Origin of the sequence: Floridaenema aerugineum BLCC-F46, assembly GCF_041929345.1 — a bacterium.
GTDB classification, from domain to species: domain Bacteria; phylum Cyanobacteriota; class Cyanobacteriia; order Cyanobacteriales; family Aerosakkonemataceae; genus Floridanema; species Floridanema aerugineum.
In genome coordinates this window covers 57,672-112,902 of the sequence record NZ_JBHFNQ010000090.1, presented here as the reverse complement: position 1 = coordinate 112,902, position 55,231 = coordinate 57,672, and the positions used below count along the sequence as shown (strand labels likewise).

The 55,231-nt window shown below is 40.4% G+C and carries 64 protein-coding genes and 1 tRNA gene (2 of these 65 only partly in view); 31 read left to right on the top strand and 34 right to left on the bottom strand.

Annotation, left to right across the window (positions count from 1 at the left end; translation table 11 throughout):
• Window positions 1-359, bottom strand: the 5' end (the start) of a protein-coding gene (locus ACE1CC_RS11655; RefSeq protein ID WP_413270627.1) for an alpha-hydroxy acid oxidase. The gene continues 715 nt to the left of window position 1, outside the view; 359 of the gene's 1,074 nt are visible here — the first part of the coding sequence; the start codon lies at window positions 357-359; its stop codon lies beyond the left edge, outside the window.
• Between the two features lie 247 nt (window positions 360-606).
• On the opposite strand from ACE1CC_RS11655, the gene ACE1CC_RS11650 reads away from it, so the two are divergent.
• Window positions 607-1,029: a lysozyme inhibitor LprI family protein gene (locus ACE1CC_RS11650; protein WP_413270626.1), complete on the top strand. Its 423-nt coding sequence runs from the start codon at window positions 607-609 to the stop codon at window positions 1,027-1,029.
• A 56-nt stretch (window positions 1,030-1,085) separates the two neighbouring features.
• Window positions 1,086-1,616, top strand: a complete 531-nt coding sequence (locus tag ACE1CC_RS11645) for a hypothetical protein (protein ID WP_413270625.1) — start codon at window positions 1,086-1,088, stop codon at window positions 1,614-1,616.
• Between the two features lie 14 nt (window positions 1,617-1,630).
• On the opposite strand, the gene ACE1CC_RS11640 is transcribed toward ACE1CC_RS11645, so the two are convergent.
• Both ACE1CC_RS11640 and ACE1CC_RS11635 read right to left on the bottom strand, forming a co-directional pair.
• Window positions 1,631-1,840, bottom strand: a complete 210-nt coding sequence (locus tag ACE1CC_RS11640; RefSeq protein WP_413270624.1) for a hypothetical protein — start codon at window positions 1,838-1,840, stop codon at window positions 1,631-1,633.
• Window positions 1,841-1,936: 96 nt separating this feature from the next.
• On the bottom strand, window positions 1,937-2,326 hold the full coding sequence (locus ACE1CC_RS11635) for a hypothetical protein (RefSeq protein WP_413270623.1): 390 nt from the start codon (window positions 2,324-2,326) through the stop codon (window positions 1,937-1,939).
• Between the two features lie 95 nt (window positions 2,327-2,421).
• Here ACE1CC_RS11635 and hemC point away from each other — a divergent pair, with 95 nt between their 5' ends.
• Together hemC and glgA are read left to right on the top strand one after the other, a co-directional pair.
• Entirely contained in the window at window positions 2,422-3,387 is a 966-nt protein-coding gene (gene hemC, locus ACE1CC_RS11630) for a hydroxymethylbilane synthase (RefSeq protein WP_413270622.1), read from the top strand.
• Window positions 3,388-3,534: 147 nt separating this feature from the next.
• Window positions 3,535-4,941 carry a glycogen synthase GlgA gene (gene glgA, locus ACE1CC_RS11625; protein ID WP_413270621.1) on the top strand — a complete coding sequence of 469 codons (1,407 nt, stop codon included), beginning with the start codon at window positions 3,535-3,537 and terminating at the stop codon, window positions 4,939-4,941.
• Between the two features lie 151 nt (window positions 4,942-5,092).
• On the opposite strand, the gene ACE1CC_RS11620 is transcribed toward glgA, so the two are convergent.
• Window positions 5,093-5,275 (bottom strand): hypothetical protein, encoded by a 183-nt coding sequence (locus ACE1CC_RS11620; RefSeq protein ID WP_413270620.1) that lies wholly within the window; start codon window positions 5,273-5,275, stop codon window positions 5,093-5,095.
• A 491-nt stretch (window positions 5,276-5,766) separates the two neighbouring features.
• Between ACE1CC_RS11620 and ACE1CC_RS11615 the strand changes: the two genes are divergently transcribed.
• Genes ACE1CC_RS11615 through ACE1CC_RS11600 form a run of 4 tightly spaced genes read left to right on the top strand, consistent with a single transcriptional unit; the run spans window position 5,767 to window position 9,977 of the window.
• Entirely contained in the window at window positions 5,767-8,769 is a 3,003-nt protein-coding gene (locus ACE1CC_RS11615) for a tetratricopeptide repeat protein (protein ID WP_413270619.1), read from the top strand.
• Between the two features lie 8 nt (window positions 8,770-8,777).
• Window positions 8,778-9,176, top strand: a complete 399-nt coding sequence (locus ACE1CC_RS11610) for a hypothetical protein (RefSeq protein ID WP_413270618.1) — start codon at window positions 8,778-8,780, stop codon at window positions 9,174-9,176.
• 2 nt (window positions 9,177-9,178) lie between these two features.
• Entirely contained in the window at window positions 9,179-9,604 is a 426-nt protein-coding gene (locus ACE1CC_RS11605) for an Imm30 family immunity protein (protein ID WP_413270617.1), read from the top strand.
• A 34-nt stretch (window positions 9,605-9,638) separates the two neighbouring features.
• The gene (locus ACE1CC_RS11600; protein WP_413270616.1) at window positions 9,639-9,977 is read left to right on the top strand and encodes a hypothetical protein; all 339 of its coding nucleotides are present in this window, start codon (window positions 9,639-9,641) and stop codon (window positions 9,975-9,977) included.
• On the opposite strand, the gene ACE1CC_RS11595 is transcribed toward ACE1CC_RS11600, so the two are convergent.
• The 4 genes from ACE1CC_RS11595 to ACE1CC_RS11580 form a co-directional block, all read right to left on the bottom strand.
• Window positions 9,974-10,396, bottom strand: coding sequence for a type II toxin-antitoxin system VapC family toxin (locus ACE1CC_RS11595; protein WP_413270615.1), 423 nt, complete (start codon window positions 10,394-10,396; stop codon window positions 9,974-9,976). The genes ACE1CC_RS11600 and ACE1CC_RS11595 overlap by 4 nt on opposite strands.
• Entirely contained in the window at window positions 10,393-10,710 is a 318-nt protein-coding gene (locus tag ACE1CC_RS11590; RefSeq protein ID WP_413270614.1) for a DUF2281 domain-containing protein, read from the bottom strand. The genes ACE1CC_RS11595 and ACE1CC_RS11590 overlap by 4 nt, the downstream gene beginning before the upstream one ends.
• A gap of 139 nt (window positions 10,711-10,849) precedes the next feature.
• Window positions 10,850-11,224, bottom strand: coding sequence for a helix-turn-helix domain-containing protein (locus tag ACE1CC_RS11585; protein ID WP_413270613.1), 375 nt, complete (start codon window positions 11,222-11,224; stop codon window positions 10,850-10,852).
• Between the two features lie 153 nt (window positions 11,225-11,377).
• Complete coding sequence (locus tag ACE1CC_RS11580) at window positions 11,378-12,469, bottom strand: LysM peptidoglycan-binding domain-containing M23 family metallopeptidase (RefSeq protein WP_413270612.1); 1,092 nt, start codon at window positions 12,467-12,469, stop codon at window positions 11,378-11,380.
• A 165-nt stretch (window positions 12,470-12,634) separates the two neighbouring features.
• Here ACE1CC_RS11580 and ACE1CC_RS11575 point away from each other — a divergent pair, with 165 nt between their 5' ends.
• Window positions 12,635-13,843 (top strand): HhoA/HhoB/HtrA family serine endopeptidase, encoded by a 1,209-nt coding sequence (locus ACE1CC_RS11575; RefSeq protein ID WP_413270611.1) that lies wholly within the window; start codon window positions 12,635-12,637, stop codon window positions 13,841-13,843.
• 158 nt (window positions 13,844-14,001) lie between these two features.
• Here ACE1CC_RS11575 and ACE1CC_RS11570 read toward each other — a convergent pair whose 3' ends face one another.
• From ACE1CC_RS11570 to ACE1CC_RS11560, 3 genes are all read right to left on the bottom strand, one after another.
• Window positions 14,002-14,367 carry a DUF760 domain-containing protein gene (locus tag ACE1CC_RS11570; RefSeq protein ID WP_413270610.1) on the bottom strand — a complete coding sequence of 122 codons (366 nt, stop codon included), beginning with the start codon at window positions 14,365-14,367 and terminating at the stop codon, window positions 14,002-14,004.
• Between the two features lie 194 nt (window positions 14,368-14,561).
• A complete protein-coding gene (gene scpB / locus ACE1CC_RS11565; protein WP_413270609.1) occupies window positions 14,562-15,056 on the bottom strand; it encodes an SMC-Scp complex subunit ScpB in 495 nt (164 codons plus the stop codon).
• Between the two features lie 88 nt (window positions 15,057-15,144).
• Window positions 15,145-16,371 (bottom strand): IS1/IS1595 family N-terminal zinc-binding domain-containing protein, encoded by a 1,227-nt coding sequence (locus ACE1CC_RS11560; RefSeq protein WP_413270608.1) that lies wholly within the window; start codon window positions 16,369-16,371, stop codon window positions 15,145-15,147.
• A gap of 82 nt (window positions 16,372-16,453) precedes the next feature.
• Here ACE1CC_RS11560 and ACE1CC_RS11555 point away from each other — a divergent pair, with 82 nt between their 5' ends.
• The 4 genes from ACE1CC_RS11555 (at window position 16,454) to ACE1CC_RS11540 (ending at window position 19,879) form a co-directional block, all read left to right on the top strand.
• Window positions 16,454-17,962: a UbiD family decarboxylase gene (locus ACE1CC_RS11555; protein ID WP_413270607.1), complete on the top strand. Its 1,509-nt coding sequence runs from the start codon at window positions 16,454-16,456 to the stop codon at window positions 17,960-17,962.
• Window positions 17,963-18,134: 172 nt separating this feature from the next.
• Complete coding sequence (locus tag ACE1CC_RS11550; RefSeq protein WP_413270606.1) at window positions 18,135-18,545, top strand: DUF6232 family protein; 411 nt, start codon at window positions 18,135-18,137, stop codon at window positions 18,543-18,545.
• Window positions 18,546-18,832: 287 nt separating this feature from the next.
• Window positions 18,833-19,609 (top strand): DUF4058 family protein, encoded by a 777-nt coding sequence (locus ACE1CC_RS11545; protein WP_413270605.1) that lies wholly within the window; start codon window positions 18,833-18,835, stop codon window positions 19,607-19,609.
• Between the two features lie 48 nt (window positions 19,610-19,657).
• Window positions 19,658-19,879, top strand: a complete 222-nt coding sequence (locus ACE1CC_RS11540) for a type II toxin-antitoxin system HicB family antitoxin (RefSeq protein ID WP_413270604.1) — start codon at window positions 19,658-19,660, stop codon at window positions 19,877-19,879.
• Between the two features lie 36 nt (window positions 19,880-19,915).
• Here ACE1CC_RS11540 and ACE1CC_RS11535 read toward each other — a convergent pair whose 3' ends face one another.
• On the bottom strand, window positions 19,916-20,989 hold the full coding sequence (locus tag ACE1CC_RS11535) for a hypothetical protein (protein ID WP_413270603.1): 1,074 nt from the start codon (window positions 20,987-20,989) through the stop codon (window positions 19,916-19,918).
• A gap of 172 nt (window positions 20,990-21,161) precedes the next feature.
• On the opposite strand from ACE1CC_RS11535, the gene ACE1CC_RS11530 reads away from it, so the two are divergent.
• Together ACE1CC_RS11530 and ACE1CC_RS11525 are read left to right on the top strand one after the other, a co-directional pair.
• Complete coding sequence (locus tag ACE1CC_RS11530; RefSeq protein ID WP_459563830.1) at window positions 21,162-21,944, top strand: Uma2 family endonuclease; 783 nt, start codon at window positions 21,162-21,164, stop codon at window positions 21,942-21,944.
• Between the two features lie 178 nt (window positions 21,945-22,122).
• Window positions 22,123-22,461, top strand: a complete 339-nt coding sequence (locus ACE1CC_RS11525) for a hypothetical protein (protein WP_413270601.1) — start codon at window positions 22,123-22,125, stop codon at window positions 22,459-22,461.
• Between the two features lie 113 nt (window positions 22,462-22,574).
• Here ACE1CC_RS11525 and ACE1CC_RS11520 read toward each other — a convergent pair whose 3' ends face one another.
• Window positions 22,575-23,396 carry an SDR family NAD(P)-dependent oxidoreductase gene (locus ACE1CC_RS11520; RefSeq protein WP_413270600.1) on the bottom strand — a complete coding sequence of 274 codons (822 nt, stop codon included), beginning with the start codon at window positions 23,394-23,396 and terminating at the stop codon, window positions 22,575-22,577.
• Between the two features lie 609 nt (window positions 23,397-24,005).
• Between ACE1CC_RS11520 and ACE1CC_RS11515 the strand changes: the two genes are divergently transcribed.
• The 3 genes from ACE1CC_RS11515 to ACE1CC_RS11505 all read left to right on the top strand — a co-directional run bounded on the left by ACE1CC_RS11515 (window position 24,006) and on the right by ACE1CC_RS11505 (window position 26,859).
• Complete coding sequence (locus ACE1CC_RS11515) at window positions 24,006-24,941, top strand: bestrophin family protein (protein WP_413270599.1); 936 nt, start codon at window positions 24,006-24,008, stop codon at window positions 24,939-24,941.
• A 26-nt stretch (window positions 24,942-24,967) separates the two neighbouring features.
• Window positions 24,968-26,692: a WD40 repeat domain-containing protein gene (locus tag ACE1CC_RS11510; RefSeq protein ID WP_413270598.1), complete on the top strand. Its 1,725-nt coding sequence runs from the start codon at window positions 24,968-24,970 to the stop codon at window positions 26,690-26,692.
• A gap of 94 nt (window positions 26,693-26,786) precedes the next feature.
• Window positions 26,787-26,859 (top strand) — tRNA-Glu (locus ACE1CC_RS11505).
• A 115-nt stretch (window positions 26,860-26,974) separates the two neighbouring features.
• On the opposite strand, the gene ACE1CC_RS11500 is transcribed toward ACE1CC_RS11505, so the two are convergent.
• The 3 genes from ACE1CC_RS11500 to ACE1CC_RS11490 form a co-directional block, all read right to left on the bottom strand.
• Window positions 26,975-28,663 (bottom strand): ABC1 kinase family protein, encoded by a 1,689-nt coding sequence (locus ACE1CC_RS11500; protein ID WP_413270597.1) that lies wholly within the window; start codon window positions 28,661-28,663, stop codon window positions 26,975-26,977.
• A gap of 171 nt (window positions 28,664-28,834) precedes the next feature.
• Complete coding sequence (locus ACE1CC_RS11495; protein ID WP_413270596.1) at window positions 28,835-30,274, bottom strand: GAF domain-containing sensor histidine kinase; 1,440 nt, start codon at window positions 30,272-30,274, stop codon at window positions 28,835-28,837.
• A 427-nt stretch (window positions 30,275-30,701) separates the two neighbouring features.
• On the bottom strand, window positions 30,702-31,613 hold the full coding sequence (locus tag ACE1CC_RS11490; RefSeq protein WP_413270595.1) for a hypothetical protein: 912 nt from the start codon (window positions 31,611-31,613) through the stop codon (window positions 30,702-30,704).
• Window positions 31,614-31,838: 225 nt separating this feature from the next.
• On the opposite strand from ACE1CC_RS11490, the gene pgl reads away from it, so the two are divergent.
• The 5 genes from pgl to ACE1CC_RS11465 all read left to right on the top strand — a co-directional run bounded on the left by pgl (window position 31,839) and on the right by ACE1CC_RS11465 (window position 36,901).
• Entirely contained in the window at window positions 31,839-32,576 is a 738-nt protein-coding gene (pgl, locus tag ACE1CC_RS11485) for a 6-phosphogluconolactonase (RefSeq protein WP_413270676.1), read from the top strand.
• Between the two features lie 82 nt (window positions 32,577-32,658).
• Complete coding sequence (locus ACE1CC_RS11480; RefSeq protein ID WP_413270594.1) at window positions 32,659-33,423, top strand: FHA domain-containing protein; 765 nt, start codon at window positions 32,659-32,661, stop codon at window positions 33,421-33,423.
• Between the two features lie 30 nt (window positions 33,424-33,453).
• The gene (locus ACE1CC_RS11475) at window positions 33,454-33,894 is read left to right on the top strand and encodes an FHA domain-containing protein (RefSeq protein ID WP_413270593.1); all 441 of its coding nucleotides are present in this window, start codon (window positions 33,454-33,456) and stop codon (window positions 33,892-33,894) included.
• 204 nt (window positions 33,895-34,098) lie between these two features.
• Window positions 34,099-36,102 carry a CBS domain-containing protein gene (locus ACE1CC_RS11470; protein ID WP_413270675.1) on the top strand — a complete coding sequence of 668 codons (2,004 nt, stop codon included), beginning with the start codon at window positions 34,099-34,101 and terminating at the stop codon, window positions 36,100-36,102.
• Window positions 36,103-36,493: 391 nt separating this feature from the next.
• Entirely contained in the window at window positions 36,494-36,901 is a 408-nt protein-coding gene (locus ACE1CC_RS11465; RefSeq protein WP_413270592.1) for an FHA domain-containing protein, read from the top strand.
• Between the two features lies 1 nt (window position 36,902).
• On the opposite strand, the gene ACE1CC_RS11460 is transcribed toward ACE1CC_RS11465, so the two are convergent.
• The gene (locus tag ACE1CC_RS11460; RefSeq protein ID WP_413270591.1) at window positions 36,903-37,640 is read right to left on the bottom strand and encodes a DUF2459 domain-containing protein; all 738 of its coding nucleotides are present in this window, start codon (window positions 37,638-37,640) and stop codon (window positions 36,903-36,905) included.
• Between the two features lie 142 nt (window positions 37,641-37,782).
• Here ACE1CC_RS11460 and ACE1CC_RS11455 point away from each other — a divergent pair, with 142 nt between their 5' ends.
• From ACE1CC_RS11455 to ACE1CC_RS11445, 3 genes are all read left to right on the top strand, one after another.
• Window positions 37,783-38,556 (top strand): PRC-barrel domain-containing protein, encoded by a 774-nt coding sequence (locus ACE1CC_RS11455; RefSeq protein ID WP_413270590.1) that lies wholly within the window; start codon window positions 37,783-37,785, stop codon window positions 38,554-38,556.
• 75 nt (window positions 38,557-38,631) lie between these two features.
• The gene (locus ACE1CC_RS11450) at window positions 38,632-39,243 is read left to right on the top strand and encodes a Uma2 family endonuclease (protein WP_413270589.1); all 612 of its coding nucleotides are present in this window, start codon (window positions 38,632-38,634) and stop codon (window positions 39,241-39,243) included.
• 233 nt (window positions 39,244-39,476) lie between these two features.
• Window positions 39,477-40,310, top strand: a complete 834-nt coding sequence (locus ACE1CC_RS11445) for a hypothetical protein (protein ID WP_413270588.1) — start codon at window positions 39,477-39,479, stop codon at window positions 40,308-40,310.
• Window positions 40,311-40,357: 47 nt separating this feature from the next.
• On the opposite strand, the gene ACE1CC_RS11440 is transcribed toward ACE1CC_RS11445, so the two are convergent.
• Entirely contained in the window at window positions 40,358-40,723 is a 366-nt protein-coding gene (locus ACE1CC_RS11440) for a type II toxin -antitoxin system TacA 1-like antitoxin (protein WP_413270587.1), read from the bottom strand.
• Window positions 40,724-40,870: 147 nt separating this feature from the next.
• Here ACE1CC_RS11440 and ACE1CC_RS11435 point away from each other — a divergent pair, with 147 nt between their 5' ends.
• A complete protein-coding gene (locus tag ACE1CC_RS11435; RefSeq protein WP_413270586.1) occupies window positions 40,871-41,617 on the top strand; it encodes a hypothetical protein in 747 nt (248 codons plus the stop codon).
• Between the two features lie 107 nt (window positions 41,618-41,724).
• On the opposite strand, the gene ACE1CC_RS11430 is transcribed toward ACE1CC_RS11435, so the two are convergent.
• From ACE1CC_RS11430 to bchB, 8 genes are all read right to left on the bottom strand, one after another.
• Window positions 41,725-42,300: a hypothetical protein gene (locus ACE1CC_RS11430; RefSeq protein WP_413270585.1), complete on the bottom strand. Its 576-nt coding sequence runs from the start codon at window positions 42,298-42,300 to the stop codon at window positions 41,725-41,727.
• Window positions 42,297-42,644, bottom strand: coding sequence for a hypothetical protein (locus ACE1CC_RS11425; protein WP_413270584.1), 348 nt, complete (start codon window positions 42,642-42,644; stop codon window positions 42,297-42,299). The genes ACE1CC_RS11430 and ACE1CC_RS11425 overlap by 4 nt, the downstream gene beginning before the upstream one ends.
• 79 nt (window positions 42,645-42,723) lie before the next feature.
• Window positions 42,724-43,089, bottom strand: a complete 366-nt coding sequence (locus tag ACE1CC_RS11420; protein ID WP_413270583.1) for a hypothetical protein — start codon at window positions 43,087-43,089, stop codon at window positions 42,724-42,726.
• A 127-nt stretch (window positions 43,090-43,216) separates the two neighbouring features.
• Window positions 43,217-43,657 carry an MAG6450 family protein gene (locus ACE1CC_RS11415; protein ID WP_413270582.1) on the bottom strand — a complete coding sequence of 147 codons (441 nt, stop codon included), beginning with the start codon at window positions 43,655-43,657 and terminating at the stop codon, window positions 43,217-43,219.
• Complete coding sequence (locus tag ACE1CC_RS11410; RefSeq protein ID WP_413270581.1) at window positions 43,657-44,112, bottom strand: Panacea domain-containing protein; 456 nt, start codon at window positions 44,110-44,112, stop codon at window positions 43,657-43,659. The genes ACE1CC_RS11415 and ACE1CC_RS11410 overlap by 1 nt, the downstream gene beginning before the upstream one ends.
• 107 nt (window positions 44,113-44,219) lie before the next feature.
• The gene (locus ACE1CC_RS11405; protein WP_413270580.1) at window positions 44,220-44,501 is read right to left on the bottom strand and encodes a type II toxin-antitoxin system RelE/ParE family toxin; all 282 of its coding nucleotides are present in this window, start codon (window positions 44,499-44,501) and stop codon (window positions 44,220-44,222) included.
• A complete protein-coding gene (locus ACE1CC_RS11400; RefSeq protein ID WP_413270579.1) occupies window positions 44,498-44,719 on the bottom strand; it encodes a hypothetical protein in 222 nt (73 codons plus the stop codon). The genes ACE1CC_RS11405 and ACE1CC_RS11400 overlap by 4 nt, the downstream gene beginning before the upstream one ends.
• Before the next feature lie 64 nt (window positions 44,720-44,783).
• The gene (gene bchB / locus ACE1CC_RS11395) at window positions 44,784-46,310 is read right to left on the bottom strand and encodes a ferredoxin:protochlorophyllide reductase (ATP-dependent) subunit B (protein WP_413270578.1); all 1,527 of its coding nucleotides are present in this window, start codon (window positions 46,308-46,310) and stop codon (window positions 44,784-44,786) included.
• Window positions 46,311-46,655: 345 nt separating this feature from the next.
• Between bchB and ACE1CC_RS11390 the strand changes: the two genes are divergently transcribed.
• The 3 genes from ACE1CC_RS11390 (at window position 46,656) to ACE1CC_RS11380 (ending at window position 48,549) form a co-directional block, all read left to right on the top strand.
• Complete coding sequence (locus ACE1CC_RS11390; RefSeq protein ID WP_413270577.1) at window positions 46,656-47,147, top strand: hypothetical protein; 492 nt, start codon at window positions 46,656-46,658, stop codon at window positions 47,145-47,147.
• Between the two features lie 226 nt (window positions 47,148-47,373).
• Window positions 47,374-48,039, top strand: coding sequence for a metallophosphoesterase family protein (locus ACE1CC_RS11385; protein WP_413270576.1), 666 nt, complete (start codon window positions 47,374-47,376; stop codon window positions 48,037-48,039).
• Between the two features lie 63 nt (window positions 48,040-48,102).
• The gene (locus ACE1CC_RS11380) at window positions 48,103-48,549 is read left to right on the top strand and encodes a DUF29 domain-containing protein (protein WP_413270575.1); all 447 of its coding nucleotides are present in this window, start codon (window positions 48,103-48,105) and stop codon (window positions 48,547-48,549) included.
• Between the two features lie 137 nt (window positions 48,550-48,686).
• Here the strand turns inward: ACE1CC_RS11380 and rph are convergent, their stop codons facing one another.
• Window positions 48,687-49,433: a ribonuclease PH gene (rph, locus tag ACE1CC_RS11375; RefSeq protein WP_413270574.1), complete on the bottom strand. Its 747-nt coding sequence runs from the start codon at window positions 49,431-49,433 to the stop codon at window positions 48,687-48,689.
• A gap of 22 nt (window positions 49,434-49,455) precedes the next feature.
• On the bottom strand, window positions 49,456-50,019 hold the full coding sequence (locus ACE1CC_RS11370) for an adenylate kinase (RefSeq protein WP_413270573.1): 564 nt from the start codon (window positions 50,017-50,019) through the stop codon (window positions 49,456-49,458).
• Window positions 50,020-50,449: 430 nt separating this feature from the next.
• Here ACE1CC_RS11370 and ACE1CC_RS11365 point away from each other — a divergent pair, with 430 nt between their 5' ends.
• Window positions 50,450-51,010, top strand: coding sequence for a P-loop NTPase family protein (locus ACE1CC_RS11365; RefSeq protein ID WP_413270572.1), 561 nt, complete (start codon window positions 50,450-50,452; stop codon window positions 51,008-51,010).
• 100 nt (window positions 51,011-51,110) lie between these two features.
• On the opposite strand, the gene ACE1CC_RS11360 is transcribed toward ACE1CC_RS11365, so the two are convergent.
• The 6 genes in view from ACE1CC_RS11360 to ACE1CC_RS11335 are tightly spaced (at most 59 nt apart) and all read right to left on the bottom strand, a layout consistent with a single transcriptional unit that may run on beyond the window.
• The gene (locus ACE1CC_RS11360) at window positions 51,111-51,641 is read right to left on the bottom strand and encodes a deoxycytidylate deaminase (RefSeq protein ID WP_413270571.1); all 531 of its coding nucleotides are present in this window, start codon (window positions 51,639-51,641) and stop codon (window positions 51,111-51,113) included.
• A gap of 20 nt (window positions 51,642-51,661) precedes the next feature.
• Window positions 51,662-52,312, bottom strand: a complete 651-nt coding sequence (locus ACE1CC_RS11355; RefSeq protein WP_413270570.1) for an AP2/ERF family transcription factor — start codon at window positions 52,310-52,312, stop codon at window positions 51,662-51,664.
• 26 nt (window positions 52,313-52,338) lie between these two features.
• Window positions 52,339-53,835 (bottom strand): thymidylate synthase, encoded by a 1,497-nt coding sequence (locus ACE1CC_RS11350; RefSeq protein WP_413270569.1) that lies wholly within the window; start codon window positions 53,833-53,835, stop codon window positions 52,339-52,341.
• A 59-nt stretch (window positions 53,836-53,894) separates the two neighbouring features.
• Entirely contained in the window at window positions 53,895-54,362 is a 468-nt protein-coding gene (locus ACE1CC_RS11345; protein ID WP_413270568.1) for an ATP-binding protein, read from the bottom strand.
• 9 nt (window positions 54,363-54,371) lie between these two features.
• Window positions 54,372-55,148: a DNA/RNA nuclease SfsA gene (sfsA, locus tag ACE1CC_RS11340; protein WP_413270567.1), complete on the bottom strand. Its 777-nt coding sequence runs from the start codon at window positions 55,146-55,148 to the stop codon at window positions 54,372-54,374.
• Window positions 55,149-55,152: 4 nt separating this feature from the next.
• Window positions 55,153-55,231: the 3' portion of a DUF3095 domain-containing protein gene (locus ACE1CC_RS11335; RefSeq protein ID WP_413270566.1), read on the bottom strand. 1,133 nt of this gene lie beyond the right edge of the window; the window shows 79 of its 1,212 coding nt (coding positions 1,134-1,212); the start codon falls outside the window, past its right edge; its stop codon occupies window positions 55,153-55,155.

Here is a 55,231-nt window from a genome sequence, read left to right as displayed (position 1 = left end):
GCCGCCACAGTTTCTAAAGTCTTAGTTGCCAAAGTACTTAATACCATTATTGTTCCCAATTCTCGCGCCGCACAAGCCGTCGCCACCTCTCCTTCAGGATGCGCTAAACACTGAAAAGCCATTGGCGCAATTAAAATTGGCATTGCCAACTTTTGACCGAGAATAGTAGTACTTAAATCTCGGTGACTCACATCCACTAACATTCGCGGACGTAATTTATACCTATTAAAAGCCGCCCGATTATCCTTTAAAGTTACTTCATCCCAAGCCCCACTAGCATAATAATCAAATGCCATTGGCGATAAACGCGCTTGCGCTAGTGGTTCGTATTCAAATAAATTAATAAGTTTAACAGTCATTGGATTTTAGATTTACCGCAAATATCGGTTATCATCCAATTATATAACTCAAGTTGCTAGTTACGTTTAGTAGGGTGCGTCAGAAGCGGAAAGAAGAGCGATCGAAACCAAATTTTTCCTATCTGACTCCTACAACTTGAAAAGTCTGTCAAAATTAATAACTAGTAACTTACGTTATATACTCGCTCGAATTACCATTAAAGAAATTTCTGCTAAGTTAGAACTAATAGTCATTTTAATCTAGTATATGCAAAAGTTTGTCTTCGCGATCGGCAGCACCGCAACCATTTTTACCCTATTTCTAGCAATCCGTGCTTTCGGTATTGTCTCACCTGAACCACCAGCTATGCAAGTAGCTCAACAACCGAATTGTAAAGATCCGCAAACTCAAGTAGAAATAAACGCCTGTAGTGGCATAGAATATCAAAATGCCGATCGAAGACTCAATCAAGTATACCAACAATTAATGCCTAAATTATCAGCCGCCAGAAAACAAAAATTAATCTTAGCTCAAAGAGCTTGGATTAATTTTCGCAATGCTAATTGTGAATTTGAAAGAAGTCAATTTGAAGGCGGAACAATGGCTCCGGCAATTCAAGCTGGTTGTCTGGCTCAATTAACAAAAACTCGAACAACACAGTTAGAGGAATATATAAAATCAGATTTATAATCCAGAACAAATTGTCATTTTGTTAGTTTTTTCTAGGAAAGTTAAATAATTTTTATATGCAATACAAATCAGTTTTGGGAATAGTAGCTAGTTGCACCGTTATTAGTAGCAGTTTTTTCATGCTAACTTGGCAACCACAAACGGTTTTAGCTCTCACAAATGTTCCAGTAAATCAAGTTCTTGCACCAATTAAAACCAAGGCGAGAGTACCAATATTTATCCCTAGCAAGTTACCTTTTTCCGAACCAGAAAAAGTCTATTTTAACAGCGAAGTAACAGACAAAGGCTACAGCGTTTCATTTAATTATACGCCCGATTGTCAAGGAACACCTTGTTATATTGGTTCTATTGAAGGCGAAAGAGGCGGAGAATTTATTAAGCCAGAAAGAGGCATAACTAAGGCATTTAAAACGGTTACGCTAGCTGGAGGAAATAAAGGAGTATTTCATAATGGTTGTGGTGCATATTGTACTGCTACATTGGAATGGAAATCGCAGGGAGTTTTGTATCGGGTAACTATTAAGAATGGAGAGGAAAGAGATTTGATTGCGATCGCTAATTCCGCAATTCAAGCTGGGAGACGATAATCTGACGTTTTCTCCTACCAATCTGCATTGCAAATGGCGTTTCCTTCAGAAGAATAAGGATCGACACGCCATTGCAATTCCTGATTAATCATCTTTAAACTATAGTTTTCAGCCTCTAAATGAGCTACTTTTGCTTCCAACTCTTGAATCTGATTTTGGTAGATTTGTTGTAACTGGATAAACTTGTCAAGTTCCTGCTTTAGCAGCACTAATAAGTAAATCATGAAACAATTATCCTATGTAAGGGTTAGGTTTTACATTCCCAACATAGTTTTGTTTTCCCAGCAGTAGCTCAAATGTGATTCAGATGTGAATTTTTGTTAAGGTTCAATGAATTCTTTAGGTAATTGGACGGAATTAATATCAGCCAATTCCCAGTAATCTTGCAACTCAGAATGTACTTGTTTAACATAGGGTTCGGCTAGTTGAACAATGTCCCATAAAACTTTATATTGTTTTACCAAAAGCCAAATACCGTCATACTTCAACCGATCGATTTCTTTTCTGTCTAAAGCTTGATTAATTGGGGCATCACAATGAGTTATAAATTTTGCTCTCCAGCAGTCAGCAAGAATCTGATTTCCTTTTCTTTGATTATGCCATTCTTCAATTTGGTCTGAACTTTTAGCTTGCTGTAGTAACTGTTCGCTTGGTAAATTTTCTAGAAACTGGGCGATTTGCTCTAAAATTTCAACATCGTTTTGAGTCATAAGTAAAACTAGGCTACTTTACTGAATCAGAGGGTCACACACTGAGGTAGTCTAGATCAAGTGATTTGATACGCTCCTTTGACAATAATTGCTTTATGTCCCCTGCTGTTTCCAGTCCCCCCCGCATTATCCGCATTGCCTCTCGCAAAAGTGATCTTGCCCTAGTGCAAACCAAATGGGTGCAAGAACAACTCCAGAAACACTTCCCTGACAGAACCTTTGAAGTCCACACCATGAGTACTCAAGGTGACAAAATCTTAGATGTTGCCTTAGCCAAAATTGGCGATAAAGGACTGTTTACCAAAGAACTGGAACTGGGAATGATTAACCAGGAGACAGACTTTGCGGTTCATTCCTTGAAAGACTTACCCACCAGATTACCAGAAGGCTTAGTTTTAGGCTGCGTTACCGAAAGGGAAAACCCCGCCGATGCTTTGGTAGTGCATGAAAAATTCAAAGACAAGCAACTCGAAACCTTACCCGAAGGCGCTGTCGTCGGAACATCTTCCCTGCGACGTTTAGCTCAGTTGCGCCATCGCTTCCCTTATTTGACATTTAAAGACATTCGGGGGAACTTAAATACCCGACTGGCGAAATTAGATGCCGGAGAGTTCGATGCCATAATTTTAGCAGTAGCGGGTTTACAAAGATTGGGAATGAGCGATCGCATCCACCAAGTCATCCCCGCTGAAATTTCCCTCCACGCCGTCGGACAAGGCGCACTAGGCATCGAATGCCGTAGCGACGATCCCGAAGTTCTCTCCCTAATCAAAGTATTAGAACACATTCCCACCGCCCAACGCTGCTATGCCGAACGCGCCTTTCTCCGAGAGTTAGAAGGTGGTTGTCAAGTACCCATTGGCGTAAACACCGTCATCGAAGGCGAACAACTGGTTCTCACCGGAGTAGTTGCCAGCTTAGACGGACAAAGATTAGTCAAAGATAGCATTACCGGAAATGCTACCGATGCCGAACAACTGGGTACACAACTGGCACAAACATTGCGCGAACAGGGAGCCGCCGAAATTTTAGCAGAAATCTTTGCTGAAGTCGGACGGTAACATATTAAAGTGTTGAGTTATGAGTGTTGAGTTTTGAGTTATGAGTTTTAAAGGAATTCAAAACTCAAAACTCAAAACTTTACTAGAAGCAGTATTCTTTCTTGCTAAACTTCTGTAACGAACTATTTCAGGCAACCCCAAAAAAAAATGCGGATTCTATTTGTTGCAGCTGAAGCAGCCCCCCTAGCAAAAATAGGCGGTATGGGGGATGTCGTCGGTGCCCTGCCCAAAGTCCTCAGAAACATGGGGCATGACGTTCGGCTCTTTATGCCTTACTATGGCTTCTTGCCGGACAAGATGGACATTCCCAAAGCCCCAGTTTGGAACGGCAATGCTATGGGACAAAACTTCGCTGTGTATCAGACTCTCTTCCCCAACAGCGATGTTCCCTTGTATTTGTTCGGTCATCCGGCATTCTGGCCCCGACGGATTTATTTTGGAGAAGATGAAGACTGGCGGTTTACCCTGTTTGCCAATGGCGCAGCCGAGTTTGCCTGGAACTACTGGAAACCAGATATTATTCACTGCCATGACTGGCACACGGGTATGATTCCAGTGTGGATGAATGAAGATCCCACTATTAAAACAGTATTCACAATTCACAACTTGGCATATCAAGGCCCTTGGCGTTGGCGTTTGGAGCAGATTACTTGGTGCCCTTGGTATATGCAAGGTGATAACACGATGGCAGCAGCAATTCTGTTTGCTGACAAAGTGAATACAGTTTCTCCCACTTATGCCGACCAAATTAAAACCCCTGCTCACGGTGAACGTCTGGAAGGTTTGTTATCCTACGTCAGTGGCAAGTTAAGCGGTATTCTTAACGGCATTGATACTACTAGTTACGACCCAGCTACAGACAAACACATCGCCAGAAACTTCTCCGTCGATAATATTGAAGAACGCCGCTTCAACAAAGTTGCTCTCCAAGAAGAAGTCGGTTTGGAAGTCAATGCTAATGCCTTTTTACTTGGTTTGGTGTCGCGGTTGGTAGAACAGAAGGGAATTGATCTGATGATTCAGATTTTAGACCGCTTCATGTCCTATACAGATTCTCAGTTTATCCTTTTGGGTTTGGGCGACCCTTACTACGAAAATCAAATGTGGCAAATTGCTTCTCGTTATCGTGGTCGGATGTCTGCTTATATCCTGCAAAGTGATTCTTTAGCGAGAAGGGTTTATGCTGGGACGGATGCTTTCTTGATGCCCAGCCGTTTTGAGCCTTGCGGAATTAGCCAAATGTTGGCGATGCGTTATGGTTCTGTGCCAGTTGTCCGGCGTACTGGTGGTTTGGTTGACACTGTTACTCACCATGAACCGACGGATCACGCAGGTACGGGTTACTGTTTTGACCGCTACGAACCTTTAGACCTTTATACCTGTTTAGTTCGGGCGTGGGAAGCTTTCCGCTACAAGAAGGAATGGCGCGAACTACAACAACGGGGAATGCGGATGGATTTCAGTTGGTATAAGTCCGCTTATGAATACGAGAAGTTGTACAAATCTCTTGTCGATCCTTCAACCGATCAACAACCAGAATTAGCCAATGCTTAAAGCTGAGGTGCAGTTGAGTTAAATTTTGTTGATTTTGGTTGACAATTAAAGTGCGATCGTTCTTTGTGGTGCGATCGCATTTTATTTATGCTGGCGACTATATTTGTAGGGTGCGAAGCGTGCTAACGTAACGCACCATTCCACCATATTTTTATTCGGCGTTTGTTTCATTGCGATCGTTATCTTTATCCTCATCTCTATACTTATTAATTAAACAGAAAATTGCTAACGGAGTCACCGCAATACCGACAAACACATTGCAGGTGTAAAGACTAACTAAAACAGCCGCATTTGCTAAAGCATCTAGGATAAAATCAGTGTATTTGCGCTTCATAAATGTGCCCCTCAAAACTCATATTTTTATGAAACAACACTCAATCACAAGTACAGTCACAAACAGATAAAACTAATTACCAATTTTTTCCCAACTTATTCCCAAGTTAATCCCAAGCTGTATTTAAGAACTTGTGATTTGCTGCGAAAACCGCCTCAGAATCAATTCTGAGGCTAATAGCGAAACTCCACTAAAGTGGACTGGAAATCATTAACCCTGTAGAGACGTTATATATAACGTCTCTACATTTCCTCGTTTCCCCCTCGTCCCCCTCGTTCCCAGGTTCAACCTGGGAACGAACTCTGGGAGGTTCCACCTCCTTTTTAAAACAAGATTCAAGTAATAGCAAAAATCCACTAAACCTGAACTAAAAACCATAATTTATCAGTCCTCTTCAGAGGACTTAAGCTATTAGCCTGGGAATTGATTCCCAGGCGGGCTTGGTATCTCAGCAGTTTGCTATACTGGGGAAAAATTGTTTCACCTTGAATATGTCTCGCTCTCTCAGGGTTCGCGTAGAATATATTGATAAAGTTAAACTGGCGCTTAAACGTAACGGCTTTCCACGTCAGATAGATTTAGCTGAAGAAATCAATATTTCTAAAAATACGGTTAACAAATTTTTCAATGCTAAACCCATCGATCATTTAAACTTTATCGAAATTTGTACTAAGCTTTGTTTAGATTGGCAAGAAATTGCGGATTTAAGTGATTTTACTGAGACAACAGCAGAGGAAGCGGAAACTCAAACTGCACAACAAACGGTATCTGTCACGGTTGAAGTTAACAGTAATGTTGAGGCGAATTTAACAGATGACGACGTTACCGAGAGAAATGAAGCAACGGCAAAACGGGTGATTTTACAACAAGCAATTCCTAGTGTTCCTGTTTGGAAGGGGCGCGATGAATTGCTGGAGAAATTAAAGGCTAAATTAACGGGTTTAGAAACTGATTCTTTGACGAGTTCGCCCAAGGTATTAGCAATAATTGGACAAGGGGGTATTGGTAAAACTAGTTTGGCGGTGAAACTTTTGGAGGCTGTTGGGGTTAATTTGAGATCCCCCCTAGCCCCCCTTAATAAGGGGGGGACTTTGACAGATTCCCTTAATAAGGGGGGGACTTGTGCTTTTGATTGTGTGATGTATTTTAAGGTGCAGGAGGGGACTAGTTTTGATGATGTGGCGGAGTTTCTGTTAGCTGGGTTGGGTATTGAAACGGCGGAACCTTTGAAAACTGCTGAGGAAAAAATTGGGAGAATTATTGCAGGTTTGGCAGAAAGTCGCTGTCTTTTGCTGTTGGATAACTTGGAAACTATTTTGCACCCTGCTAATGATTCTTGTAGTGCAGGCATCTTGCCTGCAAATGAAGAGGTAGAGGCAGGCAAGATGCCTACCCTACAAGCTAATGAAGAGGCAGGCAGGATGCCTACCCTACGGGCGCATAGAGCTATTGCGCCGGATTGGGGTAAACTGTTAAATGCTTTGGTTTATCAGCAGCATTGTTCCCAAACTATTTTAACTAGTCGGGAAGTTCCGGCAGATTTGGCTGATTCCCGCTATGATGGGGCGGAACCTGATTCGGAATTGGTGCATATTGAAACAGTTTCCGGTGTGGATCTTGGGGCGGGTGTGGAGATTTTGCAACAGCGCCAATTGCGGGATAATTTATCAGATTTAGAGTGGGTTTCGCTTCGGGTTGAAGGTCATGTTTTTTTGTTAACCCAACTCGCGGCTATTGGTAAAGGTAAACCTGGATTTCTGCGGAAGCATCCCGAATTGGTGACGAAAAAAGCTGAACCGATTTTAACTGAACAGTTGGCAAGGCAAAGTGCTGCGGCGCGAGATTTACTCAAGCGGATGTGTGTTTTGCGCGTTCCTATCGATGTTCCAGGGTTGACTTTTTTGCGGTTATATACGGATGATATCGATAAAGATCACCGTTTTGAATTGGCAGCAATTTTAGAAGAACCTGCTGAATTGACAGAGGCAGAAATTAGGGAAACGGAAGGGATTTTAGAACGGTTAGTTGATAGTAGTTTGGTCCAGTGTCGCTACGATGAAGAGAAATGTGAGTTATTTTACGATCTGCATCGGGTGATTGTGGAGTTTTTGCAAGCAGATTGTCAAGAGGAATTGCCTAAGCTGCTGGAAAGTGTTTATAAGTTTTATTGCACTGGCAAGAATGTGGAAAATCCGCAAACTTTAGAGGATTTGCGCCCAGTTTTGGAAGCTCAATATTTTGCCTTTCAGTTGGGGAATTACAGCGAAGCAGCCGATCTAATAATGTCTAAATTAGAAGATTATCTGGAACCTTGGGGATACTGGAGTTTATTAAAAGAGTTATGTGAGCAAATTTTACCCAAAGTTGATGAAGATAATCGTCCGTATTTGTTACAAAGAATTGGTTCAAGATATCGAGATTCTGGCAACTGGGATGAAGCAGAAAAATATTATCAGGAAGCTTTAATGATTGCACAAAAGCAAGACAATAAAACAGTCATTGCTGCTATGCAAGGATCGTTGGGAGATATTGAACGAAATCGCGGCAATTGGGAAGAAGCTGAACGTCTGTATCGGCAATGTTTGGAAATTGAAACTCAATTAGGCGATCGGGCTGGGATGGCAACTTCTTGGGGAGTGTTGGGAGATATTGAACGAAATCGCGGCAATTGGGAAGAAGCAGAACGTCTGTATCAGCAATCTTTGGAATTGAGAACTCAATTAGGCGATCGGGCTGGGATGGCAACTTCTTGGGGAGTGTTGGGAGATATTGAACAAAATCGCGGCAATTGGGAAGAAGCTGAACGTCTGTATCGGCAATGTTTGGAAATTGAAACTCAATTAGGCGATCGGGCTGGGATGGCAACTTCTTGGGGACAATTGGGAGATATTGAACGAAATCGCGGCAATTGGGAAGAAGCTGAACGTCTGTATCGGCAATGTTTGGAATTGAGAACTCAATTAGGCGATCGGGCTGGGATGGCAGAAACTTGGGGATTGTTGGGATATATTGAACAAAATCGCGGCAATTGGGATGAAGCTGAACGTCTGTATCGGCAATCTTTGGAATTGAGAACTCAATTAGGCGATCGGGCTGGGATGGCAGAAACTTGGGGATTGTTGGGATATATTGAACAAAATCGCGGCAATTGGGAAGAAGCTGAACGTCTGTATCGGCAATCTTTGGAATTGAGAACTCAATTAGGCGATCGGGCTGGGATGGCAAATTCAATTGGTTGCCTGGGAGAAAATGAACTCGGTAAAGGTAATTTAGATGCAGCAGAACCGCTGTTAAAAGAAGCTTTAGAAAAGATGCAAGAATTAGGAATGACTTGGTATATTGGCGAAATTAACTACGATTTAGCCCAACTTTATAGTCAGCGCAATAACACCGAACTCGCCCAACAACATTACAACACCGCCCATCAAATTTTTCAACAATTAGGTGCAGCAAAAGACTTAGAAAGAATCGAGAGAGAATGGGAGCATAATTAATCTAAATTATGACAAATTCATTACTTCCAGGTGAGGGCGCAGTTGGTTCTTATGGTGAATTACTCAAAAGAGGACGTAGAGGTGATAACTTAACACCGCATCATATACCATCCAATGCGTTTATGACAGCAAGAGTTCTTAGTTATACCAGAGACAAAGGGATTGCAATTATGATGGAACATCTTTCTCCGGGAATGGGTGGTCGTCATCGACAAACGCTATCCTATGGAAAATCCCCCGATTTAAGTTTATCACCTAGAGAAGTGCTTGCTCGTGAAGTCTGGGATGTACGTTCAATTTATCGCCGTCAGGGACTTTATACGCCAGCAATTAGGCAAAGTTTGCAGCAAGTTATCCAGCTAAACAAATCAGTATGGCAAGGTAATTTTGATAAAAGGAGAGTTTAAACATGAATGCAAAAACATTACTTGCTATCTTAGAAGCCAACAAATTGATGCGGACAAATGAAGAAATCGCTGCATTTGAAACCGCCTTAGCCGAATTTGCCAAAAATCCGAACAGCGAATACTTGCGAGAACTGCATTTAATTCTAAATGACGAATGCCAACAGCCAGAAGTAATGTTTAGCCTAATTCATTTCCTAGAATCTTTTGAAATCAAAGCCCAACTTCAGGCATTTCTTGATGTAGTTCCCCAATTAATACTTGACGCACCAGAATGGACAAAAATTCTTCATTCCCGCATTCTCAATGATGAATCAGCAACAATTATATATAAGGATATGTTGCAATCAGTTGACTTACCAACTCAAAATGTGGTCGAAAATTTGATTGAACAAATTAATCAGGAACATCAGCCTGTTAATGTGGGGTGAGAAATAGTCTTAGAAATTAAGGATAAGGAAAGTTATGATTTCCAAAACCTACTCCCTAAGAGATGCAATTAATATTCTGAAAGAACATCGAGAAAAGCTAGAAGGCGAAATAGGTCAACAGAAGATCGATCGCTTATTGTTTAACCTCGAAGAAATTAGCTTAGATTTGGAAAGCATTTCCGAACAGATAATTGATGTAGCGAAAGGAGATAGCAAAAGAGAAAATCTTACAGAAATATTTGATTTTTTTCAGTATGGTTCTATACCTCACATTTTAGGACACTTGGAAGCGATCGAAGAACTACTGGAAAAAGAATCTAATGAAAGCGAAAGATCTGTTGATATTCCTTCGCTGCACTTGCCAAGTAACTAAGTATTTTCTGGCATAATCAAAGGAATCACTTCATTTCTATTCTTGCGGTAAATTAAAAAATCGCGATCGAAAGTTAAAATAGTACTTCCAGAATACTGTTCAGCCATCCGCACTAAACAAGCATCAGCCAAAGACATTGGTACAGACTGGTAACGAGTCATTAGTTCATTAATAATCTCAGCTTCTTCTTGCAAGCAGAAGGGTATTTGAATCAGTCCGCTGTTAACTAAAGCGATCGCCGCTTGCTGTCCAGGGTAAAAGTTTCGTAAGAGAAAACAAGCTTCTGAAAGTACTGCTTCACAAGTCAATAAAGGTGCTTTAATTGTTGTTAACTCTGTCGTTACCGTGTCATGAAATTTGTCTCGACGATTGAGAGAAGCCACCAAAGGGCCAGTATCTAAAAGTACAGGCTGCCTCATTCGTTTCCATACCCATCCAGATACTTTTTGTTAGTAGAAAGATCCCTTGGTGCATCAATACAACCTACCCATTTTTGGGCAAGGGTTAAAAAAGAAGCAGATTCCCTTTCGCTTAACTGTTGACTTAACGCACCCTGGATGTCGGGGATGCGGAGTGGGGGTGTCAAAAAAGAAGCAGATTCGCTTAACTGTTGATTAGAAGATTCTTCTGGCAAACTCTTAGATTGTAAAAATTCTACAAAATCTAAGACTTCTTGCTGTTTTTGTGGGGAAAGGGTTTGTAACTTTTGGATTACTAATTGTTCTATGCTCATAATTTTTGGCGCTAAAGCGCAACTACGTACTTTTTAACCACAGATTAACACAGATGTAAATGTAAATTTACTGTTGAATACAAACAGGAAAATCTAGTTGTAGGGTGTAACTTAATCTTTTCCCGGCAAATTCTTGAATTCACTCCAAAAACCCAGCCGGAGAAAGATGAAAAAACTCAGCTAATTTTTGCATTTGACTTGCCGTAAGTTCCCGTTCCCTATTCAGTACCTCAGACACCTGCAATTCACTTTCAAATATGCCAAGCAAATCGTTTTCGGAAATATTATCTTCCTCCATCAAAGCTTTCAGCAAATTTATCCCTTTAAGCACAGGCATTGGTTCATGTTTTTGTTCATAATCATAAACTAAAGTGCCAAGCACATTCAAATAATCTCGGTCATCTTGGGTAATATTTCTGCGATCCAAAATCGAATTAATCCGATTTTGAGTAGCGATTAACTCAGCCTCACAAGTAATAGGACGAGAAGATCGATCGCTTATTGTTAATCTCAAATAAATTAGCTTGAATTGAGAAAAATAGGCAAATTGTTGGGATTATGGTGGGCGATCGATCTTCTGAGATAAGAGCACCTTGAGGCAGAGCCTCTGTTTTTCATTACCAGGTTGAACCTGGTAACGAGATTCCCCTCTGCACCTGTGCCGCCCCTACTGCACGCTACCCGGAGGTGGTATGGGGATATTTACAGGTTGATTGGGCTGTACTATTCTTCCGGTTCCGGGGGGTAGGGGGATAACGGCAGGTTTATTGCGATCGCCACTATTTCCCGTTGCAGCTGGTGGTGGGGGTAGATTAGCAGGAAGATTAAAAGTTGGCTGTTGTTCGGTTTCTGGAACTACTAGCGGCGAAGGATTGCGATTTTCCGCTGTTCCTACCATTTGCCCCAGGTAGGACTTAGGATCTTCTGCTACCCAGCCTAAATCGGAGTTATAACGGATTTCAAAATGTAAATGGGCTGTTTCAATATCCGGGCTACCTGTACTACCCACAGTTCCTAATTGTTGCCCTTGTCTTACTGGTTGTCCAGTAGTAACAGTAATACTATCTAAATGTGCATAGCGAGTTTGTTGTCCTTCTTGATGATTTACCACTACCAAATAACCATAATCTCCGCGATCGCCAGCAAAAGCCACAATTCCATCCCCAGCAGCTAAAACTGGCGTACCTGGGTTAGCAAGTAAATCTAACCCACTGTGAAAAAATACTTTGCGCGTACTCGGATGTAGCAACCAACCATATCCTAAAGCCACAGGCGCAACAGTTGGCAAAGGATAACCTCTAAGAGTCGTACTCTCAATAAAATTATCGTTGCCTGCTGGCGACCAATTTACCCCAGGCAAAAAGACAACTCTCAGGTCTTCCTGACAACCATTGGCTTCATATACCAATACATCTCGTACCTTATAAGCTGCCGCAACATCTCGCCAGGTTTTATTTGCCGGAACTTCTACCGCTATACCATTAAAGGGCGGAATGATAATTTCACTCCCCGCCCGGACTTCACCTTGTCTGATGCTGGGGTTCATTCCCATCAGGGTAGCGGGAATCAAGTTATAAAGTCTGGCAATACTCTCAATTGTCTCTCCTGGCGCAACTAAGTGTTTTTTGAGCCGGGATAAAGCAGGTTCAGGACAGTTGAGGGTGTTAGCCTCTGCTGCGTTGGCTTTTATTCCGGCAAGGGGAATATTGAGCGATAAAAGTGTGATCAGAAGGGTCAGTTGTCCTTTGTTAATTTTCATTTGCCAAGTGTTCCATTTCCTTCGCCATTTGTTATCTTCAGTTTTTTATAGCCCTTTGTTCCAAGCTATTTAAGGTTGACTGCTTCAGATCGGGCAGGTCGCTAGCAAAGAACAGGCTAAATTAGATTTCATTACTAGTTTCTGTTTGTTTGGGCATGATGAATTATGAGTTTATCTTTTAAACAACTGACTCTTTATTTAACTTTACTGAGTTTAGGTGGTGGCGCAGGAATCTTAGGCAACCGCTATCTACAATCAGAAAATCCTATCAGACAGACTGCCTCAATGACACCCATAATCCAGCCGCCGCTACCGCCTCAGCCTAGCCCGTCGTTAGGTAGACTCCCGATTTCACCGGGTAATGTTAATTTTATCGCTGAGGCTGCCCAAAAAGTTGGCCCGGCAGTGGTTCGCATTGATGCGGCGCGGAAAGTGGAAACTCCTTTACCAGAACTGTTCCAAAACCCTCTATTTAGAGGGTTTTTTGGTACTGAGAAGCCTGTTCCATCCGATGAACGGGTAGAACGGGGTACGGGATCGGGTGTAATTTTATCTGCGGATGGGCGTTTGGTGACTAATGCTCATGTGGTAGCGGGAGCAGATATTGTGAGAGTAACGCTCAAAGATGGTCGCTCTCTGGATGGTCGGGTGATTGGTGTGGATCAGCTTACCGATCTAGCGGTGGTCAAAATTGAGGCGAAGGATTTACCTACGGTAACTTTGGGTAGTTCGCAAAATTTGATTCCGGGAGACTGGGCGATCGCGATCGGTAATCCCTTGGGTTTGGATAATACTGTCACTGTGGGGATTATCAGCGCTACGGGACGTTCTAGTTCCCAAGTCGGTGTCCCAGATAAAAGAGTTTATTTTATTCAAACAGATGCCGCCATTAATCCCGGAAACTCTGGCGGGCCTTTGTTAAACTCAAATGGGGAAGTGATTGGGATTAATACGGCGATTCGCGCTGGTGCTCAAGGTTTGGGTTTTGCGATTCCGATCGAAACTGCTCAAAGAGTCGCTAATCAACTGTTTGATAAAGGTCATGCAGAACATCCTTTCTTGGGCGTTCAGATGGTGACTCTCTCTCCAGAGATGCGAAACAAAATTAGTCAAGAAACTGAGTTGAAAATTACTCAAGATCGGGGAGTCTTGATCGTGCGAGTTCTGGAAAAGTCGCCAGCCGAAAAAGCAGGTCTACGCGCAGGTGACATCATCGAGAAAATTGGCGACCTGACTGTTCAAGATACTTCTGCTGTACAGCAAGTGGTGGAATCTAACGAGGTTGGTGTGGTTCTGGAAATGGAAGTGAACCGCAATGGTCGCAGACAAAAGCTCCAAGTCAAAACGGGAGTTTATCCAAAACGGCTGAATTAGCACCAATTTTAGATTTTAGAATGTGGATTTTAGGTTCTTTGGTTGATTTGTGCGATCTTCTTTGGTTGCCTAACTAAGAATCTAAAATCTCAAATCTAAAATTAACCTAAAATTGATGGAGGTTCACTTCCTGAGTAGCTGTGGGAAGTGCCATTGGTTTAAGAGGCTGACCCACTGGATTTTTCATCTTTGCCTGAGTCTGAGAGTGTATGCGACCCTAGAAGACTCTCTTCTAGCTGCATTCGTTGTTCCATCTGGCGCAGAAAATAGCCAGTCATCATCGCTGAAGCTAACAGCCCAGCCAGGTTTTCCCGGTCTGTAGTAATTTCGACATTAAAATGTTCCCCTGGCAACATCCCGACTAAACCTTGGACGTTCTGGGAAATAATTTGTTTGATTTCGGGACTGACTGACTTAGCTACACGCTCCAAAACTTCCGGCGACTGATGCTGGAGATAAGTCAACAACTCATTAGGTTGAGTATCTTGCGCGTTGCTACTGAGATGGTTGGGGTTAAAGACCATGTGAATCCCACTTGTTTTACTACTACTAATCTAATCGATTTTGATATCAATGAAGGGATTGGGGACTGGGGACTGGGGACTGGGATAGTTTTGAGTTTTGAGTTTTGAGTTTTGAGTTTTGAGTTTTGAGTTAAACTTCCCCTGCCCTCCTGCTCCCCTGCCCCCCTGCCCCCCTGCCCCCCTGCCCCCCTGCCTCATTTTTGTGCTGGCTGTTCAAGCACTTTGGGAAGTTCTTCGAGTTGAAAGTATTGGTAAAATTTATCTGTGACTTGTAGCCAGTATGACCGACTATCACTTTGGCGGCGTTTGCGAACATAGCCTAATTCTACTAGTTCTTGTACTTGTTGATACGCTCCTGAGCCTCTTAAGTCAACTAATTCTGTTTGGGAGAGTGGGCCTTTGAGTGCGATCGCTGCTAAGGTACGTAAAGCCCCGACTCCTAGTTCTGGGGGGATTAAGTTTTGCATCAGGTTGTGAAAGGTCGATCGCAATTGTAAGCTGTAACCTTCTGGTGTTTCTACTACTTCTAGGGCACTGTCGCGATGTGCGTAGTCATTGATTAGTTCGATCAGTGCTTCTTTGACTTCGGAGCGATCGCAGCCAGCATACTCAGCGATTTCTGACAGCGAAAGTGGCTGTCCTTTTAAATACAGAATGGCTTCAATTTTAGTTGCTAAACGATGCGACATCTGATGTTTAAGTTAAATGTTACCATTTTTGAGAAACTGGTGTTTCTGGATCTAGCATCATAGCATTTTCGCTATTGCTAATTACTGTTTAAGTTAATTCTATTTTGAATTTATTTCCTTTTTGTTTCACATTAAAACAATTACAGGATTTGAGAAATTTACTTAAGGTGCCACCCAAACCTAATTCTTTAATTACAGACCGAGGCGGTTTGCCATAAATAGTCATAAATTCTTTGGCTAATACATTCAGAGAAATATCTTCTTCTGGATTTTGTGACTTGATTTTTTTCATTAATTCAATCAAGGCTTTTTCTAATTTTTCTTTGCTATCGATCGGTCCTAAGATATTTCCGTTTGTTGCGGTTCCGTTGCGATCGCCATTCCCCGAACCCTTGATATGATTGATAATCATCTCTGGGGTTAAATTATTACTATTTCCTGATTTATTGGCAGTTTTTGGCGATTTTTCGCTCACAATATTTTCTTGTTTAACAATACTACATCTAGCTTCAAACAATGCCGAAAAAGCCGAGATTTTTGATAGTCTTTCATCGATCGATTCTCGCTCCAACTGAAGCAAAGTTTCCAATTGACTCATTAACATATCTAGCGGGGGAATTTCTGTCTCTAAGCTAATTGAGTAATGTTTATTTTCTCCAGTCTGGCGATTTTCGACAATTAATTTTCCATCTTTTCGCCGTACCCAATAAACTATTATACCATGATTTTGTAACTGATGACAAAGGTGCATAAATAATCCATCAGAGGAACAAATAAATACTTCTTTAACTTGGGGATATGGTTTAAAAATTGCTGCGCCAAAAGCAATCATTTTAGCATCGGCGCTGTTTTTGCCGTTGGGAACATGAATTAATTGATAACCGCGATCGTACAAATCAGCATCTTGTTTTGCCAGCGATGTATTTCGCCAATTGGCAAAAGCAATTTTAATTAACTGCGGAGATTGCGCTAAACTAAGGAGAAACTTTTCCGCATTTAAGTCAATTTTCAGATTTTCCACATCTAAAAGCAACACCGAAACTACACCTTCAGCAGGAGAAATAATTGGATTATCCAGCGGCATATTTGAGAGCAAATTTTCTGAATCATTACTCTCGCTAACAGGTGTGACTTCTGTCATTGACTTTGATTCTAAAAAGGTGGCAACTTCTGGGGCAGAAATTTCCGTAGTTGACAATACAAAATTAGCTGCCTCTAAAAATTGTCGCCCACAATTTTTACACAAATAATTTTGTCTGCCGTTGCGGCGACCATTTTTGCGAAAAGAAGTAGATTGGCATTGGGGACATTTCATGTTTACCCTCAAAGAAACTGTCCTGACTTAGTGCATCTTTCCCACATAATATAAAAAAGGATGTTTTACAAATCTTAAAATAATGGCTAGAGATTTACGGGGATTTATTAAACTACTGGAGGAACGGGGACAATTACGGCGAATTTCGGCGTTGGTTGACCCAGATTTGGAAATTGCCGAGATTTCTAACCAAATGCTACAACGGGGTGGGCCTGCGTTAGTATTTGAAAATGTTAAAGGTTCTCCTTATCCTGTAGCGGTGAATTTAATGGGGACAGTGGAAAGGATTTGCTGGGCGATGAATATGCAGCATCCTTTGGAGTTGGAAGATTTGGGGAAAAAGTTGGCAATGCTGCAACAACCAAAACCTCCAAAAAAGATTGCCCAAGCGGTAGAGTTTGGTAAGGTGTTGTTTGATGTGTTAAAGGCGAAACCAGGAAGAGATTTTTTCCCATCTTGTCAACAGGTGGTAATTCAAGGTGATGATTTAGATCTTAATCAAATTCCGATGATTCGCCCTTATCCGGGTGATGCGGGGAAGATTATCACGTTAGGATTGGTGATTACTAAAGATTGCGAAACGGGAACACCAAATGTAGGGGTTTATCGCTTGCAATTGCAATCTCGCAACACTATGACTGTGCATTGGTTGTCTGTGCGAGGTGGGGCGAGACATTTACGCAAGGCGGCGCAAAATGGGAAGAAGTTGGAAATTGCGATCGCTCTAGGTGTCGATCCTCTAATTATTATGGCAGCTGCAACTCCGATTCCTGTAGATTTATCTGAATGGTTATTTGCTGGATTATACGGTGGTTCTGGTGTGCAGTTGGCGAAGTGTAAAACCGTAGATTTGGAAGTTCCCGCAGATTCAGAATTTGTTTTAGAAGGGACTATTACACCAGGGGAAGAGTTGCCAGATGGCCCGTTTGGGGATCACATGGGATATTACGGCGGCGTGGAAGATTCGCCATTAGTTCGTTTCCAATGTGTGACGCATCGGAAAGATCCGATTTATTTGACGACTTTTAGCGGTCGTCCGCCGAAGGAAGAAGCGATGATGGCGATCGCGCTTAATCGCATTTACACCCCAATTTTACGCCAACAAGTCTCCGAAATTGTCGATTTCTTCCTCCCAATGGAAGCACTAAGTTACAAAGCAGCAATCATCTCCATTGATAAAGCATATCCCGGACAAGCAAGACGCGCCGCATTAGCTTTTTGGAGTGCCTTACCTCAATTTACTTACACCAAGTTTGTAATTGTAGTGGATAAAAATATCAATGTGCGCGATCCCCGCCAAGTCGTTTGGGCAATTTGTTCTAAAGTAGACCCCACAAGAGATGTATTTATTCTGCCAAATACACCTTTTGACAGTTTAGACTTTGCCAGTGAAAAAATCGGTTTAGGTGGCAGAATGGGCATAGATGCAACTACCAAAATCCCACCAGAAACCGAGCACGAATGGGGCGCACCTTTGGAGTCCGATCCCGGCATAGCGGCGATGGTTGAAAGACGCTGGGCGGAGTATGGTTTAGCAGATTTAGAACTAGGAGAAGTCGATCCAAATTTGTTCGGTTATGATGTGAAATAGATAGCTTAATCTACCCAATTTATTTGGGTGCAGGATACCGTTTCAAAAAAATCACATAGTTGTCGGGTGGGAGTTAGTAGCTACCCACCCGGAGGGTATGTTTGAGAATGTTGAAAAACTGTTCTCAAGCAAAGCTATTTATCTAAAGTCCACAACTTTAAATAGCTGACAAATGATTACTCCCCAAGAAACACTTTACGACAAAGGCGGTATCCGAATTACTTCAACTCTACTGCGAAATGGAAATACATCCTATCGAATCCGCGATTTGCATCGTTTTACTAGAAGTGAAGAAAAGGTGATTGTCAATCAATCACGAACTGACTTGGTAATTATTGGTGTGCTGTTATTAATGTTTGGCCTTTTGTTGTTGCAACCCTTGGCAGTTATCATAGGATTGATTATGATTATCCTGGGGTCAAATAGTAGTTTTGAGCAAGTGGAATATGTCCTAACTATTATTACGAATAAAAACCAAGAAATTAGGATTGCCAAAACGAGTAGAGAAGAAATGAACACAATTCAAGAAACTTTGGAAAGAGCAATTTATTATTCCGCACCTGGAAGGGAAGGTGCTAATTAACCCAAGTTGCTAGTTATTAATTTTGAATATTTTTTTAGGCTGTAGGGTGCGTCAGAGTCATAAAATTAGTGATTATATCCAGAATTTGGCGCTCTGACGCACCCTACTGAATATAACTAGCAACTTGAGTTAATTAGTAAATAGAGTGTTAATTTGAGGAGAAAAGAGAGTTTTTGTATAAGTTATAAGTCTTGTTTTTAAACGCAGATGAACGCAGATGATTTAATTAGATATTTCGATTGTGGCAAGAGATATAATGTTTATAACCTACTCGCTGAGGTAAATCCATGCCTTCTCCATTTCCAGGTATGAATCCCTATTTAGAAAATCCTAGCTTATGGCCTAGTGTACATCACTTTTTTATTAGTAAAATTGCCGAGTTTTTATCTCCTCAATTACGTCCTAAATACATTGTTGCTGTGGAAGTACGAGTTTATGAAACCTTTGGGGAAAATTTGTTAGTTGGAATTCCTGATGTCACTGTACAGCGTCAACGAAGTACAGTAAATCCCTCTTCAACCAATGTTACTGTTGCTGCACCTCCAGCACAACCAATAACGGTAGAAGTTCCAGTTGCCGAAAGTATTAGACAGGGATATTTAGAAATTCGAGATGTGGCGAAAAAAGAGGTAGTAACAGTAATCGAAATTCTCTCACCTGTAAACAAACGTCCTGGGGAGGGAAGGGAAGCATATACAGAAAAACGAAAGAAAATATTAGGGAGTTTGACGCATTTAGTAGAAATTGATTTATTGCGAAATTGGCAAGCGATGCCGTTTTCTAGTAATGGTATAGAAAGTGATTATAGGATTTTGGTTTGTCGTGGCGATCGCCGTCCTTCAGCAAATTTATATGCTTTTAATTTACGAGATGTAATTCCTAAATTTCCCATTCCTTTAAGGTCGGAAGATGAGGAACCTGTGTTAGATTTACAGAATATACTGCATAATATTTATGATATTGCTGGTTATGATTTACAGATTAATTATAGTCGGGAATGTGTCGCAGCTTTATCAGAAACAAATGCAGCTTGGGTTGATGAAGTTTTGCGGGAGCAAGGATGAAGATAATGATTGTGTTGTTTTGCGATCGAACTTAGGCAGAGGTAGATAATGATTCAGGAATATATTCAGAAAGCAATGGAAGCGGCGCACTACGAAATGCTTGAGGAAGATGAAGGTTTTTATGGGGAAATTCCTGGCGCAACAGGCGTATGGGCAACAGGTAGTACTTTGGAAAGCTGTCGCCAGGAACTATTAGAAGTGCTGGAAGAATGGATACTGATTGGAATTGCTATGAATCATAAACTGCCTAAATTCGACCTAATCAACTAACTGTTATCTCAGGTAAGAGGTTAAATCATTATCAATTCATGATAAAGCATTTCTTCTGAGGAATTCTTCAAGTAAATTTTCGCAAATTTCTAAAGCTTTCCTAAAATAACCATTTACTTTGCGTAAATTGTTTATTTCTTCTTGATTTTTATCGGGTTTTATTTGTAAATCTGATATTTGATCATCCAAAGAATGAATAGTATGTCTGAGTTTCTTGATTATCTCTTTAGCACTACGAGCAATCTCTCGTTTTGCTACATCTTTTTGCGTTAAGATAACCTGCTCAAAAGATACTACAAATTTGGCAGCTTCACGAACAGCCGAATCAGGTGATTGGGCAAACAAAGCTCCAACACCAGTACCAGCACTAGCACCAAGAATTGCTCCTCCACCAACAATAACAGTAAATCCACCTGCCATACCTAATCCACCTGCTGCAATTGCACCTCCACCAAGAGCGGCTAAAACGGCTGAAATTGCTGCTGCACCAGAAAGTCCTGGTGCAAGTAAGGGAGCCAGTAACGGAACAATTACAGGTACTGCAATAGCAGCAGCTACTACTGCTAACACAGCTGCCCCTATCAAGCCGCCTAGTAAATAGTTCAGTGGATTTGATTGCGAACCTGAAATTTCATTGCTCCATCTTTCGTAACTGGACTTAAATTTTTTAACATATTCTTTTTCTACTGACAGCCATTCAGCTATAGATTCCAATCTACCTACAATCCTTTGACGGTAAGTATCAGCAAGGTTGAGTTTTATGTATTTCTCGTCTTCCTTTGTTCGTAAAGGAAAGTAAAGACGAAAAAGCACCACTTCCATTAAAATTGAATAAAGCGGACGTTTTTTGTCAAGGGAACGCTTTTCAAGCTCTATTTCTTGTTTTATCTCAAATAAATCAACAACCAAAGTGTATGAATCTTCACCAGTATTATTTGGTAATTGACTTTTTAATAAATCCTCTACAGATGCTTTCCATTTATTTAACCATTGACGTTTGATTCGTTTAGTTTCGGAATCTATTTCATAGTCAATATCCTCAGTTCCTAAAAAATATTGAAGGCTAAATAGAATTCTTGTCTGACGAAACGATAGCGCAAATTCATCCATAACCAGTAACCTCAAAATCTCTACTTTATATAGAGTACCCAGAACAGGCTGGAGAGTAACATAAATTGCTATCTCTCATAAAAAAACGATTTTCACCCTTATCCCTTCTCCCTAATCACCTTCTATCTCGCTAAAGATGTAAGTTTCTCAGAATAAAAAAATGACTATTCCCATGTTTCAATTTAAATATCCTGTGAAACAAAGCGACCCGCCTCTTTCTCCCAGAGAAACATTGCCGACAATGTATGATTTACCCAGCGAAAACCCGGAGGAACCAGGTTTGCCTGATGAGTTTCATGATTTGCAACCCCAACTTTTGAGTTTTACTTTTCGTCCGCGCCAGTTTTTTCCCGAACAATTGTTTTGCGGAAGTGACATGAATCTTTATTACGATGTCCGTCATCAAAATTGGTACAAACGACCAGATTGGTTTGGGGTTGTAGGAGTTCCGAGACTTTATGATGGGGGAGATTTACGCCTGAGTTATGTAATTTGGCAAGAAGGAATTAGTCCTTTTGTTGTAGTAGAATTGCTTTCTCCTGGTACGGAAAAAGAAGATTTGGGAGAGACAAGTAGTAGTGTTAATCAACCTCCTACTAAGTGGGAAGTTTATGAGCGAATTTTGCGGGTTCCTTATTATGTGGTGTTCGATCACTACACTGATACATTAAGAGTATTTAGTTTAGTATCTGGTCGTTATCAAGAATTAAATTTAACAACAGAATCAAAAGTTTGGATGCCTCCGTTGGAATTAGGTTTAGGATTGTGGCAAGGTGAATATCAAGGAATTAATCGTTTATGGTTGCGTTGGTATGATGAACAGGGAAATTTGATTTTGACGGATGCAGAAAGGGAAAATCAACGTGCAGAAGCAGCGGAACAACGCGCCATAGAAGCGGAACGTCGGGCGGAAATTTTAGCTCAACGATTGCGAGAGTTGGGAATTGAAATGTAGGATTTGAGAAAGCGATCGATTTAGTTGGATTTAATGAAGTGCGATCGCCCTACCTCTATTCCAAAAGTAATAAGTAATCCTGCTTAATCCATTTGATACAAATCCCTAGTATGACGCACTACCCTTACTAAATGTGGCAATTTATTTAGTAAAGGGACTTAAGAGCGCGAGAGTTTTTATGTATCAACCAAAAGAATCAGAATTAAGAAAACCCGAAAAAACTACCGATATCCGAGTTACTGCTACTACAAAAATTTGGTCTTTTGCTACGGGAATGTTTGCTTTTTGGATGATTTTTTCACCAGCTAAAAGTAATGTTACTGTACCAGTTGTACTTGCTTCTAGCGCCGCAGCAGGAACGGCTTTTGTCTGGCTTTCGGATGAAAAATTGTCAGAATCTTTAGAAGAAGAGCAAGTAGAAAAAATTGAAAGACGGCTGGATAAGTTAGAAACAATTGCTGCTGCTGAAGATTTTGAAATGTGGTTGACAACCAAATATATAGCATCAAGAAATTAGAAAAAAATGTACGTTGTTGCGCTTTAGCGCCAGATCTTGCACCAGTGCCAAAATTCGCCTGCGAATTGATTCGCAGGCGGGCTAAAATGACAAGTGCAAGATCTCAATATTAATTAACTAGAGATTCTCACCTCTCGCAATCTTCGGTAACGTTTGGGTTTATTCTCAGGTAAAGGTGCAGTCATCAGTAAAACTCTATCTACTAGCCAAGGGGCAATTTTTTGACCCAAAACTGCTAAATGACTTTGCCATCCGATTAAAATTTCGGACTGTTCTTTTTGCAATCCAGTAATTAGCGATCGAGCAACTTTTTCGGTAGTTGTTGCTTGTACCCATTTAAACCATTGCAATTCTTTAACCATGTCGGTATCTGTTAAAGAAGGTAGCAACGCTACTACTCGAATATTGTGTGGTGCTAGTTCACCCCGCAAAGCTTGGGTAAATCCTAAAATAGCAAACTTGGTAGCAGAATAAGTCGCCATTGTCGGTGCAGCTATCTTACCCATTAAGCTAGAAACATTGACAATTGTACCTTCTTTTTGTGCCACCATGCGTCGCGCAATAATCCGCGTCATGGCATACATTCCCATCAAATTAATCGCAATCTCTTGCTGAACATTTGGCAAAGGAGACTTCAAGAAAGGTGATTGATGCGCGACTCCAGCACAGTTAATTAAAAGATGAATTGGGCCATAATCTCGCCAAGCTTGAGCGATCGCAATATTCACCTTTACTAACTGCGACAAATCCAAAGGTAGGGTGACAACTTCTACCCCTAGAAGTTCAATTTCTGCGGCAACTTCTGCTAAACGTTGGCGATCTCTGGCGACTAATAACAAGCGTTTTACACCATTTTTTGCTAGTTCAAGAGCGATCGCACGACCAATTCCACGAGAAGCTCCAGTAACTAGAGCCGTTTTTCCTTGAATGTTCATAAAAACCTCCAAAGTAGGAGTCTCACACCACTTTTAGTCACCGAGTTGAGAAATTTCGCTAACAAAATCTCGGTTGGTAATGAGACAAAAATCACTCATAATCGACTTGAAAAACTCAAGACATTTCTCAGAAACATTGCAGGGAACCTCATTTTCGTAAATTTAATCTGAGATCTGCCTTAAAGTTGGAATCAGAAAAGTTTAAAGTTGATAGAAACTACCCAAAGTAACCGAGTCAAGTACCAAAATTATTAGTCATAGACATAGTTCAACCAACAACAAAGATGTTTCTCCTCCGCCTAGTGGTAAACGTGGAGCCGTCAGAAAAACATCTTCAGGCAATTCTGGAATCACTCACAATGTAGAGCATGGGTAGTACATCTCCTAAAGTACGAGCATCTGTCGAATCCAGCCATAGGCACACATTAGCAACTAAATCAAGAAATTGCAATATTTTTTTATGAAAATTCTGTGACGTTTATGTGACAAAAATGAGAAACAGAAGATTTGTGAGTGCAAACGCCCATACAGTGAGGCTGATAGCAACCGAGAAGCTAAAAGTAGTATCATTGGTGAACAAGTTACAAATAATTTGCCGGACAAAATTGGATGCCTAAAGACAGATTCTACTGGTATAAATCAGCTATTCAACTGCGAGGTTCAGTTCTGCCAAATGTTTTACCACGCGCTATATTTTGCGGTTTAGTAAGTGTGGTGATTTCGATAATGTACTATTTTGGCTGGGCGGTATCTTTGCCTACTTTGGCTAGCTTGATCCCAAATGTTGTATTGGGTTTACTATTAGTTTTTCGGACTAACACAGCTTACGAAAGATTTTGGGAAGGACGCAAGCTCTGGGGAATCATTACTAATAATACCCGTAATCTAGCTCGACAAATTTGGGTTTCAGTAGAAGAAAAAGAACCACAAGATAGAGATAACAAAATCGCAACATTAAGACTTTTAGTTGCTTTTGCTGTTGCTACTAAATTACACTTACGAGGCGAGTCTGTTAATGAAGAATTAGAAGGAATAACAACGAAAAATCAATATGATAAACTTAAAGAAATGAACCACCCTCCCTTAGAGGTGGCTTTTTGGATTTCAGATTATTTGCAACAACAATATGAACGTAATTGTTTGAATAGCTACCAGTTAACAGCATTGCAGGAATTGATTAATAGCTTAGTAGATTGTTTAGGAGGTTGTGAACGCATTTTAAGAACACCAATTCCCTTAGCCTATGCTATTCATTTGAAGCAGCTTTTGCTACTTTATTGCCTATCATTACCATTTCAGGTAGTTAAAGATTTCGGTTTTTTTAGCGGAATAATTGTCTTAATAATTAGCTTTACATTATTAGGTATCGAACAAATAGGCGTAGAAATTGAAGATCCTTTTGGTAACGATCCCAACGACTTACCTCTGGATACAATTTGTGCTAATATGCGCCGCAATATCGAAGATTTAATTAGCTTAGCTCCCTATGTTAGAGATGGGCAAAGTGATAAAATTTCCGCAGTGCCAAGGCAGGTAGAGAGTTAGTCAATGACGTTAGCTTAAGTAAAAAAATGGACTGGACTACACCACTAAAATTCCTCCAAAATGACTTTATTCACCGCCTGAAAAAGCAAAAAGTTGTGCCACATTCCCTGCTGGAAGCAAAAATTCGCGGTTGTCATAGTGAAATGATTACTATTAGCGAAGAACAGCTTGAAGAAATCCAAAAATTGTGCCAGCATCAAGCAGAGAGATTAGCGCAAAAACCGCCGGAAATCCCCAATAAATATGACTTTTGGCTAGAGTTTCAAGAACAATTTCAGCAAGAAGCTTATGAATATTTACTGCGGGAACAATTGGTTGATGCAAGTCTTAACTACTGTTTAGGAACTCAAGTAAAAAAACTGGAAATTGCTCCCATTGAGAATATAGAATTAGATGCTGAAGGAAACTTGGTTAACGAAAGTAAATTTAGTTATATACTAACTGATATACCAAGCGTAAAAATACAGGTTAATGTTTGCGATCGCCAAAGTTTAACTAGCCTCAAAAAAGATAAAGTGCGCTGGTGTGTTACCCCAGATGACCTAAAAAATCACCAAGTCTTATTATTTATGTGTTTACTGGGGTTTCCTGACTCCCCCACAGTAGCAGAAATTCCAACTATTTTTACAGGTTTTATCCCCACCAACCAAATTACATTCACAGGGCCGAAAACAGATCTGAAATTAACTGACCTACTCTACACAGGAGGAATAGGTTGTTATTTGGCATCTTTTCAGAAAGCAAATATAGCGATCGAAGAACAAATTATCATCTCAGACAATCTGCAAAACTTACCTGATGATAATTCTTTATCTCAAGAAGTTGTAGGTTGGAAATCTGCTTACACCCTGACAGGACATAATAACGGAATTAATAGTTTAGCTATCAATTTAGCAGGGGAAATTTTAGCTAGTGGCAGTCGCGGAGAAATTCGCCTTTGGGATTTGACAAATGGACAATTAATTAGCATTCTTTCAGAATATCCTTGGGTCAAAACTTGGGAAATAGATGAAATTAACGCCTTAGTTTTTAGCCCTGAAGATCATACTCTGATTAGTGGTGGAACAGACACAACCTTAAAAATTTGGCATCCCGGCGCTCAAGATTTAATTGATATTTTGGAACAGCATACTGGTGTAGTGCGTTGTTTAAGTCTTAGTGCTAACGGACAAATTTTAGCTAGTGGTGCAGACGATCGCAAAATTCATTTATGGAATCGTCGCCAGCGAGAAGCATCAGGTACTATTTCTTGGGGTGATGGAGTTCCCCATTCCCTTACTTTTAGTCACGATGGACATTTTATTGCCAGTGGTAGTTACCGCAAAATAAAAATTTGGTATTTGCAAGATGAAACAGGATCGCAATCCCCCAATGCTAAATTACTGCATACTTTAACAGCACATTCTCACATTGTTACCGGATTAATCTTTTGCCCGGATAATCAAACTTTAATTAGTAGCAGTCGCGACGGCACCATTAAAGTTTGGCACTGGAAAACCGGGAAACTAATTCACACAATTAAAGAAGATACAGGTGCCATTTATGCGATCGCCCTAGACCCCAAAGAAGGAATCATCGCCAGCGGCAGCGAAGACAACACCCTTCGCCTCTGGCATCTCTCTTCAGGAACACTCCTTGGCACCTTCACAGGTCACACCCTACCCGTAAACGCCGTCGCCTTCACCCCCGACGGAAAAACCCTCGTCAGCGCCAGCCAAGATAAAACCATTAAAGTCTGGAAACGTAGTTGAGCAGGGGTGCAGGAAAAATTAGAGCAAAAAAAACGAAAAAAGGGGTTGACAGCTTGGGAAATAGTGGATATTATTATAAAGGTGTGGACGACACGCCCCCATCGTCTAGAGGCCTAGGACACATCCCTTTCACGGATGCGACGGGGATTCGAATTCCCCTGGGGGTATCCCAGATAAAGACGAAAATACGAAAGGCGAAAGAAAGAGATTTTCTTATCGCCTTTTGTGTATATTAAGGGAAAATCCCCGAAGGGGAAAGGAATAATCCCAGACTTAACCCACTTACTTTTCTGCCAATTTATCCAGCTTTTCTCTGAGTGTTAAATTGAATAGAGAGCGTACCAAGAACAACAAGCATAACCCGGATAAAGCAAAAGCGATCGGAGCAAAAGCACGATACTGTCCCAAGAGTAACACAGCACCACCGAGCAGGGTAAACCCAGTTAAACAGGCCCAAATTAGAGTTTTAATGGCTAGATGAATGCGTTTGAGAATGCGATCGCTAGCCTCAGACTTAGTGCGAAATTGTAACTCACCACTAGCAATTCTTTCCTCCCAACGTTGCAGCGCCAGTTCCGTTTTACTAGGTTGCCGTAACCTATATTTAATATAATCTCGTGTTTGTCTAGCTAATTCCCCCACACTATTAATTCGTCCTCTAGACAAAGTTATACTTCTGACAAAAGGTTGAGCCGCAGCGACTAAACTATACTGGGGATCGAGAGTTCTCGCCACTCCATCCAGAGTAGTTAAGGACTTTAAAATATAAGTCATTTGTGCAGGTAAGCGGAAAGGTTGTTGCTCAAACATTACATACAATTCTTGACGAATTTCCCCAAAAGCTTGGAAATCGATCGGCTTTTCCGTAAACTTATCTAATAAAAAAGTAATCAATCGCTTCACCGGAGTCATATCAGCCACAGGCTCAATTAAACCCATATTAATTAAGCTGTCTAACACTGTTATAGTGTCCTTTCTTAAAACAGCAAAAAAAGTCTTCAGCATTTGCTCTTTTGCCAAAGACTTAACTTCTGCCATCATCCCAAAATCATAAAATATAATTCTCCCTTCCAAGCTAACAGCCATATTACCCGGATGGGGATCGGCTTGAAAAAAACCATCAATTAATAATTGTTGTAAGTAACAACAAATACCGATTTGATTAATTTTTTTCAAATTTAACCCACAAGTTTCCAAAGTTTTCTTGTCATCTATCTTAATTCCGGGAGCATATTCTAAAGTTAACACCTTGGTTGTAGTGTATTCCCAATATACTTTCGGCACCCAGAGATCGGGATTATTTTGAAAATTTTGCCGAAATCGATCGGCGTTTTTACCCTCTTGGATGTAATCAATCTCTTGATATAAAAGATTGAAAAACTCATTATAAATAGCTGATAAATCATACTTAATTGTCCAAGGTAAATAGCGCTGACAAAACTGTAGTAATTGCCGAAGAATTTTAAAATCTAACTTAAATAAATTTTCTAATCCCGGACGTTGAACTTTAACAACTACCTCTTCTCCCGTGTGTAACCAAGCGCGATGTACTTGACCTAAACTAGCAGCTGCGATCGGACAAAGTTGAAAATCACGATATAACACATAAATAGGCTTACCCAATTCCGATTCAACTACAGAAATAGCTTCTTGGGCTGTAATTTGGGGAACCTTATCTTGCAATTCCGATAAAGCTTTAACATACTCTAAAGGTAACAAATCCGCACGAGTAGATAACGCCTGTCCAATTTTAATAAAAGTTGGCCCCAAATCCACTAAAGTTGTCTTTAACCACTCGGCCCGACGTTTTTTATGTAAAACAGAATTATTCCGAAAAGTAGCATCCCACCACAAATAAAATATAAAAGTTATCGCTGCACTAAAAATATCGATTTGACGAGTCAGTTGGGAATATTTAGGTCTTTGCCAGCGGGACAGTTTTGGCGGATTTGGCGTAGCAGTTATAGCCATAGAATTTAGAATGAGGAATTCCAGATTGGCTCTCAAAGTTGATGAGAGTAGAAAAACCCACTCAAAGCGAACCTACTCTGGTTTGAATCATGAAGATCACCAATCATCACATTAACTTATGGGCTGTAGATATTTCAATTAGTACAACACCATCAGAAAAGCAAAATTTGTTTATCCCCCCTGCATTTGCGGTAAAGTCAGGGTAAAGCAAGTTAACCATGACTGACTATCGCTCATCGGAGAGCTAGAAACAGTAATTACCCCATTCAAATGTTCTACCAAACATTTGACCAAAGCTAATCCTAAACCAGTACCTTGAATTCCTTTTTGCATCACCCCCTCACCGCGACGGAACTTCTCGAAGATATATTCCTGTTCTGCTGGTGAGATGCTAGAACCAATATTCGAGAGTGACAAAACAATTTGTGGTACTTTTTGATTAGCTTGGTAAATAGCACGCAACACAACTTTTGTATCTGGTTCTGAGTACTTACCTGCATTTGTGAGTAGTTCGGTGAGAATGCGGTTGACGCTATCAGCATCAGTATCTAACACTAGCGATCGCTTTGGCAGATGCACCTCCATACTTAATCCCTTAACCGACCACTTCTCGGTAAAAGACTGCTCTAACCTTTGAATCATCTCCCTCATATCAACTTTTTGGGGTTGGAGTTGAGATTTGTGAGACTCCAACTCTTGTAAAGTCAGCAAATCATTGATCAAATTAATCTCTAAATTACACTGTTGCTCCAAAATATCCAGATACCTTACCTGACGCTCTACAGGCAACCCGGGTTGACGTAACATACAAATTGCCATTCTCATGCTTGCCAAAGGGTTTCGCATTTGGTCACTCATCGTACTGAGAAACTCATCTTTGAGCGCATTTAACCGACGTAACTGGTCAATTTGTTGGCGAGTCTTTTCATACAGTTTAGCCTGAACAGACAAACTCCACTCTAACTGAGCCGTTCTTTCTTCCACCAAAGCTGAAGTTTGCCGCAATGTCTGAAACTGGAGAATAGCGATACTCAACTGGGCACTGACTAACTCTACCAATTCCAACTCCTCAGTTAGCCAAGCACGGGGTTGACGTTGCTGTAACGCCAAAAAACCCAACACTGTCCCCTGACTTTCTAAAGAAATCAACAGTAAGTTTGGCATACTGTCGAGGTCAAAAACTGTGGCTACACACTCAGCAGAATCATTACAAGAAATGCAGCGTTTGTCTTTCAAAATTAACGGCTTGGGAGTATGTTGGTAAGCCATCTGACACAAATCACATTCCGATAGCCAAAAAGATGAGTTAATTGAACTTGGCGAGGGTTGATTTCCTTCTGAAGTAGGGGTAAGCCATTCATAAATCACTGTGGCTTTAGCTCTCGGAATTGGCTTTTGGGAACGATTTTTTATCAGTGGATCTACGTATTTCAATAATAAGATTAGACTCCGCTCAATCTGTAGAGTCCGTACTAGACCATCTACAGCTAACTTGAGAATTGGATCTAGTTCGGTACAACTACGGATGGCGATCGTTAACTGGTTAAGCAAAGCTTGATGCCTTGATGAGGTGTCAACTTGTTTATACAAATGAACTTGTGATATTGCCATTGTTATTTAGTCCGACAAAGCTGAGAATTTTTGCTGTTTTTGATGCAGTCTGGCAGTAGGAACTAAATCCCAAAAGCAACATTACCCTGTTAAGATTTAAACTTGCTTTATGGTAAATTAGGTTACTTATAAGCAGTTTGCTTTTGGGTAGAAATGATAAATGTTCGGAAGTATTTGAGTACTGGAAACATTCATCCTCCGCTAACAATAATTTTTGGGAGAGTTTTTCCATCTAAGCCTGATTTGATATATAAGTATTTTTGGCAATATGGTATTTGCCTAATAAGTCAGACTTATAGAAAGTGCTTTGACAGAACCTCTATTACTGACACAACTGGCACTAGATTATCCTTAACGGAGAAAACTAGCATCCGTGTTTTCTCTAGAGATCAACTAAATTGAAGTACTAAGGACAAAAAATTCCTACTTAACGCTGAGTCGATCGCTTTTTTTGGGCTTCTTTCAAAGCTACTTCGCTACTTTGGCGATACAGCACCAGGCGATTTTGCGCTAATTTGTAGCGCTGGTCATCAGCTGGTACATTACTCATATAATCCGAAGCCTTTTGCCAGGTAGCAGCTATTTCTAACCACTGCGCCGGAGTTTCGGCAACTTGACCTGCGGCTACAGCTTGTTCTGCTAGTTTCACCGCCATGCTAAAGGAATCAGTGGGTAGGGATACACTGGTTTGCTGAACCACAGCTTTCGCAGTGTTGGCTGGTCTATTACCAGATGATAAGTTGGGCAAAGTGGGAAGAGAAGAATCTAATTTTTTCGCCCTGGTTTGACTTGCTGGGCGAGTTATACTCTGATAAATCCAAGAGCTAACTAATGACACTGATAAACTCAATAATGCTCCGACGATTATGCCTCGCCTCCATTGTTGCCGAGAACGTTCCACAGGAGTTAAAGAAGATTTTAGTGTCGGTTGCTTACCCAAACTAACTTTCTGCTCTGATAAAATTTCTGCCCAGCTATCCCAGAAATGACGCTTGGGTAGTTTGATTTCCTCCACCCAGAGTAATTTATTCTCTGGATCGCGGTTAATTTCTTCTAACCAGATTAATTTCTGTTCCTGAATAATGCGACTATTAATTTTAGCCCGACGAATATGGCGCGGGCTAATACTGGTCAATATTTCCTGGATTTGCGGCACTAAGGTGGATTTTTCCAGTTTATCGGCTTTTTCAGCTTCACATAGCAATTGTAATAAGTCATTTTCTCGCACGGCTCTAGTTCTGACTCCAGTATCAGCCAGTTTGTCATTAAGGAGTTGAATGATGGCCGCTACGCTTCCACTTCTTGCTTGCTTAGCAACGTTCTCTTTCGGATTTACCATTTTCGGATCGGCAATTGTTAGCTAGTTGCTCATAACAGGTAAGGTCAAATCATTAGTTTAGAGTAGCAGTTACACAGGTAGACGCAAATAGACTTAACTGAAATTTTTTTAGTTTAAGGTTACTATTGACTCTGCCAAATGGCAAGATTAACACAAAAATTACTCTCTATTCCTGATAAATTATGCTTTACTCGGAAACAAACAAAGCTAAAGGGGTGGCAACTCATGGTTAAAATTGTGGAAGTACTTCCTTCTCAGGCCGATTTAATTTCCCGATCGCTAGATCTAGTAAGCGAAAAAATTACCGAAGCGATCGCACTACGGGGAATTTGTACCATTGCCCTTTCCGGCGGCAGTACACCCAAAGCGCTTTATGAAGCGATCGCCACCCAAAACCTCCCTTGGGAAAAAATTCATGTATTCTGGGGCGACGAACGCTACGTCCCACCAGACCATCCCGACAGCAATCAAAAAATGGCTCGGCAAGCTTGGTTAGATCGAGTAAACATACCCAGCAGCAATATTCATCCCATGCCCACCGCAGCAGACAATCCCGCAGCGGACGCAGGGCAACACGAAAGTGAATTACGAGAATTCTTTTCCTATTCAGCTGGGGAGTTGCCAATTTTTGATATTGTTTTATTAGGAATGGGAGATGATGGGCATACTGCTTCTTTGTTTCCCCACACAGAGGCACTGCAAGTAAGCGATCGTTTAGTTACCGTAGGCAACAAAGACGGACAACCCCGCTTAACCTTTACAGTACCTTTAATCAACAACGCTCGTAATGTGGTATTTATTGTTGCGGGTGCCAATAAACAGGCTGCCCTAGCCCAGGTTTTTGCTCCAGAAGCCGACGCAATGACCTATCCTGCCCGACTAATTCAACCTCAAGGACAACTTTGGTGGTTATTAGATGAATCAGCAGCCAAAAATCTAAATTTAGTTACCTCAGAACCATAATAAAATTTATTTAGGAGAGCAACTGGAAATACCTAAAATTCCCCCAAATCCCCTTGACAATAATCTCTAGGTAAAAAACTTCATGATTGTTTGTCCAAACTGCAATCACCAAAATCCAGATGGCGCAGTACAATGCGAAGCCTGTTACACCCCCTTACCCGCGACTACTAGTTGCCCCAACTGTGGTGCGCCAGTACAAACAGATGCTAGTTTCTGTGGTCAGTGCGGTTTTAGTCTCCAGAATAAAGCAGAAGCAGAAGCCGAAGCAGAACCACAAACAGCGGCACCCCCGACAGTGGCGATCGGTTCTCATGCAGAATCTTCCCTGCCGGACTTAGCAGCACCAGATCCCTTGGTGCAAGCAGATCCCTTAGTTGTCAGTTCTTCTGTACCCGAAAGAGAAAATTTGAGTGCTGTATCAAATTTACCCCCATCTGCACCACCATTCACCCCAGTGATGGCATCCGGTAACAGCGCCACACCCAATCAAGGAAACATTGCTCCGACTCGGATTCAGCAACAAAAAGCTTTGCTGAATCATGTTCAAACTAAAACCAATATTGAATTACCACAAAATTTATCAATTATTCATTTGGGAAAACCTAATGAGCAAATTCCCCCAGATATCGACGTTTCTGGATTTCCCAATTCTGAGGTAGTTTCCAGAGTCCACGCAGATATTCGAGTTGAGGGAGATGCCTACTATATTGAAGATGTGGGAAGCTCTAACGGAACATACATTAACCATACGCCGTTGCCAAAGGGTAATCGACATCGATTGCGTTCTGGCGATCGTATTTCCCTGGGTAAGGGAGATCTTGTAACATTCTTATTTCAGCTTTCCTAGTCGATTTGACCCAGAGTTGACACTACCAATGTGATTACACTAAACCTACTACATCCGCTTCAGTCGATTCCCATTCAAAGCTGGACTTTTGAAGCAGAATCGCTGATCCGGATCGGACGTGCCACCGATAACGATGTGATTCTTTATAGCGCCGTAGTCTCCCGCTATCATGTGGAACTGCGTCGTCAAGGTTCCAATTGGGAAGTAATTAATTTGGGTGCTAATGGCACATACTTAGAGGGTAAACGCATCACTGAAGCACCGATTAAAGATGGAGTGATGATTCGCTTAGCTCGCTCAGGGCCCCAAATTCAAATCCATCTGGGAAGTTCTGGTACGAAAGATGGACAAAAGACGACTTCGCAAAAACCAGTATCAGGAGAAGCGAAGCCAAAAGAAAAGTCCAGAGATACTTTAATTTATCCCAAAGGTGAACAACAAAAAGAAGACAGCACCGAATTAGATTATTAACTCAAGTTGCTAGTTATAAGATTGAGGCTGGTATGCAAAATGTAATAAGCTGATTTAATGTGGTGATGTGGTAATCATCACATCATTTTTATCTCCATGCAGCTGAACGGCGCAGCGCCTTACTCCCTGTCTCTAAAAAGTGCCATTGACTCTCATACCGTGACAGTCACTCTGGATACTCCTGTGATTGATGTACTGCACCTGATGGCCCAGATGCGAAGTAGTTGTCCAGTAGATACTGGGTCACGATCAAAAGAAACAGATGTGAGTTCTCCACAGGCTTTCAAAAGAGCTAGTTGTGCTTTGGTGATGAAAGACTCTGAGTTAGTCGGGATATTCACCCAAAGGGATATTGTGCGGCTAACGGCGATCGGCATGAACTTCCAAGGGGTGAAAGTCGCTGAGGTGATGTCCAGTCCGGTAATTAAGCTGATCGAATCAGATTCTCAAGATATTTTTACCGCTTTGTCAGTTTTTCGTCAACATCGGATTCGCCACTTACCTGTTTTAAACTCCCAAGGTGAATTGATGGGACTGCTGACACCTAAGAGTATTCGCGCCTCCATGCAACCAGCTAATTTGTTGACGCGGTTGTGGTCTGTGGGGGATGTGATGAACACTCAGGTGATTCGCGCACCCATGACTACATCGGTTTTGCATTTAGCGCAGTTGATGGCAGAGTACAAGGTAAGTTGTGTGGTAATTACCCGGATGGAAGAGAACAAAACTTTAGAGATTGGTAATCCATTACGAAATTACATCGTACCTATGGGAATTGTCACTGAAGGGGATATTGTGCAGTTTCAGGCGCTAGAACTGAATTTATCCCAAATGCAAGCCCATGAGGTGATGAGTTCGCCACTGTTTTGTTTAAATCCTTCCGATTCATTATGGATTGCTCATCAACAGATGCAGCAGAGTCATGTCCGGCGTTTGGTAGTCACAGGTGAGCAGGGGGAGTTGTTGGGTATTGTTTCCCAAACTAGCTTGTTGAAAGTTCTCGGCGCTACGGAAATGTATGGGGTGATTGAAGATTTACAGCGAGCGGTGGACGAACGGACGACGGAATTAAGAGAAGCTAATCAAAGATTGCAGAGGGAAATTTTTTCCAGGGCGTTAGCGGAAGTAGAATTGCAAAAGGCTCATGATGATTTGAAAAGGCAGGTTGAGGAACGAACTGCTGAGTTAAAAGCGGCTAATGAGTTGCTCAAACAAGATATTGCTAAACGACAAAAGGTGGAAGAAGCTTTGCGTCGCCGAGAGGTAGAATTACAAGAACAAGCGGCTCAGTTAGAAGCTACTTTACATCAGTTGCGATCGACTCAAGCTTCCCTAATTCAAGCGGAAAAAATGTCTAGTTTGGGTCAGTTAGTGGGGGGAATTGCTCACGAAATTAATAATCCGGTTAGTTTTATTCATTGTAATTTGCCCTACGCTAGTCAGTATGCGCGAGATTTATTAGATGTGGTGCAACTTTATCAAAAGTATTATCCGCTTCCAGTGCCAGAACTTCAAGTTCGGGCTGAGGAAATTGATTTGAATTTTGTGTTGGAAGATTTGCTAAAGTTACTTAGTTCGATGCAAATTGGGGCGGAAAGAATTCGCCAGATTGTTTTGTCTTTGCGGAATTTCGCTCTGTTGGATCAAGCGGAAATGAAACCTGTGGATTTGCATGAGGGAATTGATAGTACTTTATCTCTTCTGCAAAATCGGTTGAAGGGAACTCCAGAATATCCAGGGATTTTGGTGATTAAGGAGTATGGGGATTTACCTCTGGTAGAGTGTTATCCTGGACAGCTAAATCAGGTGTTTATGAATGTGCTTAATAATGCGATCGATGCTTTGGAAAGATGCGATACTGGTCGGTGTCCTGCGCCTTGTATTCGCATTCGCACGGAGTTGCTTGAGGGTCTGGGGGAGAATGCGATCGCTAATCAATCTCGACAAAATTCTTCTCTTTCTATTGGTAAGTTTCCTTGGTTGGCAATTCGGATTCTTGATAATGGCCCCGGTATGTCTGAGGATGTTATACGTAAACTCTTCGATCCTTTTTTTACCACTAAACCAGTAGGTCAAGGAACTGGGTTAGGATTATCAATTAGTTATCAGATTGTCGTGGAAAAACACGGTGGTCAATTAAAGTGTATTTCCGCGCTAGGACAGGGTACAGAAATGGTGATTGAAATTCCTATTAGGCAAAATAAATAACTTAAAGTTGGTAGTAATATCATGTCCGGTCGATTATCGATAATGTAGAGACGTTATATATAACGTCTCTACAAGGTGTTGGAAAAAAGATATTATGACCGAGCGACCGGACATGATATTACTAGCGAACGTGATCGGAGAGTAACTGGTAATAGGTAGTAGGTAGTGGGTAATGGGATTCTTACTACCCACTATCTATAAAAGCTTCAATCTTATAACTAGCAACTTGAGTTAAATAATTGTAAGTATTCGGTTTACAGTTAGTTACATCGGAATTGGGTAACTATACTATTGCGGGAATTGTCGAACCATTCTTTAATTGATATGCTGGACATAAGCGGCGCAATGTCGTAACAATTATACACATAAATATGTTCCCAATTTTATAGCTGTGATTACTTTAAATCTGTTACATCCTAGCCAGTCTACCCCGGTTCAAAGTTGGACTTTTGACGCTGAACCTGTAATTAAGATTGGTCGTTCTAAAGAGAATGATGTGGTGGTTCTTAGCTCTGTTGTGTCTCGGAAACATATTGAGCTAGTACATAATGGTTCGGAATGGGAAATTGTTAGTTTAGGTTCCAATGGAACTTATGTGAACGATCGCCCGGTGAAAAAAACAAAAGTTAATGATGGCATGATTGTCCGTTTAGGAAATTCCGGGCCAAAAATTCAAATTCAATTAGAAGTGGGAGATCCTGATAAAGTTAACAAAAAATCTGAGTCTAAGAGATCGTCTGGAAATAGTTCAGACCCATCAAGAGATAAAATGACTTACTTAACTATTCCTCCCGAATGATTTAAGGAAGTACTGATTTTCGCTCGTTAATGCTGCATTCACAACTTCTGCCAAAATGTAGCATCACTGCTGAAGAAAGACCCGCCCATAAAGGTGTATCTACATCAGCTTTTTGTAATGCTTCAGCTGCCCAATTATTACAAGTTCTCAGTATTGAGTAACTCCCATTCGCTGCATAAAATCCACTACTAGATAAGTGACCATTGGCTATTCTAATTGGCTGATTCTGTGAATTGAATTGAAAAGTATTCTGGATAAATTGAGTTAATTTTAAGTAATCGGTTTTAGTAACTTTTACGCATTTAAGTTCTCGATTTTGGGGAAGTTCAGACAATCCTTGGACAAGAATTGTGGAAGGAGTAGGTAAAAATAGTGCTTTGACAGCAGTAATGAGATTTAATTCTGCCAGGGTAGGAGTTTGAATATAGAAATCTCGATCGCCCCAACCAAAGGTAAGATATTTGTAATTATCTGTAGCATCTTTCCCGATCGCAGAAATGTTAAGAAATTCCCGCCAATCAACTAAGTTATTGCTGACGGGAAGGACAATATTTATGTGCATTCCATCGTCGATCGCACAAACGGAATAATCACATTTTTCTTGGGTATTATTGCAGTTAATTACTGGTGTAAAATAACCAATAGCTAATAAGGTAATCAAGGAAACTTTACCAAACAAAGAATAGTAGAAAAGTTTTTTGAGACGAGTTTTTTTCTTTTCGGTTGGTGAGTTAACCATAAAATTTTTCTTAAATATAGGCATAGTTAATTAAGGTTAATCTAGTCTAGGGTAATGAATCTGATTCAAGATAGAGTAAAATTTAAGTATATTTTACTTAAAATTTTCTAGCAACCTTATTTAAGCAATTAGGAGGTAATTTATGGATACACAAGAATCAGTGATTAAGCAAAGTCAACTAATTAATCTGTTAGTGCTCGATCGCCACACCGCAGAAGAGTTAGGAAGGGTAGACCATTTATGGTTAAATACGCAAACTCATCAAGTATTAGGTTTAACTTGTAAGTCAGGTTTTTTGGGTAGCAGTAAACAACGAGTACTTTGGCAACAAATTGAATCAATTGGCGAACATAGCATTTTGGTAAATATTAACCGTGAGGAGTTTACTAATCCAGAAAAACCTGATGAAGTATATTCTTTAATTGGTCATGAAGTATGGACGGATACTGGTAGTAAGGTTGGTAAATTAGTAGATTATTTAATTGTTGCTGAAACAGGTGCGATCGTTAATTATTTGTTTACTTCTAGTGGGTGGAAGGGAATTTTAAATGGTCTTTACATTTTACCCATTTCTAAAATTCAGAGTATTGGTAGTAAGCGGTTAATTGTGGAGGAAGCAACTTTTCAAGAACCGCAATTTTATTCTGAGGGTTTGAATCAAAAAGTAGGACAGTTTAAAGAGTTGTTAAAGACAGATTTAGAGGAGACAAAGCGCCATTTTGATTCTTTGACAAAAGGGGCGCAGAGTATTGCGGAACAAGCAAAAGATAAGGCGAAAGAGTTGGGCGATCGAGCAAAAGAACAACTTTCGGAAACTCAACAAAAATCAGAAAATCCTGCTTTACCAGAAGCGCCAGAGATTATTGAAATAAAAGCTGAGTTGATAGAAGATTCTGAGGAGAAGAAAAAAGGTTGATTGGGAAAGTTGGGGGAAGTGCGATCGGCATTTCTCCCAGTAACTTGCAAAAACTAAGATTAGGAGAATTAGCTAATGACGGGAATTATCGAAGCAATGGAAAAGCGTTGCTACTCCCCAGAGGAGTATTTAGCATTGGAAGAAGCGGCGGAATCTAAAAGTGAATATTACGATGGGGAGATTGTACCGATGACGGGTGGAACTACGAATCATAACCAAATTGCACTTAATGTAAGTGTTGCTTTAAGCATTGCTTTCAAAAGAAAAGATTATCGAGTTTTTATGGGTGATGTGCGTTTGTGGATACCGAAAAAACGAAGTTACACTTATCCAGATGTGACGGTAATTGCGGGAAAACCAGAATATTTTGAGCAACGAAAGGATACTGTTACTAATCCTCAAGTAATTGTGGAGGTGTTATCTAAGTCTACTAAAGATTACGATCGAGGTGGGAAGTTTCAGTTTTATCAGACAATTCCGAGTTTTCAAGAGTATATTTTGATTGACCAAAATCAGAGGTTTATTGAACAGTTTTCTAAACAGGAAAATAAACGGTGGTCTTATTGTGTTTATGATGAGGAAGATTTGGCGTTAGTTTTTAGTTCTTTTGCGGTGGAGGTATCTTTGGAGGATATTTATGAGAAGGTTGATTTTGATGCGGAAGAAATAGAAGATGTGGGGGAGTGAATAGTTGAAATTTAACCGCAGATGAACGCAGATGAACACGGATGTAGTAAGGGGTTTTTTGTGGGGGGTGCGATCGCGCTTTTCTATTCGATCGTTTACTTTCCCTATTTGCGCTTCCATCTCAGCAATTAATCAGGTAAAATAGCTCAAAAATAAAGAAACCATCCGCAAATTTTCCGAACCGCTGATGGCTTCTTAAGATATTAAAAAATCATCCTTAAAGGACGATCATCATGTCTAATTGTAAAGCAAAAACTGGCTCTGGTAAACCAAATTTAAAAGCTGGGCAAATTATTCGGTTAAACTACAAAGGACGGGACTTTGAGAGCATTATCATTGACCCCGATGGATTGGGGAAGAATCAACCTACCATCGGTTTAGGTTTTCGGATGATGGAACGGTATATGGGGATCAATCACGCTACGCTATCAAATCGATGGGTGGTTGCAAGTGAGGGGGTAGAGTGGCTAAAACTACCATCTGGTAAGACTTTCAGGGTGGTTACAACTGACGGAGAAGATGGGAACCTCTACAAAGTTATTGAAGCAAGTGATTGGACGCAGATAGCAGTGGATCTGCTCGTCCATCCCGGACGCACGAGTAAAAACACTCTGGAAAAATTAGGTGATTTTCTTAATTGGTTTGCAGCAGAAGGACTCTACGCGCAAGCTTATACTGCGATTAAAAGAGTTTATTCTTATGATGATTCTCTTAGTTTACGGCGTTGGCGAGAGGAGAGAGAGTTGGGGAAACCTCGCCGCAAAACTTATGCGGAATATATTCAGGAAAAGTCTCCTAATCAACAGGGTTATTGGACAAATGTTGTCTACCTGGGATTGTTTAATCTGAAAGCTGCGGAAATGAAAGAAATCTGGAAGTTGGTAGCAGGTAAAAAGACGATCGCTCGTAATTATATTCCCGAAGCAGTTGGGTTGAAAATTGTCACTTACTGTGAGAAGTGGGTAGTAGAAATGGATTTGGAAAATTTGGGAGAATGTCATCAGGAAGCGATTCGATTAGCGCGGCGGAAGTTTGCGCGGGAGTTAAAGTGCGGTAACGAGAGTTAGTTGGAGTTGGGGGAAGGATGTGCGATCGCATTTTTCCCTTCTCTTAGCTAAACTCTTCTAAGATCCTTTTCTTTGTTATGTTTGATAGCTGCTTTGAGTCTAGGGTTGAGTTCTGGGGGATTTGCAATTGCTGAGGTAACAATTTCCCAGTCTTTTTCGGGAAGTGCGATCGCTTCTGGTTGCAAGGGTATTTCTTCTGCTAATGGTTTTGCTTTTCTTTCGGCAATTTCTTGTTTAGCACGTCGCGCCGCATTAATTAGTTGCTGTTGTGTTTTCTTAAAAGATTTATCCCATTTCCTCTCATCTTCTAAATCAGCAATATATTCTCGTAAATGTTCGGCTACTTGTTCTTGTAATGTTTCCGGTAAAGATTCCATCATAGCGATGACGCTAGTAATTGCTGGAGATGACATAAATAGAATCCTCTAATAATAGACGAACCTACTCTAATTAATCTACCTTTATGTTACCAATTTTTCTGGAAGCTAAAAGACACACACTCAATTTTAATTTGAGTATAATTATGTTTAGCTGTTGTCAAAAAATTAGGGGTAATTATAATGCAGGAAATTCGTAATTTGTTTAAGAATGATTTGGAAGAATCTTTATTACTAGCGCATAGCCTAAGTGCAATGTTATCCTTGGGGCAGGTTCAAATTGCAGAAATTATTTCAAAAAACTTAGATTCTGGATCTAAATACATAATACCTTCTTGTAACCAATCTGATTTTTACCTAGCTGTTTTACATCAAACGTCTTATGGAGATATTTTGGGAACTTATTGCGCTCACCCAGGAGCAGTAGAAGAAATGATTCATGCTAGGTTAATTCAAAGGTGGTATGAATTTCTGAGTCAAGTATTTGAGAAGATATTAGATGATCACTTTTCGGGTATATCAAATTATAATAAAAGGGTTTCTATTGAGATTGATTTAAAATTTCTTACTGATACCAAAGAAAATTTGGTTACAAATCTTAAAGAGCGTTCGGTAGAATCATTTCGATTTTTAAAGGCTAAAGAACAAGTGAAAAAAATCGAAACTCTCCTCGATCATAAAATCCCAGGCGAATTAGGACAGTCTATAAACAAACATATTACTGTGAGGAATATATTTCAACATAATAAGGGAGTTGTTCGTGATGATGATTTAAACTTTCTTGGCTTACAAGGAAATGGAATCACTATTTTTCATAGCTCGACTAACCCTCTATTAGTTAAACCTGGGGAAAAAATTATTCTGACATTTTATGAGTTACTCAAGGTGGGCCATGATTTATGTCAAGCTGCTACTTTCTTAATTCCTTAAGAACTAGGAAGCAGTGGCTTGTCTATTTCCATTAATCGTGAAAACTGAGGAGAGAATATTATGTTTCTCCTCTCTTGAGAGAAAGAATTCATCTATTATGTAAAATTTTACTGAAACAAAGAGTTAGCCCACGCGATAATTTCTGGTTCAGTATTAGCTTTGTCTTCAGAGAACCGCATTGCATCTTTGAACACCCATTGCCCATCTTGATAAGCGTAATTTGCCTGTATATACATCGTACCTGGTACAATCTTTCCATTAGCGTACCAGTTAATGTAATATCTAGCTACTGCAATGTAGGGCGAAACAATTGAATCAGACTTTTTGATATCGAATGACTGTTTTCCAGCATATTCAGCAGTGTATACATAAGTTTGGTCTGAGTAAGTTTTGCTTCTCTTCTCCTTGAGTTTTGGACTTATACGCTCTATGTCTTCTTTGAGCTTTTGTTCAAAACGTTCCCGAACAATTTTAGGATCATTGGCATCTTCTTGCGCTACAGGAGTTTGAACATTAGTAACAGGTGGAACAGTAGGAACAGGCGTTTGTGTAGATGTAGGAACAGGCGTTTGTGTAGATGTAGATGATAAATTCGGTGATTTTTCTCCACAACCTGCAATAAATTGAACAAGAAGTAAAATTATAAGACCGATGGAATTGAAATATTTTTTTGTACCATTCATAAAGCAGCTTCCAATTCGTTAGGGTTGCTAACAATTTTGCGTAGCGATTCGCTGAAGTAAAGAACTTCGTAGTTAGGAGCTAGTTCTTTTCGTAACTGCTTCCAAAGATTAATTCCTTCTTGCTCAAAGGCTTCTTCAGCATTATAGATAACAGAAACTTCTGAGTGATTTGGCTCATCCAAATTTAAAAAAGCCTCGTACTCTTCTACCCATTTATCTAAACGCTTAATAGTGTCTGGACTCAGATTCAATATTGTTGGATCAATGTTACCAACCTTATCATCATCTTCCCACCATAGCGGATCACATCCGTAATCAGCCATTAGTTTAATTTTGATTGACATAATTATTCCTCCTATAGTAGATTCCGCCCTTACAAAAATAGTTGTTATGCGCTTTGAAGGACGGAATCGGGATCATGACCTAATCAGAAACTGGATTTGCACCAACAATGTAACCATTATCAGAGACACTCACAGCAACGTAGTGAATTCGATCATTAAACATGACCTTATATATTTCTCTGGGAAGTTCCCTCCTTCTTGTTTGATAACGAACAAATTGACCTTGTATCACAGCAGCAAGTACAACATCTGGAATCTGCTCTTGCGAAATTCCGCGTTTAGCAAAATCGGCTTCGTGCTTCTCCAAGATGTGGACTAAACCACTACCTCTTAACCCTGATTTACCCTTCTCCAAAAAGACTATCTTGCCGTCAGACGTTTTGCCTATCCGAACAATGTCTTCTTGGTTGTGCTTTACCCCGGCTTGCTGAAGAGTAGCAATCATAGCTATCTCCTCATCTTCAGGCGGCACGGAGACCAAGGCAGAGTGGTGTGATTTTGGCATATTGGGTTACTTATATAGAAGTCAAATATATGACATAAGATTAGCCCTTATACTAAGAGTTTGTCAATCACCCTGGACAAACACTATGATCGCGATCGAACCACACAATATAGTAAATTGAACCTACACGAAAACCAAAAATACGCTTTCTTTCATCAACCCGCATTTCTGAAAGTTTTACATCATCGCTGATACTTTCAGGTAACTTTGGATGATTAGTAATTAACTTATATCCGCAACCAACAGAACCACCCCTTTGTTTTGAACCTTGGCTTTTTATTTGTGCCCATGTATATCTCTTTATTTTTTTAAGTGCCCGGATCAAATCATCAATTTCTGATGAGTTCCACTGCGATAAACACCAGCGGTTTTGATCGGTATGTTCAAACCTAAAACTGGGGTGTTGTTCGTCTGCGTTCTCTGAACCTGTTGGATGAGTTAAAGCTGATTCAGGGATTCGCCGTGACGAACTTCCACCTGTAGGTTTTTTAATCTTAGACTTTCCCACTACTCCTCCAAGAAAGAGGCGTAATAAGTTTTCATATCTTCATGGGAAATCTCATTGGATGATTTTTCGGCAGGATTTAAACCATTACGAGCATTAATCCAAGGATCTTCTGAATGAGTCAAATTTTCAAGTCGTTTGGCACTTAATTCACCATAAGCATTCCAAACTTCTTCGAGAACTTCTATTTCATCTTCTTCAAATTCTGGCAATTCTTCTTTCGGTTCGGGAATCGATCCATGTTGATAGTCTTTATAATTATCCCAAACTTCATATATTGCAGGCCCATGAATCCAAGCTTGAATTTTCTCAGGAAAAAGTGGTTTATCTCTCAATACCAAACTCCAAGCTTGTGCATAATAAACCAATTTTTGCAGTTTTAGTGGGGAGATTGTATCACCGACATCTCGATCGACACGGTACAAGAAATAACGCGCAATATCTAAAGCACTTTTCATCGTCTAAACCTTCAAATGTACAGTTAACAAGTTTAAAATTACTGCTTCATACTCCTATTATTCTAACAAATATTTGATTGTGAATTTAGGCGATCGCACTAGTATTTTTAATATACCTCATCGTGAGAACCGATATCTATTAAAACTATTAGTTCTTCACCAGACTCTTCATCTGTAACCAAAGAAAAGATTATTCGGCAATTATATTCAACCCAACAAGCCCAAAGTCCATCCAAATTTCCTCGCAGTTTATGAGATTTGAGTGAAGGGGAAAAAGGATCTGCATCCAAAACTTCTAAAACCTCAAAAATTTTCTCTTGCATTTGAGGGTTTTTGCGAACCAGACGTTTGAATGCTCGACGAAAGCTGTTATCCCAAACTAGTGTCATTCTTCACCCAATAAATCTGCTTTAATATCTGCTAATGTTCCACGTTTAGCTGTTCCTGATTTTAGCGCTGTTAAAGTTTGATTAGCATTTTCAGCAATCTCTGCCCGTCGCTTTTCTATGCGCCGCTTTTGGATGAGTTCAATTAATAAATCTTGATCTTCTGGAGAGAGTTCTTCAACGTATTCAATCAGGGTTTGAAATGTAACAGAGTTATTCATTATTTTAGCGTTCAAAGCTTTAATACTAGCAAGGTGGGCATTGCACCCACCCTACTATTATAATCTACGCACCAACAGCTTCTTTCGCTGCATACATTACTTCAACAGTAATCTGCGAAATGTTTCTTTCACGGGCAAACTTTTCGGTATTTCGCTTCACTTTCCCTCGGACAAAACCAGGAACTTTATTCAATTCTCCCTGTGCTTCTTTCGTCCAACCTAAGTCGGAATCAGCAGAAATTCCTTTGGTAATTACTTCTTTGGTATCATGTCCGCCGAAGATTTCTAAGAGGTGATCTTCCATTCCCAAGGTGAAGGAATTGTAGATTAAATCAACTATTTGATTTGTGCCTTCGTAACCGACGAAAGGTTTGTAGCCGATCGGGAAGTTTTGAATGTGAATTGGTGATGCGATTACGCCGCAGGGTATATCTAAACGTTTACCGACGTGGCGTTCCATTTGGGTGCCGAAAATTGCTGCGGGTTCTACTCTGGCGATCGCATCTCCGATCGCACCATTGTCATCACTAATAATCACTTCATCGCAATATTCGCTAACTTGTTCCCGGAACCAATCAGCATCATATTTACAATAAGTTCCCGCCCAAACTACATGAATTCCCATCTCACGAGCGAGAATTTTCGTAATAGCAGCAGCGTGGGTATTATCACCAAATACAACCGCTTTTTTCCCAGTTAAATTCTGACAGTCAATGGAACGAGAAAACCAAGCAGCTTGGGAAACATACAAGGTTTGTTGGTTGATGAATTCTTCGTAATCAACTTCCCCACCTTGGGCATTAATTACTTGTTGAATTTTGCGGATACAACGCGCCGTTTCTACCACTCCCATTGGGGTGATATCTATATAAGGTGTGCCAAATTCTTGTTCTAAATACTTAGCTGCCATTAACCCAACTTCCCGATAAGGAACTAAGTTAAACCACGCTTTCGGCAGATTTTTTAAGTTCAGAACGGAAGCACCTTCGGGAATTACTTGGTTAACTTCAATTCCCAAATCAGCCATTAACTTTTTCAGTTCCATGCAATCATGTTGATTGTGGAAACCTAGCGTTGTCATGCCAATAATATTTACCGATGGTTTTTCGGTTTTACCTTCGGGAAGATTGCCTTGTTTCCGCGCTTTCTCTATATAATATTGGACGATTTGATGCAAAGTGCGATCGGCTGCTTGCAGTTCATTCACGCGATAATGATTTACATCCGCTAACATCACATCGCCTTTCGCTTCAATCTGGGCGCGATCGACAAAATTCTGCAAATCTTCCTGTAAAATACTAGAAGTACAAGTCGGAGTTAACACGATCAAATCTGGGCGTTCTTCCTGATCTTTGCGGGTAATATTATCAACTACCCTTTCTTGGGAACCTCTAGCTAAAACGTGACGATCGACAATACTAGCAGTCACAGGTGTAAAATCTCTTTCCCGTTCTAACATCGATCGCATCACATTAAAATAATCATCCCCCAAAGGCGCGTGCATAATCGCATGAACATTTTTGAACGAACTAGCAATCCGTAAAGTGCCAATATGTGCGGGACCTGCATACATCCAGTAAGCTAATTTCATAGTGTTCTTCCTTATCCTGACAATCGAAAGATAATTGCTTGATTATCAAATCGTTTCTGATTCTCTCAGAGATACACCCTTTTATGGAGTAGGTAATATTGCGGGTTTTGTTGGGTTTGCGATCGCTCAAATGCTTTTCCTGCCTGGAATTTAGCGGAAATTAAAACAACATTTTTGTTGTTTTAGAGCAATAAATCTTTATGTTTTAGTAAAATTTTGCAAACCTTTCTTTGGCACAAATTACCCTAAAAGTCAACCAAATTTAGCCATTCGTAATTACCCAAAAAGCTGAACCTTTTGGAAAGTAGTCACGTCTAAAAGTGCAGTTTTTGTATTTGGGTAACTATGAACACAAAATTAATTGCACTTTTGGGAACAACCGCCACATTATTTATGTCTACAGCTTGGGTAAATGTAGCTGAAGCACAACCCGCATCGACCACTTCCGATCAACAGCTAATTTTAGCTCAAGGAAAAAGAAATCGACTCAATTTGACTGACGAGCAAAGAACTCAAATGCGCCAAATTCGGGAAGCGACTCGCCAACAAATTGAAAACGTTCTCACCCAAGAACAGAAAGACAAATTGCGTGCAGCCAGAGAACAAAGAAGACAAGAAAGAGGACAACAACAAGCTCAACAAGGTGGTCAACGTCGCGGTCAACGCGGTCAACTTTGGTCTACACTAAATCTCACCTCGGAACAACAAGCACAAATTCAACGCATTCGTCAGGAGTCTCGCCAAAAAATGCAAGCTGTTTTAACTCCTGAGCAACAACAACAAATGCAACAAATGCGCCAAAATCGTCAAAATCGTCCTCAACAACAACCTCAGTAAACTTCAGATCCCCGACTTCTTGAAGAAGTCGGGGATCTAGTTAGCCTTTATTCGTAGGGTGCGTTAACTAAGCGTGTAACGCACCATTCCACTATATATAATAGTGTCAATGCGTAAGTCCTATAATTATTGAGGCAGCAAGGAAGCAGAGGAGAGAATTACAGCAAATTTCTCCTCTTTCCATATTGACTCAGAAATTCGCTAGATCTAGCCCTACGAAGAAGCTATGAGCCTAAACAAAGAACTGAATATTATCGGTGTAATCGGTGATGTCCATGCAGAGGATAAATTTCTAGACAAAGCCGTGCATTTTTTGAAATCAAAAAATGTTGAAAAAATTGTTTGCGTCGGAGATATTGTTGATGGCTTAGGGGACGTTAATGAATGCTGTAATACTCTAATGCGTGAAGAAATTTTGGTCGTTTCAGGAAATCACGATCGATGGTTATTGAAAAATGAGATGCGCTCTCTAAAAGAGGCTACACAGTTAGATTCGCTTTCGGAGTTTTCCCAGTCGTTTCTATTCTCTCTTCCTTCAACTCTTGACTTCTCTACGCCTCATGGTTTAGCACTTTTGTGTCACGGTCTGGGAAAAAATGATATGGTCCGACTAACTCCTGATGATTATGGGTACGCTATTGATGTCAATACAGATTTGCAAAACTTGATTAGAGAGCAAAAATATAAATATGTTATCAATGGTCATACGCATTACAAAATGGTACGAAACTTTAGCAAGTTGACTATTATAAATGCTGGGACGTTAAAGCACGGGCATGAACCTGGTTTTTTATTGATTGATTTTGTCCAGCAGTTTGTACAATTCTACAAATTTTTTGCAGGCTTTATGATTGAGGATGCAGAAAGAGTCAGTTTAACAACGATAAGATAAAGAATTCAGAAGTACAGCTATTTTTTAACCGCAAAGGACGCAAAGGGCGCGAAGAAGGAAAATATGCCAACTTTACAAGATTGGGAATGGTTAGCGGCGAGTTCGGAATATCAAACTGCTGTCTTAGTTCAGCAACTTTTGGAAGAGGGAAAGTTGATGGAAGCAAATCAGGGACTCTACACTTTAATCGAATCAATGGGTAAATCGAAAAAGTTGGCAACGATCAGTCAGTTAACTAGATTGATGGCTCATATCATTAAATGGAAATGTCAACCAGAGATGCGTAGTTCTAGTTGGAGTATTACCATTCGTTCTGCTCGTCTAGAAATCGCCGATATTCAAGAGGAAGTTCCGAGTTTGAATCGTAATTATATAGAGTCTATTTGGCAAAAATGTTTCAAAAGAGCGCTAAAAGATGCCGAAGATGAAATGGGGAAAAGTTGTGAGTTAACTTCTCTTTCTTGGGAAGATGTGTTTGAGGAAGATTACACCTTTTTTAAACCAAATTGAGTCATTTGTACACTGGAAAATTGCCTCAAAAAATTTTATCTTTTTACCCCTTGCTATTAGTTGATTTTTTTGCTATTATTTGACTCATAATGGAAAAGGTGCGCCCATATAACCCCCCTCCCAAAGTGAAATGCCCTCTACACAAGCACTTCAGACTTAGGTAAGGAAAGATTCAAGGTTTCCCGCTGCATTTCTAAGAGGTCACGAATACCTTTTTCGGCGAAATCGAGTAACTGATTTAGTTGAGGACGACTGAAAAACCCATGTTCAGCGGTTCCCTGAAGTTCAATCATGGAGAGGTTTTCATTCATTACCACGTTAAAATCAACCTCAGCGGCGACATCTTCAGGATAGTTGAGGTCGAGGAAAGGTTCACCTTGCAGGAGTCCGACAGAGATAGCGGCGACTTGGTGAATAATTGGCGATCGCTCTAGCGATCCTTCATTTAATAGTTTAGCGATCGCATCAGCCAAAGCCACAAATCCCCCAGTAATCGCCGTCGTTCGCGTTCCCGCATCTGCTTGTAAAACATCAGCATCAACAAGAATTGTTCGCTCACCCAAAACATTTAAATCCAAAGCCGCCCTTAAAGAACGACCAATCAACCTTTGAATTTCCTGAGTTCTTCCCGAAAGTTTCAAAAATTCCCGTTCTTGACGTTGGGGAGTTGCACCCGGAAGCATTCGATATTCCGCAGTTAACCACCCCTGACCCTTACCTTCTAAAAACTTAGGCACGCTTTCTTGCACGCTCACAGTACAAAGAACTTGTGTATCGCCGCAGTGAGTCAACACCGAACCGGAAGCGAAACGAGTAAAATTGTGTTCAAACCGAATCGGACGTAATTGATAAGGTTGTCTACCATCAGGACGTTGCCAAGACATCGCACTTGCCTCGAAATTTAAACTAGGATACAGCAGTTTGACTAATTCTTTTTAATATACGTTGCTGCACTTGTTCGGGAGTTTGCACACCATCGATCAATAACAGCCTTTCGCGATAACCGTAGTAATCCAAAATCGGAATCGTTCGTTCTTGGAATAATTGAATTCGCCGCTGGATAATTTCTGGTTGGTCGTCACTAAGTCCCCGCTTTAAACAACGAAATTCTAACACCGACTGGGGTACATCTAACCAAATTGCCCAATTTAGCTGTTGTCCCAAATCTGTTAACAGAAAATCTAACTCTTCTGCTTGAAAAGCTGTTCGCGGATAACCATCAAGTACCCATCCCTTAGCAACATCAGATAATAACAGCCTTTGGCGCATAAATTCAATCATAATCTGATCGGGTACGAGTTCGCCCTTTTCCACAAATGCTTGCGCTTGCTTACCTAATGGGGTTACAGTGGCGATCGCATCCCGCAAAATATCCCCTGTGGAAATCCAAGGGATAGATAAATTAGAAGATAGTCTTTGCGCTTGGGTTCTTTTCCCCGCACCTGCACCCCCTAAAATTATTAATCTCACAGCACAACTTCTCCCCAAAACTGCCCTAAAAAATCGACATTAGCTTAACATTTAATTTACTCTGGGATTTTACTACTAATGATAGATGTCTAGTTAAGCTGTAGGGTGCGTCAGAACCGAAAATTTTGCAGCTAATCAGTAAATTCAACCTTCTGACGCACCCTACGACTTGACTGGAAAGGTTAAGCTGTAGGGTGCGTCAGAACCGAAAATTCTGCAGCTAATCAGTGAATTCAACCTTCTGACGCACCCTACGACTTGACGGGAAAGGTTAAGAATTTCCCAGCAATTTAGTATTGACTTAATTATATATATAGTGTTTTATTATGGATAATAAGCAAAAAATACACTATATTTTGTAAGGTAGACCAAAAGGTGGCGCTAAATAACTAGTGCGATCGGCTGGTTGCTGAACATCAATTATTGACTTATGGTAGCCCAGATAGAAACCCCAACTGTTAATTCTGTTCGTCAAAGTTACGACACTACACAGCCCGACATATTACCGGAAATTGAAGGATTGGTACAAGTTTTTACCTCTTCCCATCGCAGTTTCTTCACCAGTGTCATGGCGCAAGCATTAAGAATCGCCGGACAAGGAACGCCTGTCTTGGTAGTTCAATTCCTCAAAGGAGGAATCAATCAGGGGTATGAACATCCAGTTCGTTTAGGACAAAATTTAGATTGGGTGCGTTGCGACTTACCACGCTGCATTGATACGCCACAATTAGATGAAGTAGAGATGAATTCTTTGCGGGATTTGTGGAAACACACTCAAAAAGTTGTAACTGAAGGAAAGTATAATTTGGTAGTTTTGGATGAATTAAGTTTAGCGGTAAATTTTGGTTTAATTCCCGAAAAGGAAGTGTTGGAATTTATTGCTAAACGCCCCAGTCATGTCGATATTATTATGACAGGGCCAGAAATGCCAGCAGCAATTTTAGATGTGGCAGATCAAATTACCGAAATTCGCCGCAGTCATCGCCCTTAGTTGGCGCAAGGATGAATTTTTAAACGCAGATGAATGCAGATAAACGCAGATGAACGCAGATAAGATTTTAGATAGTTCATCTGTATTTTTTTTTTTGACTTTAACGTTTCATGGAAATGGGATTTAATAAGAAATTTGCCGCTTTTTGGGCTGTTGCGTCGGAAATGTGAATTTGTTTTAAGGTTACTAAACCATCTTTAACAAAAGAATCTCGGACAATAGCTTTATTACCACTATTAAAAGTTGTCTCGTAAAAAACTTGATGAATTCCCGCAGAAATCATTAATTTTAAGCAGGAAAGACAGGGTTCTAAGGTAACATATATACTAGCGCCTTCTGTGGAAATTCCGTGTTTGGCAGCTTGTGCGATCGCATTTGCTTCAGCATGAACCGCACGGGAAGGCAAAGTACTACTAGCATCACAACTTTCTAACCCAGGATAACAAAAACCTTGGCTAATACAATGAGCCGTTCCCGAAGGTGAACCGTTATAACCTGTCGCCACAACTTGTTTATCTTTGACAATTACTGCACCTACGGGAAAAGCTAAACAAGTAGATCTAGTAGCAGCTAATTTTGCCAACATCATGAAATATTCGTCCCATGTTGGTCTTTGTTGTAAAAAATCCATGATTTAAATTTTTTTGATTGCTATTGCTTTGGTAAGTTACGCCCACGATAACCTGGTCTTAAATACCGATGGGTCACACAATAAGGGTATTTGGCATCTCGCCTTATTTGCTTATCGCAAATAACACAGGTGACAGGAGATAATATTGTTACAGAATTAGGCAACTCATTTAAATAGGCGAATTCACCAAAATAATTGATAGCTGCTTTATTATAAGCTAAAGCAGCTTCTTCGGGTGTACCATAAGTTCCCAAATAAATGCGCTGGCGATCGACCATAATATAAGCCATCCAACCATCTTTTCCGTTAGGAAAAACGCATTTATATTTACTGTTTCTGTTTGGATGACCTTTGCTGTTACGGCAATTTTCGGTATTAGTAGCAGGTCGAAGATTACTGAGGCGATTGTTCAAAGTATTTCCATCTATATGATCAACAACTAAACCTGTAATATTAATACCATGAGATTCTAAAATCAGCCTGTGCATGAATATTTTTTTACTAATTCTATTGACCATATAACTACGGCGTGCATAGAATCTGTGTTTGGATTGAGAAACACCCCACTTCCACTGATTTAAGAACTCGAAATCCACCCCATCAACTATAGCAACTAGACCATTGCCCAAAGGGATTTCTCTATAGTCCGCAGAAGGTATTAAAATCTCCATTGTTTGTCCGTCTAAATTAAGCTATTTTAGCGATCCTGTACGTAGTTTAAACCGTCTCTAATTGCTAGCCAAGCTTTTTGCAATTCTATCCCTAAGTAGACAGCATGGTTTGCTTGAATAGCAGGAGAATCAGCACAAATTTCTCTTGACAACCGCAGCGGGTCTTTACCTAAATAACAGGCAACAATCTCTCCACTCCCTGGCGTTGTTCGTGTGACGACAATATTATCATCCTGAATTTCAATCAAAAAGTTGCCAACAGGATCATAATACGTTTGCTGTTCTGTATTAATGATTTTCTGATAATGTTTTTGGATGATTAAATCTGTATGTTGCCAACAATCTGAGTAAATATGCGCCGACTGACTAATAGTAATTAACGGTCCCATTTGCAAATCATAATCAGAACGTTTGGCAATTTCGTCTCTAATATGTTTTTGCAATGCCCTTAATCCCATTGCATTTGCGGGCCATGCCATGTACATATCATTACTACGAAGAGTCGCTGTTAAAGTTAATTCATTTTCCACAACTCTCACCCAAATATGGTTCAAACAAGGACTCCCGCCTTTATCATGATCTTGCACATCCCAAAGGGACATTACTGCACTCGCCGCATCAATTTCTCCTATTAGTTTGTTAATCACTTGTTCAATTTGATCTTTGCCAAACCAAGACCTTAAACGCTGTCCATAAGTGTATTTAACTCCTTCTCGGTAAGGCGAATCATCTAAGATTTGGGAAATGTATTCTTCTAAGAAAGTTCTATCAATTGGTAAATAGTTCGGTTCGGGGAAATAGAAGTTTTCTGGTTCATCAGTGACGACTGCCATTAAATCAATTAACTCTTGCCATTTGCCATCGTAACCTGTGGGTCTAATTGTGCCCGTTGTCTTAATTCTGTGGATGATTTTTACCCAGGTTTCGGCAATTGTTTTGCCTTCGATACGATGTCCGTAACGATGTCCGGGTAATACGGTTGGGGTGACTTCGACTTCGGGAAAAATTAACGGTTCTCCCCAAGGTTCTAAAGTTTCTTTGGTTGAATATGAGTTGACTAAATCTACTGCTTCGGTAATTGTTTTTGCTTCTTTTACTTCAATATTTTGGCGCAATATTTCTAAAGCTGTAGCGGAAATTTCTATATCAATGTAACCTGTAATTGGGGATTTGATTACCCAACAATCTCGCCCAGTGTCGCTTTTGCCTTCGGTAAATCCATGAGTAAAAAAGTCTAATAAACATTGACAACCACCTGCGTTTTTATCTTCTTTGGTGGCGTTTAAAATTACTAATCTCCTGACATAAGGATTAGCTAATAAATTGCGAATTAAGAAGGAAATTCCCCTGGTTGGACTGTATAAATTACCAATGACAGCGTAATTATCAGATGGTAGATGTTTAGCAATTGTTTGTTTGACACTCCAACCTGTAACTATGGCGGTTTGTCCTGTGCCACAAATTAACTGATTGGGTTTGTAAAGTGCATTATATTTAAATTGAATGGCTGAGTTATTAATCATAAATTTAGCGATCGCACAATCCTAAATCATATCAAATAATCATATCTTCAGGTTAACGATTAAGGCTTTCGCTTCACCAGTAACAGACAGTTTCGCCCATCCTTGTCTCGTTCATAAGATACGCGATCGGTCAAACGGCGAATTAACGACCAACCAAAACCACCTTCTTGAAGTGACCCTAGTTCTGGTTCTGGTAAGGTACTTGGATCGAAAGGTTCGCCTCGATCCCAAATCCTTATTTCTATGCGATCGTCCCAGATAGTAAACTGTATTTCGATCGGAGTATCAGGCGGTAATTTTTCGTGGGCGTGGCGTACCACATTGGTAAACCCTTCATCTAAAGCTAGTTTTAACTCATCTAAAGGGATGTATTGGCGATCGCTTTTACGTACTAACCAGGAAAGCTTTGATTGATTACGAAAACATAATTCATCAAACCATGATAAAACCTGGTTAAGGAAAGTGATATCACTTTTAACCGTTAAATCCTCTTTAAAAAAGATCCCTTGGCGGTTCCACCATTTCATAATAAATACCTAAATTTTACGATGATAATTAGTTGCATTTACACTCAATTCTGGCATAGATGCTATAAATTTTGCTTTTCCCAAGTAGCGAATTCCTTCGGGTTTAGTTTCAAAGCGATAAGCTAAAACCTCTACACCTTGCGCTACTGCTTCTCGTAACATTTTCCCATAAACTGGATCGACCAGATCTCCGGGGGCAAAACTGTCGCAGTCTCCCCTATTTATAAAATAAAGCATTACTGCCCGTACTGTGGGTAAAATTGAGATTAATTCTTGTAAATGTTTTTGCCCTCTGGTGGTGACAGTATCGGGGAATACTGCTAACCTACCTTGTGACCAAGTTGTATTCTTCACTTCCACATAAACAGGCAATTTTGTCTCGCTTCCTGACAAGAAAAAATCAATGCGACTTTTTTTCTCTCGCCCGTAAACTACTTCTGGTTTAATTTCTTTATAATCACTTAATTCCGGGAAAATTCCGGCTTCTAAACCTAGTTTTACGATCCGGTTTGGCAAATTTGTATTAATTCCTACCCAAGTCGGTTCATTGTCCGAAACTTGAATCATTTCCCAAGTATAAGCAAGTTTTCTGGTAGGACTGGGATTATAAGAAACTTGTACCAAACTACCAGGGGTAGAAACCCCAGTCATTGGCCCTGTATTGGGGCAATGTGCTGTAATTATTTCTCCTGTAGCTAATTCAATATCAGCAAAAAATCGCTTGTAACGTTTAACTAAAATACCTGCAAACAGGGGAGGAAATTGATAAATTAAATTAGAATTCATGCTGTTATTCTTGATAATTTAGGGCTAGCATTCTTTTTTTCATTGCCTTAGCTGCTAAGGCGTAACCGCCATCTGCACCATCC

Coding starts and splice junctions, on each gene's coding strand:
- ACE1CC_RS11650 (WP_413270626.1), top strand. CDS start 607: ATGCAAAAGTTTGTCTTCGCGATCGGCAGCACCGCAACCATTTTTACC.
- ACE1CC_RS11645 (WP_413270625.1), top strand. CDS start 1,086: ATGCAATACAAATCAGTTTTGGGAATAGTAGCTAGTTGCACCGTTATT.
- ACE1CC_RS11640 (WP_413270624.1), bottom strand. CDS start 1,840: ATGATTTACTTATTAGTGCTGCTAAAGCAGGAACTTGACAAGTTTATC.
- ACE1CC_RS11635 (WP_413270623.1), bottom strand. CDS start 2,326: ATGACTCAAAACGATGTTGAAATTTTAGAGCAAATCGCCCAGTTTCTA.
- hemC (WP_413270622.1), top strand. CDS start 2,422: ATGTCCCCTGCTGTTTCCAGTCCCCCCCGCATTATCCGCATTGCCTCT.
- glgA (WP_413270621.1), top strand. CDS start 3,535: ATGCGGATTCTATTTGTTGCAGCTGAAGCAGCCCCCCTAGCAAAAATA.
- ACE1CC_RS11620 (WP_413270620.1), bottom strand. CDS start 5,275: ATGAAGCGCAAATACACTGATTTTATCCTAGATGCTTTAGCAAATGCG.
- ACE1CC_RS11615 (WP_413270619.1), top strand. CDS start 5,767: ATGTCTCGCTCTCTCAGGGTTCGCGTAGAATATATTGATAAAGTTAAA.
- ACE1CC_RS11610 (WP_413270618.1), top strand. CDS start 8,778: ATGACAAATTCATTACTTCCAGGTGAGGGCGCAGTTGGTTCTTATGGT.
- ACE1CC_RS11605 (WP_413270617.1), top strand. CDS start 9,179: ATGAATGCAAAAACATTACTTGCTATCTTAGAAGCCAACAAATTGATG.
- ACE1CC_RS11600 (WP_413270616.1), top strand. CDS start 9,639: ATGATTTCCAAAACCTACTCCCTAAGAGATGCAATTAATATTCTGAAA.
- ACE1CC_RS11595 (WP_413270615.1), bottom strand. CDS start 10,396: ATGAGGCAGCCTGTACTTTTAGATACTGGCCCTTTGGTGGCTTCTCTC.
- ACE1CC_RS11590 (WP_413270614.1), bottom strand. CDS start 10,710: ATGAGCATAGAACAATTAGTAATCCAAAAGTTACAAACCCTTTCCCCA.
- ACE1CC_RS11580 (WP_413270612.1), bottom strand. CDS start 12,469: ATGAAAATTAACAAAGGACAACTGACCCTTCTGATCACACTTTTATCG.
- ACE1CC_RS11575 (WP_413270611.1), top strand. CDS start 12,635: ATGAGTTTATCTTTTAAACAACTGACTCTTTATTTAACTTTACTGAGT.
- ACE1CC_RS11570 (WP_413270610.1), bottom strand. CDS start 14,367: ATGGTCTTTAACCCCAACCATCTCAGTAGCAACGCGCAAGATACTCAA.
- scpB (WP_413270609.1), bottom strand. CDS start 15,056: ATGTCGCATCGTTTAGCAACTAAAATTGAAGCCATTCTGTATTTAAAA.
- ACE1CC_RS11560 (WP_413270608.1), bottom strand. CDS start 16,371: ATGAAATGTCCCCAATGCCAATCTACTTCTTTTCGCAAAAATGGTCGC.
- ACE1CC_RS11555 (WP_413270607.1), top strand. CDS start 16,454: ATGGCTAGAGATTTACGGGGATTTATTAAACTACTGGAGGAACGGGGA.
- ACE1CC_RS11550 (WP_413270606.1), top strand. CDS start 18,135: ATGATTACTCCCCAAGAAACACTTTACGACAAAGGCGGTATCCGAATT.
- ACE1CC_RS11545 (WP_413270605.1), top strand. CDS start 18,833: ATGCCTTCTCCATTTCCAGGTATGAATCCCTATTTAGAAAATCCTAGC.
- ACE1CC_RS11540 (WP_413270604.1), top strand. CDS start 19,658: ATGATTCAGGAATATATTCAGAAAGCAATGGAAGCGGCGCACTACGAA.
- ACE1CC_RS11535 (WP_413270603.1), bottom strand. CDS start 20,989: ATGGATGAATTTGCGCTATCGTTTCGTCAGACAAGAATTCTATTTAGC.
- ACE1CC_RS11530 (WP_459563830.1), top strand. CDS start 21,162: ATGTTTCAATTTAAATATCCTGTGAAACAAAGCGACCCGCCTCTTTCT.
- ACE1CC_RS11525 (WP_413270601.1), top strand. CDS start 22,123: ATGTATCAACCAAAAGAATCAGAATTAAGAAAACCCGAAAAAACTACC.
- ACE1CC_RS11520 (WP_413270600.1), bottom strand. CDS start 23,396: ATGAACATTCAAGGAAAAACGGCTCTAGTTACTGGAGCTTCTCGTGGA.
- ACE1CC_RS11515 (WP_413270599.1), top strand. CDS start 24,006: ATGCCTAAAGACAGATTCTACTGGTATAAATCAGCTATTCAACTGCGA.
- ACE1CC_RS11510 (WP_413270598.1), top strand. CDS start 24,968: ATGGACTGGACTACACCACTAAAATTCCTCCAAAATGACTTTATTCAC.
- ACE1CC_RS11500 (WP_413270597.1), bottom strand. CDS start 28,663: ATGGCTATAACTGCTACGCCAAATCCGCCAAAACTGTCCCGCTGGCAA.
- ACE1CC_RS11495 (WP_413270596.1), bottom strand. CDS start 30,274: ATGGCAATATCACAAGTTCATTTGTATAAACAAGTTGACACCTCATCA.
- ACE1CC_RS11490 (WP_413270595.1), bottom strand. CDS start 31,613: ATGGTAAATCCGAAAGAGAACGTTGCTAAGCAAGCAAGAAGTGGAAGC.
- pgl (WP_413270676.1), top strand. CDS start 31,839: ATGGTTAAAATTGTGGAAGTACTTCCTTCTCAGGCCGATTTAATTTCC.
- ACE1CC_RS11480 (WP_413270594.1), top strand. CDS start 32,659: ATGATTGTTTGTCCAAACTGCAATCACCAAAATCCAGATGGCGCAGTA.
- ACE1CC_RS11470 (WP_413270675.1), top strand. CDS start 34,099: ATGGCCCAGATGCGAAGTAGTTGTCCAGTAGATACTGGGTCACGATCA.
- ACE1CC_RS11460 (WP_413270591.1), bottom strand. CDS start 37,640: ATGGTTAACTCACCAACCGAAAAGAAAAAAACTCGTCTCAAAAAACTT.
- ACE1CC_RS11455 (WP_413270590.1), top strand. CDS start 37,783: ATGGATACACAAGAATCAGTGATTAAGCAAAGTCAACTAATTAATCTG.
- ACE1CC_RS11450 (WP_413270589.1), top strand. CDS start 38,632: ATGACGGGAATTATCGAAGCAATGGAAAAGCGTTGCTACTCCCCAGAG.
- ACE1CC_RS11445 (WP_413270588.1), top strand. CDS start 39,477: ATGTCTAATTGTAAAGCAAAAACTGGCTCTGGTAAACCAAATTTAAAA.
- ACE1CC_RS11440 (WP_413270587.1), bottom strand. CDS start 40,723: ATGTCATCTCCAGCAATTACTAGCGTCATCGCTATGATGGAATCTTTA.
- ACE1CC_RS11435 (WP_413270586.1), top strand. CDS start 40,871: ATGCAGGAAATTCGTAATTTGTTTAAGAATGATTTGGAAGAATCTTTA.
- ACE1CC_RS11430 (WP_413270585.1), bottom strand. CDS start 42,300: ATGAATGGTACAAAAAAATATTTCAATTCCATCGGTCTTATAATTTTA.
- ACE1CC_RS11425 (WP_413270584.1), bottom strand. CDS start 42,644: ATGTCAATCAAAATTAAACTAATGGCTGATTACGGATGTGATCCGCTA.
- ACE1CC_RS11420 (WP_413270583.1), bottom strand. CDS start 43,089: ATGATTGCTACTCTTCAGCAAGCCGGGGTAAAGCACAACCAAGAAGAC.
- ACE1CC_RS11410 (WP_413270581.1), bottom strand. CDS start 44,112: ATGAAAAGTGCTTTAGATATTGCGCGTTATTTCTTGTACCGTGTCGAT.
- ACE1CC_RS11405 (WP_413270580.1), bottom strand. CDS start 44,501: ATGACACTAGTTTGGGATAACAGCTTTCGTCGAGCATTCAAACGTCTG.
- ACE1CC_RS11400 (WP_413270579.1), bottom strand. CDS start 44,719: ATGAATAACTCTGTTACATTTCAAACCCTGATTGAATACGTTGAAGAA.
- bchB (WP_413270578.1), bottom strand. CDS start 46,310: ATGAAATTAGCTTACTGGATGTATGCAGGTCCCGCACATATTGGCACT.
- ACE1CC_RS11390 (WP_413270577.1), top strand. CDS start 46,656: ATGAACACAAAATTAATTGCACTTTTGGGAACAACCGCCACATTATTT.
- ACE1CC_RS11385 (WP_413270576.1), top strand. CDS start 47,374: ATGAGCCTAAACAAAGAACTGAATATTATCGGTGTAATCGGTGATGTC.
- ACE1CC_RS11380 (WP_413270575.1), top strand. CDS start 48,103: ATGCCAACTTTACAAGATTGGGAATGGTTAGCGGCGAGTTCGGAATAT.
- rph (WP_413270574.1), bottom strand. CDS start 49,433: ATGTCTTGGCAACGTCCTGATGGTAGACAACCTTATCAATTACGTCCG.
- ACE1CC_RS11365 (WP_413270572.1), top strand. CDS start 50,450: ATGGTAGCCCAGATAGAAACCCCAACTGTTAATTCTGTTCGTCAAAGT.
- ACE1CC_RS11360 (WP_413270571.1), bottom strand. CDS start 51,641: ATGGATTTTTTACAACAAAGACCAACATGGGACGAATATTTCATGATG.
- ACE1CC_RS11355 (WP_413270570.1), bottom strand. CDS start 52,312: ATGGAGATTTTAATACCTTCTGCGGACTATAGAGAAATCCCTTTGGGC.
- ACE1CC_RS11350 (WP_413270569.1), bottom strand. CDS start 53,835: ATGATTAATAACTCAGCCATTCAATTTAAATATAATGCACTTTACAAA.
- ACE1CC_RS11345 (WP_413270568.1), bottom strand. CDS start 54,362: ATGAAATGGTGGAACCGCCAAGGGATCTTTTTTAAAGAGGATTTAACG.
- sfsA (WP_413270567.1), bottom strand. CDS start 55,148: ATGAATTCTAATTTAATTTATCAATTTCCTCCCCTGTTTGCAGGTATT.